Genomic DNA, 48,005 nt, shown 5'->3' with positions numbered 1-48,005 from the left:
TGAACCCCTCATCTGCGAAGACCAACTCCATCTCACCCGCCCCATAAAGCTTGCAATATGAGTCACGGTAGACGCCCCAGACTCCTACGACAAGGAAATTTGTAACTATTTAAAGGGCACATTTCACTGGCCTCCCGCTCGGCGGCCAGATGCCGGATCAGCGCCAGGCCTTCCCCGCCTTTCAGCTGCGGATCGCAGATCGCGATGTCGACCCGGGTGCGACGCTCCAGCGAGCAGCGTGCCGCGGCCAGCGATGGCGCCGTGAGTACGTCATAGATACCGAACGCGTTGAGCATCTGGTGCAACGCCATCATTCGATAAGGATCTGGTTCGAGAATCAGGACTTTGAGCGAGCGCATGGGCGACCTCGGAAACGGCAATCGCGGACTCGCCGCAGTGGTTGCCCACTTTAGGCGAGCCTCCTTCAGTCCCCCATCGGAAAAAGAGGCGTGTGACATAGGAAATTTCCCAATATCAGTGCGGACCTTATTCCGCCGCCGCATCACGCAGGGTGATATCTGTCCAGCCCCCGAGCAGGCCGCGCAATTCCCCATTGGCGCTGTAGAACGGCACGGTCCACTGGTAGATATCCCGATTGCCATCGTTGAATTGCAAACGGCGTTTGCTGAAGCGGGTCCTGCGCGTTCTCAACTGAATCATGAACTCATCATGCAGCGCGGCGGCGGTGGCGCGCGGTAGCGCATCGACATCAATCAAGCGGCATCCCTGCACCTGCTCAAAGCGGAGCGACAACGCCTCTTCGTAACTTTTGTTGCACAGGATCAGGCGCCCCTCCAGGTCACGGACGAACACCGGATCGGGCATGGCATCAATCAATGCACGCTGGAAGACCAATTGATCGTCGAGCTCGCTTTGCACGTCTCGATGCCGCTTGATCACCGCCGCCATTCGCCGATTCCATAACAGCGACATCACGCAAAAGCCCCCCACCAAAACCACCCCCCAGCAGCTCGATCGGAGCCAGTGCTGCCAACCGGCGGCGGCAGGTTTCGGCCCGATGCCGCCCAGCCAGTTCAGGCGAATGGCCCGGAGTTCGGAAGCCGGAAACGCCTCAAGCGCCTTGTTCAGTATGCTCAGTAATTGCGGCTGCCCCTTGCGCACAGCCAGAAGATCGGCCTCCCACTTGCCCTCCAGCAATTCGCCGACCTTCAGCAGGCCGGAAGGATAGAGTTGCGCACCGATTTCATTTTCGATGGTGGCATAGGCCTCACCGCTTTCGACCAGCGCCCGCGCCTCGGCATAGGTTTTCACCGAACGTAACTCGATGGACGGGTAATCGCGCCGGATCAACCCCTCCAATGCATGCCGACCCGGCAATACCAGCACCCGTTTGGCCAACTGCTCCAGCGACTGCACCTGCGGCTCGCCAGCCCGGCCGACAAATACCCAACCGGCACCGCCAAAGGCATGACTGAAATCCAGACTCAATCGGCGTTCATCATTCATCGCCAGGGTTGTGCTGATGTCCGCAGCACCGGTTTCCAGGCGCTCAAGCATTTGCGCGGTGGAAAAGGATTCCCGGTAGATGAACTGCAAGCCGGTCATGGCGCTGATGCGCTTGAGCACATCGCTGTTGAGGCCGCTCCAATGACCGTGCTCGTCGAGAAACAGGTACAACGGGTACTGCTCCGCCGCCACAATCACTGTCGGATTATCGCGAATCCATTGCTGCTCTTCCTCATCCAGCACCACGGTGCCGATGTTCAACTTCTCTTCCTCATACGCCAGATGCGCCGTCGCGCTCATGCGCCAGCCGTACAACAGGCACAACAGCAGAACCTGCTTCAGGGTGTGTTTCCATCCTCTTTCAAACAGCATTGCCACTTCCTTCGTGATCGACTCACCCGTCCTTCATGGGCGGTAACACGAGCAGTGTGGCAGCAGAAACAAAAAAGCCCGTCAGGAGACGGGCTTCAAAATGTGACAGCTTTTTCGGCTTACAACGGCTTGCCGCGGTTGCCATGCTGGCTGACAAAGGCCTGTACGGCTTTCAGTTCGTTCGGCAGAACGGTGCAACGCTCGTTTCGCTCAAACAAATCAGAAAGATGTGCAGGCAGTTCGAGAGCTTTTCCTACACCGGCTTTCTCCACGGCATCCGGGAATTTCACCGGATGTGCAGTGCCCAGAATCACCATCGGGATGTCCAGGCTGCGACGGCATTCGCGGGCGGCCTTGACGCCAATAGCGGTATGCGGGTCCAGCACTTCACCGCACTGTGCGTAAACTTCAGCGATGGTTTCGCAGGTTTGTGCATCGTCCACGGCCAGTGAGTCGAATAGCTTGCGGGCTTCGGTCCAGCGCTCTTGCTCGACGCTGAAACCACCGCCCTGTTTGAACGAATCCATCAACCCGGCAATCGCCGCACCGTTGCGACCGTGCAAGTCGAACAGCAGGCGTTCGAAGTTCGACGAGACCATGATGTCCATCGACGGCGACAGCGTGGCGTGCAGGGTTTCCTTGACGTACTGATTGCCGCTCATGAAGCGGTGCAGGATGTCGTTGCGATTGGTGGCGACGATCAACTGGTTGATCGGCAGGCCCATGTTGCGCGCCAGGTACCCGGCGAAGATGTCGCCGAAATTGCCGGTTGGCACCGAAAACGCCACCGAACGCGCCGGACCGCCCAGTTGCAGGGCGGCGTGGAAGTAGTAAACGATCTGGGCCATGATCCGCGCCCAGTTGATCGAGTTCACCGCCACCAGACGCGTGCCCTTGAGGAAGCTCTGGTCGGCGAAGCTGTTCTTGACCATTTCCTGGCAGTCATCGAAGTTGCCTTCGATGGCGATGTTGTGGATGTTCTCGCCGACAATGGTGGTCATCTGCCGACGTTGCACTTCGGACACGCGGTTGTGCGGGTGCAGGATGAAGATGTCGACGTTTTCGCAGTGCTTGCAGCCTTCGATGGCGGCCGAACCGGTATCACCGGAGGTGGCGCCGACGATCACCACGCGCTCGCCGCGCTTTTCCAGCACGTAATCGAGCAGACGACCAAGCAGTTGCAGGGCAAAGTCCTTGAACGCCAGGGTCGGACCGTGGAACAGCTCCAGCACCCATTCGTTGCCGTTGAGCTGACGCAGCGGCGCCACGGCGCTGTGCGAGAACACGCCGTAGGTTTCTTCGAGGATCTTTTTGAAATCCGCGTCAGGAATGCTGCCGGTGACAAACGGGCGCATGACCCGGAAAGCCAGCTCGTGATACGGCAGGCCGGCCCAGGAAGCGATTTCTTCCTGGGTGAAACGTGGCAGGTTTTCCGGGACGTACAGACCGCCGTCGGTCGCGAGACCCGCCAGCAGGACGTCTTCGAAATTCAGGGCCGGTGCCTGGCCGCGGGTACTGATGTAACGCATGACTGACTCCAATGCAGAGTGTTCGCAATGCCGGACCCGCGCACGGGCCCGGTCAATGATGGCGACTTAGTTCAGGTGCTCGACGCGGATCCGCACAACCGGACCGTTGACGCCCGCCAGCGCTTCGAGGGCAGCGATCGCGTCGTTGATGCGCTGCTCGACCACGCGGTGGGTCAGCAGGATCATCGGCACCAGACCGTCATGCTCTTCGACTTCCTTCTGCATGATCGACTCGATGTTGATACCGCGCTCCGAGAGGATGCTTGCCACCTGAGCCAGAACGCCCGGATGGTCCTTGGCCTGGATGCGCAAGTAGTAGGCGCTTTCGCAGGCTTCGATCGGCAGGATCGGATGGGCCGACAGCGAGTCCGGCTGGAAGGCCAGGTGCGGCACGCGGTTTTCCGGATCGGAGGTCATCGCGCGAACCACGTCCACCAGGTCGGCGATCACCGACGAAGCGGTTGGCTCCATGCCGGCGCCAGCGCCGTAGAACAGGGTCGAGCCGGCAGCATCACCGTTGACCATCACGGCGTTCATCACGCCGTTGACGTTGGCGATCAGACGATCGGCCGGGATCAGCGTCGGGTGTACGCGCAGCTCGATACCGGCAGCGGTGCTGCGCGCTACACCGAGGTGCTTGATGCGGTAGCCCAACGCTTCGGCGTAGTTCACGTCAGCGGTGGTCAGCCGGGTGATGCCTTCGGTGTAGGCCTTGTCGAATTGCAGCGGGATGCCGAACGCGATCGACGCCAGAATCGTCAGCTTGTGCGCCGCGTCGATGCCTTCGACGTCGAAGGTCGGATCGGCTTCGGCGTAGCCCAGCGCTTGCGCTTCGGCCAGTACGTCTTCGAAGGTGCGACCCTTCTCGCGCATTTCGGTGAGGATGAAGTTACCGGTACCGTTGATGATCCCGGCCACCCAGTTGATGCGGTTGGCGGACAGGCCTTCACGGATCGCCTTGATCACCGGAATGCCACCGGCCACGGCCGCTTCGAACGCCACGATCACGCCTTTCTCGCGTGCCTTGGCGAAAATCTCATTACCGTGAACGGCAATCAGTGCCTTGTTCGCGGTGACCACATGCTTGCCATTCTCGATGGCCTTGAGTACCAGCTCGCGGGCAACGGTGTAGCCGCCCATGAGCTCTATGACGATGTCGATCTCAGGGTTCGTGGCCACTTCGAAGACATCGTTGGTAATCGCAATACCGGTCGTCTGGAACTGAGGCTTTGGCGTGCGCATGGCAATTTGTGCCACTTCGATCCCACGCCCGGCACGACGAGCAATTTCCTCGGCGTTGCGCTGAAGTACGTTGAAGGTACCGCCACCGACGGTCCCTAACCCACAGATGCCTACTTTGACCGGATTCACTGTGAACTCCCCATGAAACGGCCGACGCAAGGTCGGCCGGAAAACAACCGCGCATTCGCGGCTCTCTATTAATGGCCCGGCGATGCTGCTGCCGGACCATGATCGTCAACGGCGGACCGTGACGATGCGAATTACTTGGCGCCCAGCGCCAGTTTGGCGACTTGTGGCGCCGGCTGGTAGCCCGGAATGACTTGTCCGTCGGCCAAAACGATGGCCGGTGTACCGTTCACGCCAATCGACTGGCCCAAAGCGAACTGTTTGGAAACCGGGTTGGCGCACTTGGCGGCTTTGATTTCCTTGCCATCGACCATTTTGTCCATGGCGGCTTTCTTGTCGGTCGAGCACCACACGGCCTGCAGTTGCTCGTCACCCGGCGAGCCGAGGCCCTGACGCGGGAACGCCACGTAACGCACTTCGATACCGCGCTTGTTCAGCTCGGGCACTTCGGCGTGCAGTTTGTGGCAGTACGGGCAGGTGGTGTCGGTGAACACGGTGATGTGCGATTTGGTCTCGCCGACAGCCGGATACACCACGGTTTCGGCCACTGGAATGGCATTGATCAGTTTGGAGATGCCCAGGCGTTCGGTTTTCTCGGTCAGGTTGACCGGTTTGCCGTCCTTGAGCTGGAACAGGTAGCCCTGAACGATGTACTGGCCGTCGGCGCTGGCGTACAGCACGCGGCTGCCCTTGAGCTTGACTTCATACATGCCCGGCAACGGGCTGGCACTGATGCTTTCTACCGGAACCTCGAGTTCGAGCTTTTCCAGGCTTTGACGAATGGCTTTGTCGGCCGCGTCATCGGCGACGGCAAAGGTGCTGACCAACGCAATGGCTGCGGCGGCGAAAATCTGGGTCAGACGCATGAGAACTCCTGAAGGCGGACAAATGAAACGGTCAGAACGCCCGTGCCGGAACACCGGGTCATAACCGTCCATCGTGCAAACCGGCAAAGCCTAACACATAAGGTCACGGTGGCCGAATGCGCCTGACACAAGACATGCAGGAGCTGCCGAAGGCTGCGATCTTTTGACTTTGCTTTTGGAATCACAAGCAAGATCAAAAGATCGCAGCCTTCGGCAGCTCCTACAGGGGGGGCAATCAGCCTCTTGGGTGGTGCTTGGCATGCAGGTCTTGCAGACGAGCCCGCGCCACATGGGTGTAAATCTGCGTGGTCGACAGATCACTGTGCCCCAGCAGCATCTGCACCACCCGCAGGTCGGCGCCGTGGTTGAGCAGGTGCGTGGCAAACGCGTGACGCAAGGTGTGCGGCGACAGTGATTTGCCGATCCCGGCGACCTTGGCCCAATGCTTGATCCGGTGCCAGAAGGTCTGGCGCGTCATCTGTTCGCCGCGCTGGCTGGGGAACAGCACATCGCTGGGTCGCCCGCCCAGCAGCTCGCCACGGCCATCACGCAGGTAGCGCTCGACCCAGACAATCGCCTCCTCGCCCATCGGCACCAGCCGCTCCTTGCTGCCCTTGCCCATCACCCGCAACACGCCCTGACGCAAGTTGACCTGCTCCAGCGTCAGGCTCACCAGTTCGGTCACGCGCAGCCCGCAGGCGTACAGCACCTCAAGCATGGCGCGATCACGCTGACCGATGGCTTCGCTCAGGTCCGGCGCCTTGAGCAGCGCTTCGACGTCCGCTTCCGACAACGATTTGGGCAGTGGTCTGCCCAGTTGCGGCATGTCGACGCGCAAGGTCGGATCGACCGTAATCAGCTTCTCCCTCAGCAGATAGCGATAAAAGCCACGCACACCGGAGAGAAACCGGGCGGTGGAGCGCGGTTTGTAATTCTGCTCCAGACGCCAGGACAGGTGATCGAGGATCAACTCGCGACCAGCATTGATCAGCTCGAGGTTTTTCTCCTGCAGCCAGCCATTGAACAGCGCCAGATCGCTGCGGTAGGCGCCGCGGGTATTGTCGGACAGGCCCTTTTCCAGCCACAGGGCGTCGAGGAATTGGTCAATCAGCGGGTGGTCGATGGCAGGCATGGGCGCTCAAGACACACAACCTCCGGGGCTGCGCGCAAATGTCGAGTGAACTGTAGGAATGGCCGCTAGTCTTTCATAGCCCGCCATTTCAAGGAACAAGGAGCTTCAATGAACGAACAACAAATTCTCTTGGCATTTGGCGGGATCGGCGCCGCTGCGCTGGGTTGCCAGTGGCTGGCGTGGCGCCTGAAGCTGCCGGCCATTCTGTTTCTGTTGCTGACCGGGATTCTCGCCGGGCCGGTGCTCGGCTGGCTCGACCCGCAGGAAATGTTCGGCCCGTTGCTGATGCCGCTGGTGTCGCTGGCGGTCGCGTTGATCCTGTTTGAGGGCAGTCTGACCCTGCATCTGTCGGAATGGCGCGAGATCGGCAGCGTCGTGCATCGGCTGGTGACTATCGGCGCGCTCACGACCTGGGTGGTGATTGCCGTCGCGACCCACTTCTTGCTCGGCTTCGACTGGTTGCTGGCAATTCTGTTCGGCAGCCTGACGCTGGTGACCGGGCCGACGGTGATCGTGCCGATGCTGCGGGTGTTGCGGCCGAAAGCCTCGATCGCCAACATCCTGCGCTGGGAAGGCATCGTCATCGACCCGATTGGCGCCCTGCTTGCGGTGGTGGTCTACAGCTTCATTATCGCCCGCTCGGAGGGTAACGGTCTCGAACAGAGCCTGCTGACCTTCGGCGGCGTGATCCTCTGCGGCAGCGTATTCGGGGTGGCCGGCGGCTGGGTGCTCGGCACCATCATCCGTCGCCAATGGCTGCCGGAATACCTGCACAACCTCGCCTCACTGGCGGCGGTGCTGGGGATTTTCATTGCCGCCAATCAGGTGATGCATGAGTCCGGTCTGTTGGCGGTGACGCTGATGGGCATGTGGCTGGCGAACATGAAGGGCGTGGATGTGCGGCACATCCTGCACTTCAAGGAAAACCTCAGCGTGCTGCTGATTTCCGGACTGTTCATTCTGCTCGCGGCGCGACTGGATCTGCATGCACTGATCAGCCTCGGGCCGTTGGTGCTGATTCTGCTGCTGGTGATTCAACTGATCGCGCGCCCGCTGAACGTGCTGCTGAGCACTGCCGGCTCCAGCCTGAGCTGGCGTGAACGCGCCTTGCTGTGCTGGATCGCCCCGCGCGGGATCGTGGCGGCGGCGGTGTCGGCGATTTTCGCGATTCGCCTGGATCAAGCCGGACACGAAGGCGCGTTGCTGCTGGTGCCGCTGACTTTCGCGGTGATCATCGGCACGGTGGTGCTGCAAAGCGCAACCGCGCGACCCTTGGCACGTTTGCTGAACGTTGCCGAACCGGCGCCGAGCGGCTTCCTGATCGTCGGCGCCAACGGCCCGGCGCGTCTGCTGGGCAAATCGTTGCAGCAACTGGGCAGCCGCGTGCTGTTGACCGATTCGAGTTGGGAAAATATTCGTGCAGCACGCATGGAGGGTTTGCCGACGTACTTCGGTAACCCGGCGTCGCAGCATGCCGATGCGCATCTGGATCTGGTGGGGCTGGGGCATCTATTGGCGCTATCGCCCTCGGGCGAACTGAATACTTTGGCGGCAATGCGCTTTCGCCACGACTTTGGTCACCAGCGTTTGTTCGGTCTGGCCAGCGGTCAGGAAACTCGTCGCACTGACAAGCATCGCGCGAGTCTGGAGCATCGCGGTAATCAGCTGGGCAGCGAGGCGCTGACCTATGCCAAGCTGGCCAGCCTGATCAGCAACGGCGCCGAACTGTACAGCACGACGCTGACCGACGGTTTTGGCTGGGAGGATTACCAGGCATTGCATGGCAATCGGGCGACCCTGCTGTTCATGCGTGATGACAGCGGCTGGGTGCATGTGGTGACGCCGGAGACTGCTGTGAAACCAGGATCAGGATGGACCTTGTTGGCATTGATTCAGCCGGAGGCCAGCGGCGTCTGAGCTGACGCCTTCGCGAGCAGGCTCGCTCCCACTGTGATCGGAAATTGTGTCCGGCACAAAACCTGTGGGAGCGAGCCTGCTCGCGAATGGCGCGACTCGGTTCCGGATCAGGCAGGATATCCGGGTAGCACCGGCACCGGCCGCTTGTCATCATCAATTGCCACAAAGCTGAACTGCCCGTGGATCGCTTTCTCGCGGCCGTCACAACTCATGCTCTCGACGAACACCTCAACCTCGACCTTGAGGCTGGTGTTGCCGACTTTGACCACCCGCCCTACCAGCTCGACGATCGAACCAGCCGGGATCGCATGATTGAAGTCAATCCGGTCGGTGGACACAGTCACCAATGGCAGACGGCAGAAGCGTGTGGCGGTGATGAACGACACTTCGTCCATCCACGCCAGCGCGGTGCCGCCGAACAGGGTGTTGTGATGGTTGGTGGTCGGCGGGAAGACGGCTTTGGTCACGCGGGTTACCGAGAGTTCGGTGCGGCGCTGGATTTCCTGGTCGCGGGTGGTCATGGGTTATTGCTCGTAAATCGCGGGCTTCCGAATTGAAAGCAAGATCAAAAGATCGCACCCTTCGGCAGCTCCTACAGGGGAGGCGGGTTGAATTGCGGGCAACAAAAAAGCAGCCCGTAGGCTGCTTTTTTCTGCATCGGAAGCTGGACTTAAGCCAGTTTTTCCTTGATGCGAGCTGCTTTACCCGACAGGTCGCGCAGGTAGTACAGCTTGGCTTTACGTACGTCACCGCGACGTTTGACAGCCATGCTGTCGATCTGCGGGGAGTAGGTCTGGAAAGTACGTTCTACGCCAACACCGTTGGAGATTTTACGAACGGTGAACGCACTGTTCACGCCGCGGTTACGCTTGGCGATGACAACGCCTTCGAACGCTTGCAGACGGGAACGATCGCCTTCCTTCACTTTCACCTGAACGACAATGGTGTCGCCTGGGGCAAAGGTAGGGATTTCTTTGGTCATCTGCTCTGCTTCGAGTGCAAGGATGATTTTGTTGGTCATGCTGTGCTCCTAAGGTAAATCAACTGATCTACCATCGATACGTTGTTAACTATCGTCCCGCTCGCGGATGTATTCCTCGAGCAGCTTCTTCTCTTCTCCAGAAAGCGAGCGGCTTTCCAGAAGATCGGCGCGTCGTTCATAGGTCCGACCAAGGGACTGCTGTAAACGCCAACGCCGGATATGCGCGTGATTGCCACTTAGCAACACGTCGGGAACACGCTGATCCGCATACACCTCAGGTCGGGTGTAGTGCGGGCAATCCAGCAGACCATCCGTAAAGGAATCTTCCTCAGCGGAATCCGCATGCCCTAAAGCTCCGGGCAGCAGTCGTGTAACCGCATCGATCATGACCATGGCCGGCAGCTCGCCGCCAGACAATACATAGTCACCAATCGACCACTCTTCATCGACATGAGCCTCAATAAAGCGCTCGTCAATGCCTTCATAGCGGCCGGCAATCAGGATCAATGCATCCGATCTTGCCAACTCGCGTACCGCCGACTGAGTCAGTTGACGGCCTTGGGGGGACAGGTAAATCACCTTCGCCGCCTCCCCAGCTGCTGCCTTGGCCTGAACCAGAGCATCTTCCAGGGGCTTGATCTTCATCACCATGCCCGGACCACCGCCAAACGGGCGATCGTCCACAGTGTGATGCCGATCCGTCGTGTAATCCCGCGGATTCCAACAGGTCAGCTGCAACAGCCCCTGTTTGACCGCACGACTGGTAATGCCGTACTCACTGATGGCCGAGAACATCTCGGGGAACAGCGTAATGACGTCTATGCGCAGGCTGGCCATTGCTTAGAAGTCCGCGTCCCATTCCACCCGCATCACGCCTGCATCCAGGTCGATTGCCAGCACGCATTGCTCCGTGTAGGGCAACAACCGCTCACGATCATCCAGGCTGCCCGCGCAGGGCTTGACCACCAATACATCGTTCGCGCCGGTCTCCAACAGGTGATCAACCTTGCCGAACAATTGCTCGTCCTGGTTGATGACGCTCAGACCCTGCAACTGGTACCAGTAGTACTCGTCGCCTGTCAGGTTGGGCAAAAGGCTTCGCGAGATGCAAATCTCATAACCGCTCAGAAGACGGGCTTCATCGCGATCGTCGAGGCCTTTGAGCTTGGCAACCAGATCCTTTTGAGTGGATCGGCCGCTGACCAGCTCGACCTGTTTCACCACGCCTTCACGCCGAAGCGTCCAGTTGCGGTAGTCCAACAGGTTTTCAATCGGATCGGTAAAGGAAAAGACCTTCACCTCGCCGCGAACGCCGTGAACCGAAAAAATCTTGCCGACAACGATCAGGTCATCAGCTTTTTCTGGCGTCGCGCTCATACTGCTCAGGCTGCAGCCTTGGCAGATTCCTTCAGCAACTGAGCAACACGCTCAGAAGGCTGTGCACCAACGCTCAGCCAGTAGGCTACGCGCTCTTGGTTCACGGACAGACGGATTTCCTGACCACGGGCAACAGGGTTGAAGAAACCAACCTGTTCTTTGTGGGAGCCGTCACGCGGGTTACGCGAGTCGGTTACGGTCAGGTGGTAAAACGGGCGCTTTTTGGAGCCGCCAAGGGCAAGACGGATTGTTAGCATGTGAACATCGTTCCTGTAGTCGGTGCTGCAAATCTAAATGCACAGCGGGCATGGGTGCCCGAAAGGCCGCATATTCTAAGGAATATCCGGACTTTTGCAAATGACTTTTTCCGGCGCCTATGGCATGCCGTGCGGATTTGCATATAGAGCCGTCGATGAAAACGGCCGGTCAGCTCCCGCCGAGTGCGGGTTTGCTGTTGATCCTGCGTCCTTGCAGGGTCTGCGCCGGTGCGACGACCGGCGAAGTCTGAGTGTCCTGTATCACATTTTTGGCATGCCGCCGCCGGGCAACATACCGCCCATGCCGCGCATCATTTTCGCCATACCGCCTTTGGCGGTGAATTTCTTCATCATCTTCTGCATCTGCTTGTGCTGCTTGATCAAGCGACCGATGTCCTGCACCTGGGTGCCGGAACCCATGGCGATCCGGCGTTTGCGCGAGCCGCTGATCAGCTCAGGGTCGCGACGCTCGGCCGGGGTCATGGAGTTGATGATGGCTTCCATCTGCTTGAACTGTTTCTCTGCCGCGTTCTGGGCATTGCCCATTTGCGACAGGTTGACGCCGCCAATGCTCGGCAGCTTGTCCATGAGCCCGCCGAGGCCGCCCATGTTCTTCATTTGTTGCAGCTGATCGCGGAAGTCTTCGAGGTCGAAGCCCTTGCCCTTCTTCAGCTTCTTGGCCAGCTTGTCGGCCTTGTCCTTGTCGAGGGTCGCTTCAGCCTGTTCGATCAGGCTAAGCACGTCACCCATGCCGAGGATCCGCGAAGCGATACGCTCAGGATGGAACGGATCGAGCGCTTCGCTCTTCTCGCCCATACCGATGAACTTGATCGGCTTGCCGGTGATCGCGCGTACCGACAGTGCCGCACCGCCCCGGGCATCGCCGTCGACCTTGGTCAGGATCACACCGGTCAGCGGCAGCGCATCACCGAAGGCCTTGGCCGTGTTGGCGGCGTCCTGACCGGTCATGGCGTCGACCACGAACAGGGTTTCGACCGGCTTGATCGCGGCGTGCAGCGCCTTGATCTCGCCCATCATCTCTTCGTCGATGTGCAGACGACCGGCGGTGTCGACGATGACCACGTCGATGAATTTGAGTTTTGCTTCTTTAATAGCCGCGTTGGCGATGTCGACCGGCTTCTGGCTCAGATCGGACGGGAAGAACGTCACGCCGATGTCGTTGGCCAGGGTTTCCAGCTGCTTGATGGCCGCCGGGCGGTAGATGTCCGCCGACACGACCATCACCGACTTCTTCTTGCGCTCTTTAAGGAAGCGCGCGAGCTTGCCGGCGGTGGTGGTTTTACCGGCACCCTGCAGACCGGCCATCAGAATGACGGCGGGCGGCACGGCGCTCAGGTTCAAGTCTTCGTTGGCCGCGCCCATCAGGCTTTCGAGTTCGGCCTGGACGATCTTCACGAATGCCTGGCCCGGCGTCAGGCTGCGCGACACCTCGGTGCCGACAGCGCGCTCCTTGACCGAATTGACGAAGTCCTTGACCACCGGCAGAGCGACGTCGGCTTCGAGCAACGCCATGCGCACTTCGCGCAGGGTGTCTTTGATATTGTCTTCAGTCAGCTTCGCCTTGCCGGTGACATGGCGCAGCGTCTGCGAGAGACGGTCGGTTAAGTTTTCAAACATTGCGCGATCCTTTCAGGCCCTGTGTAGACCGGGATAATGGCGGCCCAGACCGGATTCAACATGTGCTCGGCGAGCCTGCGGCGTGGGCAGGTCGCGGATTATAACGAAGACTGCGTCGGGCGGACACCTCGCACTTTCGTGGTGTGGCGGTTCTATGCCAAACTCAGCGCCTTTCGGGCCTGCCTAACAGGATTTATGCTCCCCTTGTCACCCAGTTTGCTGACTACCATCGCCGCCGCGCTTCTTTATGCCGCTGCGACCCTTTATCAGGGCACCCGCCTGGCCTCCGGCGCCAAGGCGAACAAGCGCCTGCTGGTTACGCTCGGCATCCTCGCCGTGCTCGCCCACAGCGCCAGCCTGCTCACTCACCTGCTGACCCCGATCGGCCTGGGCCTGGACTTCTTCAGCGCCGCCAGCCTGATCGCCGCGGCCGTCATCGCCCTGACGCTGCTGGCCTGCTCGCGGATCCCGGTGGAAAACCTCCTGGTGCTACTGTTCCCGCTCGGCGCGGCGACGGTGTTGCTGGCGCAGTTCGCGCCAGCCGGTACGGTGCAGATCATCGACGAAGAGCCGGGCATCCTCGCCCACATCCTGCTGTCGATCCTCGCCTACGGCATGTTCACCATCGCAGTATTCCAGGCCTTGCTGCTGCTGGTGCAGGATCACCAGCTCAAGCACAAGCACCCGTCGGGCCTGATCAAGAACTTCCCGCCGCTGCAAACCATGGAAAGCCTGTTGTTCGGCTTTCTCTGGGCCGGCTGGACGCTGCTGTCGCTGTCGCTGATCTCCGGCTGGCTGTTCGTCGAGAACCTGTTCGCCCAGCATCTGGTGCACAAGACCCTGCTGGCGTGCCTGGCCTGGGTGGTGTTCAGCGTGCTGCTGTGGGGACGCAATCGCCTCGGCTGGCGCGGCCACAAGGCGATCCGCTGGACCCTCGCCGGTTTCTGCCTGCTGATGTTGGCGTATTTCGGCAGCAAACTGGTTCGTGAATACATCCTGCACATCTGACGGGCGGCATAAATGGACGGTTTGCCCATAGGGCCGATGCTCGCGGTATTTGTCCTGCTGATTTTATGGTCGGGACTCTTTACCGCCGTCGAAATCGCGCAGCAGCACTTGCTCGCGCAACGCACCGCCTCGCGCGCCAGCGATAAACCGCTGGCGAAGCTGAGCTTCCCGCTCGACAGTCTGATCCTGTGCAACACCCTGTGCCGCGCCCTTGCGGTGGTCATTGCCACGCTGCTGGCAATCTTCCTTTGCGAAGAAAATGGCCCGTGGGCAGCCTGCCTCGGCGCCGCTGCCGTGTTGCTGGTGTTTGCCGATTACTTCCCGCGCACGGTGGCCCAGCGCTATCCGGAGGCCGTGCTGTCCTTCGGCAATACCCTGCTGGCCGTTCCGCTGAAGATTCTTTATCCGCTGGCCTGGCTGCTGAGCCGCATCAGCGGTTTGCTGCTGCGTCCCTTCGCGCGCAAAACCCAAGTGGTGCAGCAAAGCGAAGACGAAGAACCTGCCGACCCGAACGACGACCCGGAACACCCGTCTCGCGCCCACCCGGTTTCCGGGATCCACGCGCTGGACAACATCACGGTCAATGACATTCTGGTGCCGCGCAGCGATGTCGACGGCATCAACCTCGACGACTCGATCGAGGAGATCATCGAACAACTGCGCCACAACAAACGCACGCGCCTGCCGGTGTTCCACAGCGACATCAACCAGGTCGAAGCAGTGCTCAACACCCGGCAAATCCGCCATCTGCTCAACGATGGCGAGCTGACCCGCGAAGCGCTACTGGCCGCCAGCTACGAACCGTACTTCGTTCCGGAAAGCACGCCGCTGCAACTGCAACTGCTCAATTTCCACAAGCAGCAGCGCCGGCTGGGCATGGTGGTGGACGAGTACGGCGAAGTGCTGGGCATCGTTACCCTGGAAGACATTCTCGAAGAGATCGTCGGCGAATTCGAAAGCGAGCACAGTCTCGACAACCCGCACATCCATCCGCAGCCCGACGGGCGCATGGTGATCGACGGCACCGCGTCGATCCGCGAGTTGAACAAATGCCTGGGCTGGCATTTGCCGAGCGACGGGCCGAAAACCCTCAACGGTCTGGTGACCGAGGCGCTGGAAACCATTCCGGACAGCGCGGTGTGCCTGAAGATCGGGCGTTATCGGCTGGAGATTCTCGAAACCGAGGACAACCGGGTGAGCAAGGTGCTGATCTGGCATACGAGCTCGGTGCCTGCCAAGGTTTAAGCGCTTTTGTGGCGAGGGAGCTTGCTCCCGCTCGGGCGCGCAGCGGCCGTAAATGTGTTGGGGTCGCTTCGCAACCCAGCGGGAGCAAGCTCCCTCGCCACAGGAAGATCAATCGACGTCAATCCGCTGCGATCTTTTGCTCTTGTTTGATCGTTAGCCTCCTTCCTATAATCGAGCCGCTTACCCAAGCGCTGCCGAGCCCTGTGCTTACCCCGCACAAAAGGGGTTTCGGCCATTTTCCGCACTACCCCGACGACTGTTCCTACTCGAAACAGCGCTCGCGTCTCATCCCACATCCCTGGGTGTTCAACCATAATAATTCGCTCCAACGGAGCCATGACTGTCAGGGATCACCGCATGACGACCAGTACCGCTTACAGCGCCACCGCGCCTGCCCAGCCGACCAATTCCGCCACCCGTGTGGCAACGGCGAGCTTCATCGGCACCGCCATCGAGTTTTATGACTTCTATGTCTACGCCACCGCCGCTGCACTGGTGATCGGACCGGTGTTCTTTCCACAGACGTCCGGCACCGCGCAAATGCTCTCGGCGTTTCTCACTTTCGGCATCGCCTTCCTCGCCCGCCCCCTGGGCTCAGCATTGTTCGGCCACTTCGGTGACCGCATCGGGCGCAAATCGACGCTGGTCGCTTCACTCTTGCTGATGGGCGTGTGCACCACCCTGATCGGGGTGCTGCCGGGTTACGACAGCATTGGCGCCTGGGCCCCGATTCTGCTGTGCGTGCTGCGTTTCGGTCAGGGGTTGGGGCTAGGCGGAGAATGGGGTGGCGCGGCGTTGCTGGCCACCGAGAATGCGCCGAAGGGCAAGCGGGCGTGGTTCGGCATGTTCCCGCAACTGGGGCCTTCGATCGGTTTTCTCGCGGCCAATGGGTTGTTCCTGACCCTGGCCATGACCCTCAATGACGAGCAGTTCCGCAGCTGGGGCTGGCGGATTCCGTTCTTGCTCAGCGCGGCACTGGTGATGGTCGGTCTGTATGTACGCCTCAAGCTTCACGAAACGCCGGTGTTCGCCAACGCGATTGCCCGTCAGGAGCGAGTGAAAGTGCCGCTGGTCGAGCTGTTCAGCCAATATTGGGCGCCCACCCTGCTCGGCGCGGCGGCGATGGTGGTGTGCTACGCGCTGTTTTACATCTCGACGGTGTTTTCCCTGAGCTACGGTGTGTCCACCCTCGGCTACAGCCGTGAGACGTTCCTTGGACTGCTGTGTTTTGCCGTGCTGTTCATGGCCGCGGCTACACCGTTGTCCGCCTGGGCCAGCGACCGTTACGGACGCAAACCGGTGCTGATCGTCGGCGGTGTGCTGGCGATCCTGTCCGGGTTCCTGATGGAGCCGTTGCTGACACAGGGCTCGACCTGGGGCGTGGCACTGTTCCTGTGCATTGAGCTGTTCCTGATGGGCGTGACGTTTGCCCCGATGGGCGCGCTGCTGCCGGAACTGTTTCCGACCCACGTGCGCTACACCGGCGCATCGGCGGCCTACAATCTGGGCGGCATCGTCGGCGCCTCGGCGGCTCCGTTCTTCGCGCAGAAACTGGTGGCGATGGGCGGTTTGAGTTATGTCGGCGGGTATGTGTCGGCGGCAGCGGTGCTCAGCTTGATTGCTGTGCTGTGCCTGAAGGAAACGCGCAATAACGATCTGAATCAGGTTGCCTGACGGAAGATCAAAAGCTTCGCGAGCAGGCTCGCTCCCACAGTGTCCGCGCAGTACACAAAATTTGTGAACACCGCCGAACCTGTGGGAGCGAGCTTGCTCGCGAATGCCGCGCCTCGGTTTACAGCTCTACAACAACAGCCTGAGCCGCACGGGTCGCCTTGGCACGAGCCGCCTCAATCGACTCATCCCGCGCCAACGCCACGCCCATCCGGCGCTGACCGTTGACTTCAGGCTTGCCGAACAGCCGCAGTGCGGTATCCGGCTCGCTCAGCGCTGCGCCAAGGTTGGCGAACGCGGTCTGGGTCGACTGCCCTTCGACCAGAATCACCGCCGAAGCGGATGGGCCGAACTGACGGATCAGCGGCACCGGCAGACCGAGAATGGCGCGCGCGTGCAGGGCGAACTGCGACAGGTCCTGAGAAATCAGGGTCACCAGACCGGTGTCATGCGGGCGCGGCGAGACTTCGCTGAACCACACCTGATCACCCTTGATGAACAACTCGACGCCGAACAACCCGCGACCACCCAGCGCCTCGGTCACGGCTTTGGCCACCCGCTCGGACTCAGCCAGAGCAATCGGGCTCATGGCCTGCGGCTGCCAGGATTCCTGATAGTCGCCCTTTTCCTGACGGTGACCGACCGGTGCGCAGAACGTGGTGCCGCCGATGTGGCGCACGGTCAGCAGAGTGATTTCGTAGTCGAAATCGATGAAGCCTTCGATGATCACCCGACCTTTGCCGGCGCGACCGCCCTCTTGCGCGTAATCCCAGGCTTTCTGCACGTCATCGGCGCTGCGCAGCAGGCTCTGGCCTTTGCCCGACGAGCTCATGACTGGCTTGACCACGCACGGGAAGCCCAGGTCCTGAACGGCTTTGCTGTAGTCCTCGAACGTGTCGGCAAAGTGGTACGGCGAGGTTGGCAGGTCCAGCTCTTCAGCGGCCAGGCGACGGATGCCTTCGCGGTTCATGGTCAGTTGTGCAGCGCGGGCGGTCGGGATCACGGTGAAGCCTTCGGCTTCCAGTTCGACCAGGGTGGCGGTGGCGATGGCTTCGATTTCCGGCACGATGAAGTGTGGCTTCTCGGCTTCGATCACTGCACGCAGCGCGGCGCCGTCGAGCATGTTGATCACGTGGCTGCGGTGCGCCACCTGCATGGCCGGCGCGTTGGCGTAACGGTCGACGGCAATCACTTCAACGCCCAGGCGCTGCAGCTCGATCACCACTTCCTTGCCCAACTCACCACAGCCACACAGCAATACGCGGGTCGCGGTCGGCGACAATGGAGTTCCGATACGGGTCATCTCAGGTCCTCAAAGAAGCGGATCATCGAGGAAAGCAACGCCAGACGCGCTTTCCATGGGGAGAAAGCGCGGCATTTTACATGAACCGCAGGGTTTGGCTCAGCTGGCGACAGCCTGTTTGCGCTCGCGCCAGGCCATGATCAGCCAGACGGCAGTAACACCCGCGAACTTCGAGGCCAATGCCGTGATGATCACCGGTGGCGTCATCAGGTCGATCATGCCGAAAAAGATGAAGGTATCGAGGGGAATGCTCAGCGCCGAACTGATCCACAGGCGATCCCGCAGCGGCCGTTTGGTGATGCTGAACACCAGCCAGTCGATGATTTCCGACACCGCGAACGCCGTGGCGCTGGCCAAGGCGATGGATGGATCAGAAGTGACGTAAGACAGTACCAGCGCCGCCAGCATCGCCACGAGCGCACCGTGGCCGAAACGGGTTTGCACCATGTCGCGCAACACGAACACCAACCCGCCCCAGGCCGACCAGATGATGTCCAGGTGTGGCGCGGTGGAGAAGGCGAAGTTGATCAGCACGACGCTGCTGATGTAGGCGATGAGGAAAATCATGGCGGCGACCTGGGAAATTGGCGCACAGGTTACTTCAGGCAAAGCAGAAGCAAAAGATCGCAGCCTGCGGCAGCTCCTACAGGAAGATCGCATTCCCATGTAGGAGCTGCCGCAGGCTGCGATCTTTTGATCTTCGCTACTTGTTGGGGGGCGCCGGGATCATCCACACCAACCCACTCGCCTTCGCCCGTTCATGACACAAGCCGAGCACCACCCGCCGCTCGTCGTTGGTCATGCGGCCCCAGCGGGTGATCTCCGCGACCGTGCGCTGGCAACCGGTGCAGATATCGTCCTCATCCAGCGCACAGATATTCACGCACGGCGAGGCAACCGGTCTTTCGGGCGTGCTCATTCTTCCTGCTCGACCAGATCACGCGCATAGCGCTGGGAATTGTGCACATAGTGCGCGGCGCTGGCTTCAAGCATTTTCTTCTGTGGCTCGGTCAGTTCGCGCACGACCTTGCCCGGCGACCCCATCACCAGCGAGCCATCGGGGATTTCCTTGCCTTCGCCGATCAGCGAATTGGCGCCGATGATGCAGTTCTTGCCGATTTTCGCGCCGTTGAGGATCACCGCGTTGATGCCGATCAAGCTGTAGTCGCCAACGGTGCAGCCATGCAGCATGGCGTTGTGGCCGATGGTCACACCGGTGCCGATGGTCAGCGGAAAGCCCATGTCGGTGTGCATCACCGTGCCATCCTGGACGTTGCTGTTTTTGCCGATCAGGATCAGCTCGTTGTCGCCGCGCAGCACGGCGTTGAACCAGACGTTGGCGCCCTCTTCGAGTCTGACCTTGCCCACCAGCACGGCATTGGGTGCAACCCAGCTCTGCGGATGGGTGTCGACGCGGGCGTCGCCCAGGCGGTATTTCATCTTGTTTTCCTCAGGGCTCACGATGACGGGCCATTCAAGCGATGGCTTCAGGTGTTGATATAGCTTTTGGGCGGGTGATGCAGGCTGATCTGTTCGTCATAGAGCAGATTGATCAGTTCGACGATCATGATAGCGGTCAAACCCCAGATCTTGAATTCGCCGTAGCGATAACTCGGCACGTACCAGCTGCGGCCCTGGTAATCGATACGATGCGTGTGTTCCCGCGGGTCTTTACGGAAGAACTCCAGCGGCACGTTGAAGACGGCAGCGATCTCGGCATCGTTGGCCTGGTATTCGACGAAGTCGGGAATCACCCCGACATACGGCGTGACCTTGATGCCATGCAGGGAGATCAGCGGGCTGAGCGGGCCGATGACTTCGACCAGCCCCGGTGGCAGGCCGATTTCTTCTTCGGCTTCGCGCAGTGCGGTAAAAATCAGGTCAGGGTCTTCCGGGTCGCGGCGACCGCCGGGAAAGGCCACTTCGCCGCCATGGGTCGAGAGGCCGCTGGCCCGCAGGGTCAGTACCAGCTCGGGCTCGTCACTGCGGGTGATCGGCACCAGAACAGCGGCCTCGGGGAAACGTTTATCGGTCTCCAGCGTGCGCGGTGTGTGGTTGCTTACCCTATGCAGTAGCTCGTCCAGCATGAGTGTTCTCGATCTGTGCCTTACCCTGCATCATGCACCAATCATTGCAGCCGCCCAAGCCCTTCGCCGGGCCATGTCGCGAAACGACAACTTGCCGACCGACACCGCTGCACGCCAAGATAGGCGCAGCATTCAGGAACCCCAGCATGAAATTTTGCAGCCAGTGCGGCAACCCGGTGACCCAGCGCATTCCCGAAGGCGACTCGCGACTGCGATTTGTCTGTGACAGCTGTCAGACCATTCACTATCAAAACCCCAATATCGTCGCCGGTTGCGTCGCGACCTGGGGTCGCCAGGTGCTGCTCTGCCGCCGTGCCATCGAACCACGCCTGGGTTACTGGACGCTGCCCGCCGGCTTCATGGAAAACGGCGAGACCATCGAACAGGCCGCGATCCGCGAAACCGCCGAGGAAGCCTGCGCCCGAGTGCGCAATCTGAGCATCTATACCCTGATCGATGTGCCGCACATCAGCCAGGTGCATGTGTTCTTTCGCGCCGAACTGGCCGACCTGGACTTCGCGGCCGGCCCCGAAAGCCTCGAAGTGCAACTATTCGACGAAGCCGACATTCCCTGGGACGAGCTGGCTTTCCGCACCGTGGGGCGTACCTTAGAATGCTTCTTCGCTGACCGCCGCGCCGAAACCTACCCGGTTCGCTCCGAATCGATTCCGCCGCTGGCTCAGCCTGCCATTAGCTGACTCAAAAAATCCAAAGATCAAAAGATCAAAAGATCAAAAGATCAAAAGATCAAAAGATCAAAAGATCAAAAGATCAAAAGATCAAAAGATCAGAAGATCAGAAGATCAAAAGATCGCAGCCTTCGGCAGCTCCTACACTTAACGTTGCGTCACTCTTTGGGGAATGGTTTCAATGCGCTGGTTGTTTGCTCTGTTTTGCCTGTCATTCGTCTCAGTTTCCCAAGCGTCCTTCGTGACCACCGTGACGCCATCGAACACCCCGCTGATCGAAAAAATCCTGGTGCTCAAATCGGCGCATCAACTGCAGTTGATTGCCGACGGCAAACCGATCAAGACCTATCGGATTTCCTTGGGCAAGGGCGCGAAAAAGGGGCCGAAACTGATTGAAGGCGACAAGCGCACGCCGGAAGGTTTCTATTGGATCGACTGGCGCAAGGTCAGCGAGAAATTCAACCTGGCGATGCACATTTCCTACCCGAACATCAGCGATTCGGCCCGTGCCCGCCGCGAAGGCGTCGAGCCTGGCGGGATGATCATGATTCACGGCACGCCGGATTCGGAAGAAACCCCCGAAGACCTGTTCCACACCCTGGACTGGACCGACGGCTGCATCGCCATGCGCAACATGGACATGCGTGAAGTCTGGGGTCTGGTGCCGGACGGCACGATGATCGAGATTCGTCCTTAACCAGCGACCACTGGTCACCAGAAAAAAAATAAATCAAAAGATCGCAGCCTGCGGCAGCTCCTACAGGGTTGATACCACTTCCCACTGTAGGAGCTGCCGCAGGCTGCGATCTTTTGTTTTTTACAGCCCACCCCTAATACCACTTAAAACCACAAACCCCGAAACCCGCCATTTCATTGGGCTACACGCCAATTCACTGCGTTGACATGGTATTCAAGTGGTATTAATTTCCGCCCCACAAGCGAGCCACAACAATCCTATACTCGCGTCGGAAATGACCTACATGAACGACCTCCAGGCCCTACGCCCAGATGACTCCCAGCCGACGCCGCTGTACCTGCAGCTAGCGCGCAATCTGGAATCGGCGATCCATTCCGGGCAGTGGAAGGCCGAGCAGGCCATGCCCTCCGAGCGCAACCTCAGCGAGCAACTCGGGATCTCCCGGGTCACCGCGCGCAAGGCGCTGGAGGTGTTGCTCGATCAAGGTCTGATCCGCCGCTTGCAAGGTTCCGGCACCTTCATCACCCCACGCCTGGAACAACCGCTGTCACGCCTCTCGGGCTTCAGCGAAATGCTCCGCCTCAAGGGTTTCGTGCCCAGCTCGCAGTGGCTGGAACGCGAAATCACCCTGCCGACTCACGAAGAACTGATCCGCCTGAGCCTGTCGCCGAACGACAAGGTGGCGCGCATGAAACGCCTGCGCAAGGCCGACGACACCGTGATGGCCATCGAGATGAGCACCCTGCCCGCCTCGATCATGCCCAAGCCGCACCTGGTCGGCGATTCGCTCTACGAGTACCTCGACGGCATCGGCAAACCGATCGTCCGCGCCCTGCAGCACATCCAGGCGATCAACGCCTCGGACGAGTTCGCCGCACTGGTCGGCATCGCCCCCGGCACCGCCATGCTGCTGATGACCCGGGTCGGCTACCTGGAAGACAACACGCCGATCGAAGTCACCGACACCTATTGCCGCAACGACTACTACGACTTTGTTGCAGAGCTTCGCCGCTGACCAGCAGCCAGGCCAAACGAGAGAAGCAAAATGTCCGAAGACAACATCCTCACCGCCAGCGGCTGGGTTCGCGGCCGGCTGATTCACGAACACGGCAAAGTCGTGTCGATCGAAGGCGTGCCCTGCGATCCGGCCGACAATGACCTGCCGTACCTGCTGCCGGGTTTCATCGACCTGCACGTCCACGGCGGCGGCGGCAAAGACATCATGGAAGGCGCCAGCGCCTTCGAAACCATCACCAAAACCCACGTGCGCTTCGGCACCACTTCACTGCTGGCCACCACCATGACCGCGCCGAGTGCCGAGATCTCCAGCGTGCTGAAAGAAGTCGGTGAGTTCTGCGAACAGCGTCCGCAAGGCGCCGCCCGCGTCCTTGGTGTGCATCTGGAAGGCCCGTACATCAACCCGGGAAAACTCGGCGCGCAGCCGAACTTTGCCCACACCGCGTTGATGGCCGAGGTCGAGCAATACCTCGCGCTGGCGCCGATCCGGGTGATCACCATCGCCCCGGAAATCGCCGGCCACGACGGCTTGATCCGCGAACTCAGCAGCCGCGGCATCCGCATGCAGATTGGCCACACCCTCGGCAGCTACGAGGAAGGCGTTGCCGCCCTCGATGCCGGCGCGACCAGCTTCACCCATTTGTACAACGCCATGAGCCCGCTGCATCACCGCGAGCCGGGCATCGTCGGCGCCGCGCTGGCCCACGCCAAATTCGCCGAACTGATCCCGGACTTGTTGCACGTGCACCCCGGCGCGATCCGCGTGGCCCTGCGTTCGATCCCTTGTCTGTACTGCGTCACCGATTCAACCGCCGCCGCCGGCATGCCCGACGGTGAATACAAGCTCGGCAGCCACACCGTGACCAAATGCCTGGGCGGCGTGCGCCTGCCCGACGGCACGCTGGCCGGCAGCACCCTGACCATGGATCAGGCCCTGCGCAACCTGGTGAAGATCGGTTTGCCGATCGCCGAAGCCTCGCAACGTCTTTCGCAATTCCCCGCCGACTACCTCGGCATCACCGAACGCGGGCGCCTGCAACCGGGCGCCTGGGCCGACTGCGTGCGGCTGGATCGCTCACTCACACTGACCGCCGTCATGGTCGAAGGAGAAGACATTGACTTCAAAAATGCTTGAAGAGGCGCTGTCCTCGTTCGAGGCCGTGCAAGCCCAACTGCAACAGCTCGACCCGCAGATGATCGAGATCGCCGGACGCCTGCGCCGTCAGCCGCCGCAAGTGGCAATGACCGTCGCGCGCGGCAGTTCCGACCACGCGGCGAGCTACTTCGCCTACCTGACCATGCAGCAACTGGGTGTGCCGGTGGCGTCGTTGCCGATGTCGGTGGTGACCATGCAGCAGGCACCGTTGAAGGTCAGCGGTCAGGTGGCGTTCGCGTTCTCGCAATCGGGGCAGAGCCCGGATCTGGTCAACAGCCTGCGTCTGCTGCGCAAGCGTGGCGCGCTGAGCGTATCGATGGTCAATGCCGCCGATTCGCCACTGGAAGCGGCGTGTGAATTCAGCCTGCCGCTGCTCGCCGGCACCGAAAGCAGTGTCGCCGCGACCAAGAGTTTCATCGCCACCCTCAGCGCCAGCGCCCGCCTGATCGCGCACTGGAAAGAAGACCGCGAACTGCTGGAAGCGCACAACGCCCTGGCCGAAGGACTGCGCGATGCGGCGCAACAGGACTGGAGCAGCGCGATCGACGCCTTGCGCGACTGTGAACGGCTGATGGTCATCGGCCGTGGCGCCGGTTTTGCCATCGCCCAAGAGGCCGCGCTGAAGTTCAAGGAAACCTCGGCGATTCAGGCCGAAGCGTTCAGCAGCGCCGAAGTCCGTCACGGCCCGATGGCGCTGATCGACGCGCATTACCCGCTGCTGGTGTTCGCCCCGCGCGGTGCCGAACAGGCCGGCCTGATCAGCCTCGCGGCAGAGATGCGTCAACGTGGCGCCCGTGTGCTGCTCGCGGCACCGGACGACATCCTCGAGCGCGACCTGACCCTGAGCCGCGCCGAACACCCGGCCCTCGACCCGATTCTGGCGATCCAGAGCTTCTACGTGATGGCCGCTGGCCTGGCCGTGGCCCGCGGCATGAACCCGGATCAGCCGCGCCACCTGAGCAAAGTGACCCGTACGCACTGACCACTGCTGAACGATGCACAACCCTGTCGGCGGACGCGAAAACCGTTGATTGATGCACAACCCTGTAGGAGCTGCCGAAGGCTGCGATCTTTTGATTTTGATCCAAAAAACAAGATCAAAAGATCGCAGCCTGCGGCAGCTCCTACAGGGGAAAGCGAAATTACTGATGAGACCGAGCCATGCACAACAACAATAAAGAGCTGACCCTCAGCGCCCCGCTCAGCGGCCCGGTGCTCACGCTCGCCAAAGTCCCGGACGCGGTGTTCGCCAGTGGCGCGATGGGCGACGGCATCGCCATCGACCCGTTGAATGACACCCTGTACTCGCCCTGCGCCGGGGAGATCATCCACGTCGCCCGCACCGGCCACGCGCTGACCGTGCGCGCCGACAACGGCGCGGAAATCCTCCTGCACCTGGGCCTCGACACTGTCGAACTGAACGGCGAAGGCTTCTCGATGCTGGTCAAGCAAGGCACGCGGGTCGACAAGGGCCAACCGTTGTTGCGCTACGACCTGGACAAGGTCGGCCAGCAGTGCAAAAGCCTGGTCAGCCTGCTGATCCTGACCAACAGCCAGGACTTCCAGGTACGCCCGATCACGCTCAAAGCGGTGAAAGTCGGCGAGCCGCTGCTGCACATCATTGCCCGTACCAGTACGGCGGCGAATGCTGAAGTGCTGGGTGGGCCAGCGGTGCAGGGGCTGGCCTTGGTGGCACATCGCGGCGGCCTGCATGCGCGCCCGGCCGCGCTAATTCGCCAGACCGCACAAGGTTTCAAGAGCCAGTCGCAGCTGCACTTCGCCGGCCAATCGGCGCCGTGCAACAGCCTGATCGGGCTGATGGGCCTGGGCATCGGTGAACAGGATGAAGTGCAGGTCAGCTGTCAGGGACCGGACGCCGAAGCCGCGCTGCAGGCTTTGCTCAATGCGCTGGCGACCGCCCTGCCCGATGATCATCACGCCGCTGCGCCGGCCAGCGCCACACCGCGCAAACGCCCGGCCGAGGCGGGTGTGCTGCAAGGGGTGTGCGCCGCACCGGGTCTGGTCGGCGGGCCGCTGTTTCGCTTGAATGCGATCAGCCTGCCGGCAGATACAGGCAGTCATGATCCGCTGGTGCAACAGCAGGTGCTGGAGTCGGCGCTGAAGCAGGTTCGCAACGAAATCAACGCCACGCTCACCCAAGCAAAAAAGCACAAGAACATCGATGAAGAAGCGATCTTCGCCGCGCACCTGGCCCTGCTCGAAGACCCGGCCCTGCTCGACGCCGCGCAGCATTCCATCGATCAAGGCACAGCGGCGACTCACGCCTGGAGCCAGTCGATCGATGTGCAGTGCGAAGTGCTGCAACACACCGGCAGCGCACTGTTGGCCGAACGCGCCAACGACCTGCGCGACCTCAAGCAACGGGTGCTGCGCGCCGTGCTCGGCGAAGCCTGGCATTACGACGTGCCGGCCGGGGCCATCGTCGCTGCGCATGAACTGACGCCGTCGGATCTGCTGCAACTCAGCGCCCAGGGTGTCGCCGGGTTGTGCATGGCCGAGGGTGGCGCGACGTCGCATGTCGCGATTCTGGCGCGCGGCAAAGGCCTGCCATGCCTGGTGGCGTTGGGCGCCGCTCTGCTCGATCAGCCGCAAGGTCAGTCGGTTGTGCTGGATGCCGATGGCGGCCGCCTCGAACTGGCGCCGAGCACCGAACGCCTGACCGAAGTGCAGCAGGCGCAAATGGACCGTCAGCAACGCCGCGATGCGCAACAGGCCAAGGCGCATCTGCCCGCCGAAACCCGCAATGGCGTGGCCATCGAAGTGGTCGCCAACGTTGCCTCCAGCCATGAAGCGGCGGACGCCTTTGCCAACGGTGCCGATGGCGTCGGCCTGCTGCGCACCGAGTTTCTGTTCGTCGACCGGCAGACCGCGCCGGACGTCGAAGAGCAGCGCGCCGCCTATCAAGCCGTGCTCGATGCCATGGGCGAGCACTCGGTGATCATCCGCACCATCGACGTCGGCGGCGACAAGCAACTCGACTACCTGCCGCTGCCCGCCGAAGCCAATCCGGTACTCGGCCTGCGCGGCATTCGCCTGGCTCAGGCCCGTCCGGAAATCCTCGATCAGCAACTGCGCGCACTGCTGCAGGTCAGCCCGTTGCAGCGCTGCCGGATCCTGCTGCCGATGGTTACCGAAGTCGATGAACTGCTGCACATCCGCCAGCAGGTCGATGCGCTGTGCCTGGAGCTGGGCATCAATCAACGTCCGGAAATCGGCGTGATGATCGAAGTCCCCGCCGCCGCGCTGCAAGCCGAGCAACTGGCCGAACATGCCGACTTCCTGTCCATCGGCACCAACGACCTGTCGCAATACACCCTAGCCATGGACCGCGATCACGCAGGTTTGGCCGCCCGGGTCGATGCCCTGCACCCGGCGCTGCTGCGACTGATCGCCATGACTTGCGCAGGCGCGGCGGTGCACAAGCGCTGGGTTGGCGTGTGCGGTGCCCTCGCCTCCGACCCACTGGCGACGCCTGTACTGATCGGCCTCGGCGTAACCGAGTTGTCGGTGAGCCCGGTGCAAATCGGTGAAATCAAGGATCGCGTGCGCCAGCTGCACGAGGCCGAATGCCAACGCCTCAGCCTCGACCTGTTGAAACTCAACAGCGCCGCTGCGGTTCGTCACGCCTGCCACCAGCATTGGCCTCTGCACTAACAACAAGCTCTCTACAAAGAGCAGGGAGAACCACCATGTACCAACTCTTCATCGAAGGCCTGCAACGCCTCGGCCGCGCGCTGATGCTGCCGATCGCGATCCTGCCGATTGCCGGCCTGCTGCTGCGTCTGGGTGACACCGACCTTTTGAACATCGCGATCATTCACGATGCCGGCCAAGTCATTTTTGCCAACCTGGCAATGATCTTCGCCATCGGCATCGCCGTCGGGTTTGCCAAGGACAACAACGGCACCGCGGGTCTGGCCGGAGTGATCGGTTACCTGGTGATGATCTCCACCCTCAAGGTGCTCGACCCGAGCATCAACATGGGCATGCTCGCCGGGATCGTCAGCGGCCTGATGGCCGGGGCGCTGTACAACCGCTTCAAAGACATCAAGCTGCCGGAGTACCTGGCGTTCTTCGGCGGCCGGCGCTTCGTGCCGATCGTCACCGGGTTCGCCGCCGTCGGGCTGGGCGTAGTGTTCGGCTACATCTGGCCGCCGATCCAGCACGGCATCAATGCCTTCGGCGCGCTGATGATGGAAAGCGGCAGCATTGGTGCGTTCGTCTTTGGCGTGTTCAACCGCCTGCTGATCGTCACCGGCCTGCACCACATCCTCAACAACATGGCGTGGTTCGTATTCGGCAACTTCACCGACCCGACCACTGGCGCACTGGTCACCGGCGACCTGTCACGCTACTTCGCCGGTGATCCAAAGGGCGGCCAGTTCATGACCGGCATGTTCCCGATGATGATCTTCGGTCTGCCTGCTGCGTGCCTGGCGATGTACCGCAACGCGCTGCCGGAGCGGCGCAAGGTCATGGGCGGGATCTTCCTGTCGATGGCGCTGACCTCGTTTTTGACCGGGGTAACCGAACCCATCGAATTCGCCTTCATGTTTTTGGCGCCGTTGTTGTATCTGCTGCATGCGCTGCTGACCGGCCTGTCGATGGCGATCACCAATGCGCTGAACATCCATTTGGGTTTTACCTTCTCTGGCGGCTTCATCGACATGGTGCTGGGTTGGGGGCGCTCGACCAATGGCTGGTTGGTGATTCCGGTCGGGCTGGCTTACGCCGTGGTGTATTACGCGGTGTTTGATTTCTGCATTCGTCGCTTCAATTTGAAGACGCCGGGGCGAGAGGATGTGGCGTCGGCCGAAAAGTCGGTGCTGACAGAAAACGAACGTGCGGCTGCGTACATCAAAGCCTTGGGCGGTGCCGAGAATCTGGTCACAGTTGGCGCCTGCACGACTCGTCTGCGCCTGGAAATGGTTGATCGCAACAAGGCTTCCGACGCTGATTTGAAAGCTCTGGGTGCGATGGCCGTGGTACGCCCGGGCAAGGGCGGCAGCTTGCAGGTGGTGGTCGGGCCATTGGCCGACAGCATCGCCGACGAAATCCGCCTCGCCATGCCGACGCTGGGGCGTGCGTTGGTGGCTGCGCCTGCGGTGGTAGTCGAGGAATCGAAAGCTGCAATGGTCGCTGCACCGGAAGCCCAACAATGGCTGACGGCGTTGGGCGGTAGCGAGAATGTGCTGCAGCTGGACTGCATCGCCCTGACCCGCATTCGCCTGCAACTGGTCGATGGTAAAGCGTTGTCCGAGGCTCAGTTGAAAGAGCTGGGGTGCCAGGGTGTCAGCCCGCTGGAGGGTGGGGTCTGGCATTTGTTGATTGGTGAGAAAGCGGCGAGTTTGAGTGGGGCGATTGAGGCGTTGGTTAATCGGAGTGAGGTCAGCGCCAAGGTTTGACTCGCCGGCGTCTGGGCGGGCCTCTTCGCGAGCAAGCTCGCTCCCACATTGACCTGTGTACGCCGGTCAAATGCGGGAGCGGGCTTGCTCGCGAAGAACGATAACGCGGTGAACCTGAGAGATCAGGTCTGTGGATCGACTCGATCCAGCGCGCGGTTTACCGCGAGTTCGGCGAGCATGACGATCTGCTGGATGGCAAGAGCGGTGCTGCGTTGCAGACCGCTGAGTTCGTTGGCGAAGTTGCTGGCCATGGCACTGGCGCAGGCCAACGATTCGTAGGCGTGGGCTAGCAGGGTTTCGGAGTCGACGTTGGGGTTGACCAAGAACATCGTGCTGGGCTGATGCGCCTCAGCGGATTGCGGGGTGAAGTAGAAATCGACAGCGCGCTTGATGGCTTCACGGTCTTTTGTCAGGTCTTCGACGCGGATGGCGTCGGCGGGTGGCGCTGTAGTTTCGTGGGGTGGATCGGGGATTAGCTTGTCCAAAATTCAACTCCTGCTAAGGCGTGTGAAGATGCCATCGTTCGCCGGATCTCACGCGGCAAAGAGGTGGCAGCTATGTGCAGGGTGAGATCCACCGGAGCAGGCAACCGGCCAGACCGAAGTCTGCCCGCACACAGCCGCCATAAAGCAGGCAGCAGATTGAGCTGGCGCCAATTATCGTGGTGTTGGCGCTAGTTGCAAGCATTCCGGGGATCTCACGCCCGGTCGCTGAATTGGCAGCGACAGACAAAGCCTAGAGACCGGACGTCCGAGGGACAACCTGAAAACCTTGTGGGAAGGTTCTGGTAGTTCCACACACTCTTAAACACAAAACATCCCGTGTAGGAGCTGCCGAAGGCTGCGATCTTTTGATCTGGCCTTTGACTGTAAAAAACCAAAGTCAAAAGATCGCAGCCTTCGGCAGCTCCTACAGGTGAGTACTGCACCCGATAGAAATTGGTCGTTTTTCAGGCCGCCATCGCTGGCAAGCCAGCTCCCACAGTTTTGATTTGTGTATACCCCATGCGGCGCAGCCGCCCACTCAACACAATGAGCGCAAGCTCGAGTACCGCTCTTGATCTTGATCCACGGGCGACATCGGAAGGCTGAGCGGAGGGATTGATCCGGGGGTGGGAGCGCAGCGACCGTTTGGCGCAGCCAAACACAGCGAGAGGAGGTGCAGCGAAGCAAACCGTAGGCGCTGCCCCCGGATCGATCCCGCAGCGAAGGGACCCCGAGCCCCAGCGAGCGGGCCGAACGCAGGAGCAAGCGTTTTTTTGCTTACTTTTTTTAGGCGTTTGTAAAAAAAGTGAGTCGCCGTAAGGGCGAAACCGCCAGCCGCCGCACCCGAAGCAACGGATACTCACTCAATCAGACAGAGCATGGTCGCCTATAAGGGCGCCATCGCTGGCAAGCCAGCTCCCACAATGAAACGCAGTCACCCCTCAAATCGCAGGCAACAAAAAACCCGCAGACAATCACTCATCTGCGGGTTTCCCGTTCCAGCGGCAGAAAGATCAGAAATCCTCCAGCCGCCACACCTCATAAGCCGGCGTCTCGTAAGGGTGGCTCAGCTTAAGAGCAGCCACCACCTCACGAATCAACGCATCACAAACCACAAGCTCAACCTTCCATTCCTCGACCCGCTCAACCCGCCCCGCCTCGCCAATGAACGGCTGACTGCCGTGCAAAGGCCGAAACTGACCAGACCCAGGCACCTGCCAAGCACAGTGGTCATAGTCCCCGATCCGCCCACCACCGGCAGCGAATACAGCGTCCTTGACCACCTCGACATGACTGTCGGGAACAAAAAACGCGAGCTTGTACACAGGCCTCAGTTCACCCAGACGCGCGCGTTACGGAACATGCGCATCCAAGGAGCATCTTCGGTCCAGTCCTCCGAACGCCACGAGTTCTGCACCGCGCGGAACACACGCTCCGGGTGCGGCATCATGATCGTCACACGACCGTCACGGCTGGTAAGGCCGGTGATCCCGCGCGGCGAACCGTTCGGGTTGGCCGGGTAGGCTTCGGTGACCTTGCCGTGGTTGTCGACGAAACGCATCGCCACGCAACCGGACAGATCGGCTTCCAGCAAGGCTTCCTCGCTGGAGAACTCGGCATGGCCTTCACCGTGCGCGATGGCGATCGGCATGCGCGAACCGGCCATGCCCTGCAGGAAGATCGAGTTCGATTCCTGGATCTGCACCATCGCCACGCGCGCTTCGAACTGCTCGGAGCGGTTGCGCACGAAGTGCGGCCAGAACTCGCTGCCCGGGATCAGCTCGTGCAGGTTGGACATCATCTGGCAACCGTTGCACACGCCGAGGGTGAAGCTGTCGTTACGCTCGAAGAAGCCCTGGAATGCATCGCGGGCACGGCTGTTGAACAGTGCCGACTTGGCCCAGCCTTCACCGGCGCCGAGGACGTCGCCGTAGGAGAAACCACCGCAGGCCACCAGGCCTTTGAACTCGTTCAGGTCAACACGGCCGGCGAGAATATCGCTCATGTGCACGTCGATCGCGTTGAAACCGGCGCGGTCGAATGCGGCGGCCATTTCCACCTGACCGTTGACGCCCTGCTCACGCAGCACAGCCACCTGTGGGCGAATGCCTTTCTTGATGTAAGGCGCGGCGATGTCCTGGTTGACGTCGTAGCTGAGCTTGACGCTCAGGCCCGGGTTGTCCTCTTCCAGCAGCGCATCGAACTCTTGCTCGGCGCAGTCGGCGTTGTCGCGCAGGCGCTGGATCTGGTAGCTGGTTTCAGCCCAGGTACGTTGCAGCAGACGACGCTGGCCTTCGAACACGGTGTCACCGTTGAAGGTGATGTTGATCTGGCCATTGTTGATCGGCTGACCGATCACGGAAACGCAGTCACCCAGACCGGCAGCGCTGAACTGCGCGAGGATGTCCGGTGTGGCGTCCTGACGAACCTGGATCACCGCACCCAGTTCTTCGTTGAACAGGATGGCGGCGATTTCTGCCGAGGATTCAGCAACGCTGTCGAGGTTCAGGCTCAGACCGCAGTGGCCGGCAAAGGCCATTTCCACCACGGAGGTCAGCAGCCCCCCGTCGGAACGGTCGTGGTAAGCCAGCAGGTGACCGTCGGCGTTGAGGCCCTGGATCACCGCGAAGAAGGCTTTCAGGTCTTCGGCGTCATCAACGTCCGGAGCCTGCTTGCCGAGCTTGCCGTGAACCTGAGCGAGGATCGAGGCGCCCATGCGGTTCTGGCCGCGACCGAGGTCGATCAGGATCAGGTCGGTGGTGCCTTTGTCCATGCGCAGTTCCGGGGTCAGGGTCTGACGGATGTCAGCCACTGGGGCGAAACCGGTCACGATCAGCGACATCGGCGAGGTCACGGTTTTTTCTTCACCGTTGTCGTTCCAGCGGGTGGCCATGGACATCGAGTCCTTGCCGACCGGAATGGTGATGCCCAGCTCAGGGCACAGTTCCATGCCGACCGCTTTCACGGTGTCGTACAGACGCGCGTCTTCGCCCGGGTGGCCGGCAGCGGACATCCAGTTCGCCGACAGTTTGATGTCGGAGAGCTTGTTGATGCGCGAGGCGGCAATGTTGGTCAGGGTTTCGCCGATGGCCATGCGGCCCGACGCCGGAGCGTCCAGCAGCGCCAGCGGAGTACGCTCGCCCATGGCCATCGCTTCACCGGTATAGACGTCGAAACTGGTGGCGGTGACGGCGACGTCGGCCACCGGAACCTGCCATGGGCCGACCATCTGGTCACGGGCCACGAGGCCGGTGATGGTGCGGTCGCCGATGGTGATCAGGAAGCTTTTGCTCGCCACGGCCGGATGGTGCAGGACGCGCTCGATGGAATCGGCGATGTCGAGGTTCGACGGATCGAAGTCATCGCCCAGCTCGGCTTCGCGCACCACCGAACGGTGCATGCGCGGCGCCTTGCCCAGCAACACTTCCAGCGGCATGTCCACCGGGTTGTTGCCGAAGTGGCTGTCGGTCACCGTCAGTTGCGGCTCGGCAGTGGCTTCACCGACCACCGCAAACGGGCAACGCTCGCGTTCGCAGATCGCCTTGAAGCGCTCGAAGTCAGCCGGGCCGACCGCCAGAACGTAACGTTCCTGGGATTCGTTGGACCAGATTTCGTGCGGGGCCATGCCCGGCTCGTCGTTTGGAATGTTGCGCAGTTCGAAACGGCCACCGCGGTCGCCGTCGTTGACCAGTTCCGGGAAGGCGTTGGACAGACCGCCCGCGCCCACGTCGTGGATGAAGCTGATCGGGTTCTTGTCGCCCAGCTGCCAGCAACGGTCGATGACTTCCTGGCAGCGACGTTCCATTTCAGGGTTTTCACGCTGAACCGAAGCGAAGTCCAGATCCGCCGAGCTGGTGCCGGTGGCCATCGAGGACGCGGCGCCGCCGCCCAGACCGATCAGCATCGCCGGGCCGCCGAGCACGATCAGCTTGGAGCCGACGACGATCTCGCCTTTCTTGACGTGCTCTTCACGGATGTTGCCCATGCCGCCAGCCAACATGATCGGCTTGTGGTAACCGCGAACTTCGTCACCGTGCGGGGTGCTGATCGACTGTTCGAAGGTACGGAAGTAGCCGGTCAGGGCCGGACGGCCGAATTCGTTGTTGAACGCGGCGCCGCCAAGCGGGCCTTCGATCATGATGTCCAGCGCGGTAACGATGCGCTCAGGCTTGCCGTACGGCACTTCCCACGGCTGTTCGAAGCCCGGGATCTGCAGGTTGGACACGGTGAAACCGGTCAGGCCGGCCTTTGGCTTGGCGCCACGACCGGTCGCGCCTTCGTCGCGGATCTCGCCGCCGGAACCGGTGGACGCGCCCGGGAAAGGGGCGATCGCGGTCGGGTGGTTGTGGGTCTCGACCTTCATCAGGATGTGCACCGGCTCCTGCACCGCGCCGTACTGGCGGGTTTCCGGATCCGGGAAGAAGCGGCCGGCGACGTTACCGACGATCACCGAAGCGTTGTCCTTATAAGCGGACAGCACGCCTTCGTTGTGCATCTGATAGGTATTCTTGATCATGCCGAACAGGCTTTTTTCCTGGCTCTCGCCGTCAATATCCCAACTGGCGTTGAAGATCTTGTGGCGGCAGTGCTCGGAGTTGGCCTGGGCGAACATCATCAGTTCGATGTCGTGCGGGTTGCGCTTGAGACCGTTGAAGGCGTTGACCAGATAGTCGATTTCGTCTTCGGCCAGGGCCAGGCCCAGCTCGGTGTTGGCTTTTTCCAGCGCGGCGCGGCCGCCACCAAGAATGTCGATGGCGGTCAGCGGCTTCGGCTCGGCGTGGCTGAACAGACCCGCGGCCTGTTCCAGATTGCCCAGGACGATCTGGGTCATGCGGTCATGCAGCACGTCGGCAATCTGCTGGGCTTCAATGTCGCTGAACTGGCCGGCCACGTAGAACGCGATGCCGCGCTCCAGACGCTGGATCTTGCTCAGGCCGCAGTTGCGGGCGATGTCGCTGGCCTTGCTCGACCATGGCGAGATGGTGCCGAAACGCGGCAACACCAGGAACAGACGGCCGGTCGGCTCTTGTACCGGAACGCTTGGGCCGTACTTCAGAAGGCGCGCAAGCACCTGCTGTTCGTCGCCGGTCAGGACGCCGGTGACTTCGGCGAAGTGAGCGAATTCAGCATACAGGCCATTGACAGCTGGAACCTTCTGGCTCAGTTGCTCAAGGAGTTTGCTGTGGCGAAAGGCAGAAAGGGCAGGAGCGCCGCGCAGGATCAACATCTTCGGGACAGCCTCGGGAAGGGGTGTGCTTTGAGGCCGTGCATTCTAGCCTAAACCGCCCTCAACATCACCCGAAACGCTACGCACGGTTGCACTCGGATATCAATCTGTGTTTCTGCCTTTGAAGTCAAATTTCGAGCGTGTGCGGGCCACGCTTATTTTTTCTGTCACAAAATGCCGTTCAGCCCCATTCCTGCGGGGTTTCGTGCGGTTTTGTGATCTCTAGCAGACAAGCCGCTCACTGTCGAGATATGGCGCCCGCAGCCGTTTGCGTATACTGCGCAGATGTTTTTCCCAACGGCTTTGCGTCCGCGGTACGCCAAATGGCTGATCGCAACCGGACTCTTCCTGATGCTCGGTGGTTGTGTTGATAAACCCAACACACTCGAGCGCGTAAAGGAGGATGGTGTGCTGCGGGTGATTACCCGTAACAGCCCCGCCACCTACTTTCAGGATCGCAGCGGTGAAACCGGCTTCGAATACGAGCTGGTGAAGCGCTTCGCCGACGATTTGGGGGTCGAACTGAAGATCGAGACCGCCGACAACCTCGACGACCTGTTCAACCAGATCGGCAAGCCGAACGGCCCGGTACTGGCGGCGGCGGGCCTGGTCAGCAGCGAGGAACGCAAGAAGCAGGTGCGGTTCTCCCACTCCTACCTCGAAGTCACCCCACAGATCATCTATCGCAACGGCCAGTCGCGGCCGACGGATCCCGGCGATCTGGTCGGCAAGAAGATCATGGTGCTCAAGGGCAGCACCCACGCCGAACAGCTGGCGGAGCTGAAAAAGAAATTTCCGGGCATCGAATACGAAGAATCCGACGCCGTGGAAGTGGTCGACCTGTTGCGCATGGTCGATGAAGGCCAGATCGACCTGACGCTGGTTGATTCCAACGAAGTGGCAATGAACCAGGTGTACTTCACCAACATCCGTGTGGCCTTCGACCTCGGGGATGCGCGCAGCCAGAGCTGGGCGGTGGCCGCCGGCGAAGACAACAGCCTGCTCAACGAGATCAACGCCTACCTCGACAAGGTGCAGAAGAACGGCACCCTGCAGCGCCTGAAAGACCGTTACTACGGCCACGTCGATGTCCTCGGCTACATGGGCGCCACCACCTTCGCCCAGCACCTGCAGCAGCGCCTGCCCAAATACGAACAGCACTTCAAGGCCTACGCCAAGAAAGAGAAAATCGACTGGCGCCTGCTCGCGGCCATCGGTTATCAGGAATCGCTGTGGCAACCGGCGGTCACTTCGAAAACCGGCGTGCGCGGTTTGATGATGTTGACCCAGAACACCGCTCAGGCGATGGGCGTGTCGAACCGGCTCGATCCCAAGCAAAGCATCATGGGCGGCGCCAAGTACCTGGCCTACATGAAGGATCAGCTCGACGAATCGATTCAGGAACCGGACCGCACCTGGTTTGCGCTGGCGGCGTACAACGTCGGCAGCGGCCACCTCGATGACGCGCGCAAACTGGCATCCCGCGAAGGCCTGAACCCGGACAAGTGGCTGGACGTGAAGAAGATGCTGCCGCGCCTGTCGCAGAAGCAGTGGTACAGCAAGACCCGCTACGGCTATGCCCGGGGCGGCGAGCCGGTGCATTTCGTGGCGAACATCCGTCGCTACTACGACATCCTGACCTGGGTGACCCAGCCGCAGCTTGAGGGCGATCAGGTGGCCGAAGGCAATCTGCATGTGCCGGGGATCGACAAGTCAAAACCGGCTCAAGAGCCTGCCCCGCTCTAAAAGCAAAAGATCGCAGCCTTCGGCAGCTCCTACAGGGTTTTGCGTACATCTGTAGGAGCTGCCGAAGGCTGCGATCTTTTGATCTTCAGCCTTTGAGCGCGGCTGCCAGAATCAGCGCCTTCATCTCGGACACTGCCGACTTGAACCCGACGAACAACGCATGCGCCACCAGCGCATGGCCGATGTTCAGTTCGTTGATGCCTTTGATCGCCGCCACCGCTTCGACGTTGTGATAATGCAGGCCATGCCCGGCATTGACGATCAGGCCCTGCGCCAGACCAAATGCTACGCCGTCCGCCACACGCTTCAATTCCTCAGCAACTTCGGTCGGGGTTTCGGCATCGGCGTAACGCCCGGTGTGCAGCTCGATGGCCGGTGCACCAACGCGCTTCGACGCAGCGATCTGGCGCTCGTCGGCATCGATGAACAGCGACACTTCGCTGCCGATCTTCGACAGGCGCGCGACCGCCGCCTTGATCCGCTCTTCCTGCCCCGCTACATCCAGACCGCCTTCAGTGGTCAGTTCCTGCCGGGTCTCCGGGACCAGGCAGATGTGCGCCGGACGGATGCGCTCGGCGAACGCCATCATTTCTTCAGTGACGCCCATTTCGAAGTTCATGCGGGTCTGCAGCACATCCTTGAGCAGCAACACGTCGCGCTCCTGAATGTGCCGGCGGTCTTCACGCAAGTGCACGGTGATGCCGTCGGCGCCCGCCTCTTCCGCGTCCAGCGCTGCCTTGACCGGATCCGGGTAGCGTGTGCCACGGGCCTGACGCAGGGTGGCGACGTGGTCGATGTTCACGCCAAGAAGAATGCGATTGCTGGTGGTCACGGATGCGCTCCTGAAGGGAAAGATTCGGCGCACAGCATATCAGGGCTTGCGAAATAGCTCGCGGCTGACGAGGGGGCGACCGCCCAAATGAACGGCCAGTGCCTGACGCATCAGACGCTTGGCCGCCGACAGTGCACCGGGCGCGGTCCAGTCGGCTTCGGCCATGGCCAGCAGTTCCGTGCCGTTGAACAGACCCGGCTGCAACAGGAAGACGCGCTCAAGCCCGGCATCCACTTGCAGGCGATAGAGGCCATCCGCAGCCACTGGCTCGCCGTGGATGTCAGTGTTCATCGAGAAGCCGTAACCGAGGTCGTCCAGCAGGCGCCATTCGAAGGAGCGCAACAACGGCTCCAATGGGCGGCCTTCGGCCAGGGCCAGCAGGGTTGCAGCGTAGTGATCGAACACCGCCGGGTGCGGATCTTCGGCGGGCAGCAGGCGGATCAGCAGCTCATTGAGATAGAGGCCGCTGAACAGCGCATCACCGACCATCCAGGTCGCGTTGCCGGCACTTTCCATGCGCCCGACATTCTTCAACTCACCCTTGCCACGAAACTCGACTTCCAGCGGCACGAACGGTCGCGCCAATGTCCCGGCCTTGCCCCGCGCACTGCGCAACACCGCCCGCAGCCGACCTTGCGGCGTGAGGAAATCGACCAGCGCGCTGGTTTCGCGGTAGGCGCGCGAATGCAGGACGTAGGCGGGTTGGGCGGGAGGTGGGGTTTGCGACATGGAGTTCTCGATGAAGAAACGCAGTCTTGAGATCAACATAAACCAAATGTGGGAGCGGGCTTGCCCGCGATGGCGGATTCACATTCAACATCTCTGTTGAACATTACATCCTCATCGCGGGCAAGCCCGCTCCCATAGGGTTCTCTGGTTTAAACAGGAACCGAGATTTTTTACAGGTCGCCGTAACCCAGCGAACGCAGAGCACGCTCGTCGTCGGACCAGCCGCCCTTCACCTTCACCCACAGGTTGAGCATGATCTTGGCGTCGAACAGCAACTCCATGTCCTTGCGCGCTTCGGTGCCGATACGTTTGATGCGCTCGCCCTTGTCGCCAATGATGATCTTCTTCTGGCCGTCACGCTCAACGAGGATCAGCGCATGGATGTGCAGGGTCTTGCCTTGCTGCTTGAACTCTTCGATCTCGACGGTGATCTGGTAAGGCAGTTCGGCGCCCATCTGGCGCATGATCTTCTCGCGCACCAGTTCGGCAGCGAGGAAGCGGCTGCTGCGGTCGGTGATCTGGTCTTCCGGGAAGAAATGATCGTTCTCCGGCAAGTGATCGGCGATGACCTTTTCCAGCGCGTCGAGGTTGTGCCCTTGCTGCGCGGAAATCGGGATGATCTGCGCGTTCGGCAGCTGTTCCTGCAACCACGACAGGTGTGGCATCAGCTCGGCCTTGTCTTCGATGCGGTCGGTCTTGTTCAGCGCGACGATCAGCGGACCGGTCACGTACTGCACGCGCTCCAGCACCATCTGGTCTTCTTCGGTCCACTTGGTGCGATCGACCACGAAGATCACCACGTCGACGTCTTTCAACGCCGCCGAGGCGGTTTTGTTCATGTAGCGGTTCAGGGCCTTTTCGCCACCCTTGTGCATGCCGGGGGTGTCGACGTAGATCGCCTGGACGTCACCTTCGGTCTTGATCCCGAGCATGTTGTGACGGGTGGTCTGCGGCTTGCGCGAGGTGATCGCGAGCTTCTGGCCGAGGATGTGGTTGAGCAACGTCGACTTGCCGACGTTGGGACGGCCGACGATGGCAACGTAGCCACAGCGAGTTGCGTTTGTATCAGTCATTGCCATTCTCCACGCCCAGGGCAATCAGTGCTGCGGCGGCCGCTACCTGTTCGGCAATACGACGGCTCACACCCTGACCTCGGCTTTTTTCATTCAATAAGACCACTTCGCACTCGACGAAGAAGGTACGGCAGTGCGGCTCACCCTGGATGTCCACCACTTCATAGCGCGGCAGTTCACAACCGCGCGATTGCAGATGTTCCTGCAGACGGGTCTTCGGATCCTTGTTGGTGTCGACCAGCGTCAGGCCTTCGAACTCACCGGCCAGCCAGGCCAGCACACGCTCGCGAGCGACGTCCATGCCAGCATCCAGGTAGATCGCGCCGATCAGCGCTTCGAGGGCGTCGGCCAGAATCGATTCGCGACGGAAACCACCGCTTTTCAGTTCGCCCGAACCCAGACGCAGGTAGTCACCCAGATCGAAACCACGGGCCAGCACGGCCAGTGTCTCACCCTTCACCAGGCGTGCGCGCAAACGCGACAACTGGCCTTCGCGAGCCAGCGGGAAGCGATCGAACAGCGCCTCGCCGGCGACGAAGTTGAGGATGGCATCGCCAAGGAATTCCAGGCGTTCGTTGTTACGCCCGGCAAAGCTGCGGTGCGTGAGGGCCAGCAGCATCAGCTCCTGATCCTTGAAGGTGTAACCGAGCTGGCGCTCGAGACGGCTTAGAGAAACGCTCACGGTTTACCCACGCTGAGTTCGTGGCTGGATTCCACTGCCATCGCCGGGGTACGGCGCAGGCCTGGGACAATTAACGCTGTGTTCAAAAATGACGTCCTGAATATCGTGGCTTCATGCCCTGGCGCCAATTTGTGTCGACGCCAGAAATGCATTCGGCGCTGTGGTCAACAGCGCCGTGATTGATTACTTGATCAGGCCAACCCGCGAGAAGTTCGGCAGGTGGCTGAGTTTCGGTTCCGGCCAGCTCATCCAGACAGCGAAGGCTTTGCCGACGATATTCTGGTCGGGAACCATGCCCAGCAGATCCTTGGGAATGTTCGGATCATCCCAGTAGCGACTGTCGTTGGAGTTGTCGCGGTTGTCGCCCATCATGAAGTAGTGCCCGGCCGGCACGGTCCAGGTATGGTCCGGCGTCGCGCGGTAGCGGCTCATTTCCTTGCGGATCAGGTGCTCGGCGGCGCCGAGTTTTTCCTTGTAGAGTTCCGCGCTGCCCAGCGTGCCCGGCTCGGAGCCGACCAGTTGCTCGGCAATCGACTCGCCATTGACGAACAGACGCTTGTCGGCGGTGTAACGCACCGTGTCGCCCGGAACGCCGACTACACGTTTGATGTAGTTGACGTTCGGGTCGCTCGGGTAGCGGAACACCATCACATCGCCACGCTGTGGATCACCGACTTCGATGATTTTCTTGTCGATCACCGGCAGGCGGATCCCGTAAGAAAACTTGTTCACCAGAATGAAGTCGCCGACGTCCAGCGTCGGTTTCATCGAGCCGGACGGAATCTGGAACGGTTCCACCAGGAACGAACGCAGCACCAGCACGATGAACAGCACCGGAAAGAACGACTTGCCGTATTCAACCAGCAACGGCTCTTTGTTCAGCTTCTCGACCACCACGGGCTCCGGCTGGCTGACACTGCCTTGATAAGAGGCAATCGCAGCACGCCGACGCGGCGCCAGGAACAGCAGATCGAGCAACGCCAACAGGCCGCAGACGAACACGGCGATGACCAGCAACAGCGGGAAATTTAGTGACATAGGACCTGACTATTCCAACCTGAGCACGGCGAGGAAGGCTTCTTGTGGAATTTCCACGTTGCCGACCTGCTTCATGCGTTTCTTACCGGCCTTTTGCTTTTCAAGCAGCTTTTTCTTACGGCTTACGTCACCGCCGTAGCATTTGGCCAATACGTTCTTTCTGAGTGCCTTGACGGTTGTCCGGGCAACGATCTGACCGCCAATGGCCGCCTGGATCGCCACGTCGAACATCTGACGAGGAATCAGTTCTTTCATCTTCTCGGTCAACTGGCGACCTTTGAAGTGCGAATTGTCACGGTGCACGATCAACGCCAGGGCGTCGACCTTGTCACCGTTGATCAGCACGTCCAGTTTCACCAGATTAGCCGATTGGTAACGATCGAAATGGTAATCCAGCGAAGCATAGCCGCGGCTGGTGGATTTGAGACGGTCGAAGAAGTCCAGGACCACTTCGTTCATCGGCAGGTCGTAGGTCACTTGGACCTGATTGCCGAGGAACAGCATGTCGACCTGTACGCCGCGTTTCTCGATGCACAGGGTGATGACGTTGCCCAGGTGTTCCTGCGGAACCAGGATGTTGGCGCGCACGATTGGTTCGCGCATGTCTTCGATGGCCGACACATCCGGAAGCTTGGACGGGTTGTCGACGTAAATCGTTTCACCGGTTTTCAACACCAACTCGAAAATTACCGTTGGCGCGGTGGTGATCAGGTCCAGGTCGTATTCGCGCTCCAGGCGCTCCTGGATGATCTCCATGTGCAGCATGCCGAGGAACCCGCAACGGAAGCCGAAGCCCAGGGCGTCGGAGCTTTCCGGGGTGTACTGCAGCGAGGAGTCGTTCAGGGTCAGTTTCTGCAGCGCTTCGCGGAAGTCCTCGAAGTCGTCGGAACTGACCGGGAACAGACCGGCGTAAACCTGTGGCTGGATGCGTTTGAAGCCGGGCAGCACTTCAACGTCCGGGGTCGAACTCAGGGTCAGGGTGTCACCGACCGGTGCACCGTGAATGTCCTTGATGCTGGCGATGATGAAGCCCACTTCGCCGGCCTTGAGGTCGGCAGTGGCAGTGTGTTTCGGGTTGAACACACCGACGCTGTCCACCAGGTGGATCTTGCCGGTGGATTTCACCAGGATCTTGTCGCCTTTCTTCACGCGGCCATGACGCACGCGCACCAGGGAGACAACGCCCAGGTAGTTGTCGAACCAGGAGTCGATGATCAACGCTTGCAGCGGATCTTCGATGTTGCCGGTCGGCGCAGGAATGGTCGCGACCAGACGCTCGAGCACTTCGTCGACACCCAGGCCGGTCTTGGCACTGCAGGTAACGGCGTCGGTGGCGTCGATGCCGATGATCTTCTCGATCTCGTCCTTGACGCGGTCCGGCTCGGCCTGTGGCAGGTCGATCTTGTTCAGCACCGGCATGACCTCGAGGCCTTGCTCGATGGCGGTGTAGCAGTTGGCCACGGACTGGGCTTCAACACCCTGACCGGCATCGACCACCAGCAACGCACCTTCACACGCAGCCAGGGAACGGCTGACTTCGTAGGTGAAGTCGACGTGACCCGGGGTGTCAATGAAGTTCAGCTGGTAGGTGACGCCGTCTTTGGCTTTGTAATAGAGGGTAACGCTGTGGGCCTTGATGGTGATCCCGCGTTCGCGCTCCAGATCCATGGAATCCAGTACCTGGGCTTCCATTTCACGCTCGGCCAGGCCACCGCACATCTGGATGAAACGGTCAGCCAGCGTCGACTTGCCATGGTCAATGTGGGCGATGATGGAGAAATTGCGGATATGACTCAAATCACTCACGGATCAACACTCAAAAAGGCTGCAGGCTTGGCCCGCCGAAAAATAGCCGGGAATTGTACCTGATACACGGCGCAAGCGTCACGTTCGCCTGTCACCCGGCTTGCATACGAAAACGCCCCGGTCTGTCGACCGAGGCGTTTTCGCGGTTAAAGCATTGGCAACAACGCGGTCATCAACCGGCGCGTCGCAGCAACCAGACACCCGCCAGCGCACAGACCGAGGCCGGCACCAGCACCGCGAACAGCGGCGAGAAGCCAAACACCAGGCTCGACGGGCCGAGCAGATCCTGGACGATGCGGAAGGTGAAGCCTACCAGCACACCAGTGAACACCCGCTGACCGAGGGTCACCGAGCGCAACGGGCCGAAGATGAAGGAAATCGCCATCAGCACCAGCGCAGCGGTGACCAGCGGCTGCAACACCTTGACCCAAAATGCCAGCCAGTAACGACCGTTGCTCAGGCCTTGATCCGCCAGATAGTGGATATAGCCCCACAGACCGGAAATCGACAGCGACTCAGGCGCCATCACCACCGTGTTGAGCAATTGCGGGCTCAGCGACACGTCCCACTCCTCGCTCGGCGCATTCACCACTTCGGTGCTGCGCTCGTGGAACACCGTGGTGGTCACGTCAGTGAGCAGCCAGCGCTTGCCGTCGAACTCCGCACGCTTGGCGAAGCTGGAGCTGAGCAGGTGGCGCTCTTTGTCGAAGTGATAGCGGGTCACGCCATACAGCAGGCCGTCAGGTTGCACGGCGTTGATATGGATGAACTCCTCGCCCTGACGGTGCCACATACCGTGTTTGGCGCTCTGCGCATCGCCGCTGCCTTGCGCCAGCGAGCGATTGGCCTGCGCCATGCTTTCGGTGGCCGGGGCCACGTATTCACCGATCAGCACACCGGCCAGCATCAACACCAGCATGGGCTTCATGACCGCCCAGACAATGCGCCCGATGGACACACCCGCAGCGCGCATGACCGTCAGCTCGCTGCTGCTGGCCAGACTGCCGAGGCCGATCAGACAGCCGATCAGCGCGGCCATCGGCAGCATTTCATACAGACGGCGCGGCGCGGTGAGCAGGACGAAGCTCAGCACATCGGTCAGGGTGTAGGTATCGCTGACGTCGCTCATCTCGTCGATGAAGGCAAACAGGGTCGCCAGACCCAGAATGATCGCCAGCACCGCGATGATCGCCACGAATACGCTGCTGCCGATGTAGCGGTCGAGTTTAACCACGGGCCACCTCCAGCGCAGCGCTGCGACGACTGGCCAGCTTCAGGCGCAACGGTTCCCAGTACAACAGGCCGAGACCGATGAACAGGAAGATCCCGTGCACCCACCACAGGCCAAGGGCCGGTGGAATCTTGCCTTTTTCGAGGGCGCCGCGGGCGGCAATCAGGATGGTCAGGTAAGCCATATAAAGAAGAATCGCCGGCAGCAGCTTCAGGAAACGGCCCTGACGCGGATTGACCCGCGACAGCGGCACCGCCATCAGGGTCACGATGAATACCAGCAACGGCAGCGAAATCCGCCATTGCAGTTCGGCCCTGGATCGCTCGTCGTCGGCGCTCAGCAGGGTCGAAGTCGGGATCGCATCACGGTCGGTAACTTCGTCGCTGGCATCGGGCTTGGGCAGCAATACACCGTAGGTGTCGTATTTGATCGCGCGGTAATCGGCCTGACCCGGGCTGCCGTCATAGCGATAGCCGTTGTGCAGGATCAGGTAGCGGTTGCCGTCCGAGTGGACTTCCTGCCGCCCCTTCTCGGCCACCAGTACGGAAATCCCGCGGTCTTTCTGATCCGAGCCGAGGTTCTTCTGCGAGATGAACACGCCGCCGAGGTTGACGCGATCGTCGGTCAGGCTTTCGGTGTAGGTCACCCGGGTACCGTCACGCAATGCCTGGAAACGGCCGGGTTCGAGGGTATCGAACTCGGTCAGCGCGTCCTGCTTGTTCAGCAGCAGCTGAAACTGATTGGCGCCCTGCGGGGCCAGGCTCAGGCTCAGCCACGCGACGGCCAGTGCCACCAGCGTTGCCGGGAACAGGGTCATGCGCAGCAGACGCTGCTGACTCATGCCGGTGGCCGAGAGCACGGTCATTTCGCTTTCGAGGTACAACCGGCCGTAAGCCAGCAGGATCCCGAGAAACAGGCCCAACGGCAGGATCAGCTGCATGAAACCCGGCAGGCGGTAACCCATGATCAGGAACAGCGATCCCGGATCGAGTTGGCCCGCAGCGGCCTGGGCAAGGTATTTGATGAAGCGACCGCTCATGATGATGACCAGCAGCACGGCGCTGACGGCGCTCAGGGTCAACATCACTTCACGGGACAGATAACGGAAGACGATCAAACCAGACACTCCAGGGTTGTCAGGCTAAGGCGGCCAAACAAGCAAACGTTTCGAGCGACCCGCAAGGCAGAGCCGTCGAAAAAAGATGCGGCATTATCCTGTGATTGAGGGCGCCTGTCACTGCGCACACTCACCCAAGCGTAGATTCCGTTGAAGATCGCACAACCGAGGGTTGTCAGGCGCGGTGAGCGAGGTTCAAACTGCCGCCTTCGTCGCAGGCACAGACCTGCGCCTCTTCTATCTATAAGCAGGCGACTGCGGACACCGTCGAACGCCTGCGTGTTGACCATTCATTCAGGGATCCGGACATGGAACTGGTTGTAAAAAGCGTTAGCCCAGAAACGTTGAAAACCGCCACCCTGGTGGTTGCCGTCGGCGAAGGCCGCAAACTCGGCGTTGCCGCCCGACAGGTCGACGAGCTGAGCGGTGGCGCGATCAGCGCCGTGCTCAAGCGTGGCGACCTGGCCGGCAAGGTCGGTCAAAGCCTGCTGCTGCACAGCCTGCCGAACCTCAAGGCCGAGCGCGTGCTGCTGGTCGGCGTGGGCAAGGATGAAGAACTGGGTGACCGTCCGTTCCGCAAAATCGTTGCCGGCATCCTCAACACCCTGAAAGGTCTGGGCGGCAGCGACGCCGTACTGGCCCTGGATGAAATCATCGTCAAGAACCGCGACAGCTACGGCAAGACCCGCCTGCTGGCCGAAACCCTGGTGGATGGCGAATACACGTTCGACCAGTTCAAGAGCCAGAAAGCCGAACCGCGCGCCCTGAAGAAAATCACCCTGCTGACCATCAAAGCCGCCCAGGCCGAAGTGCAGCGCGCGGTGAACCATGCCACCGCCATCGCCAACGGCATGGCGTTCACCCGCAATCTGGGCAACCTGCCACCCAACATCTGCCATCCGACCTTCCTTGGCGAACAAGCCAAGAACCTGGGCAAAGAGTTCAAGGATCTGAAAGTCGAAGTCCTCGACGAGAAGAAGATCAAGTCCCTGGGCATGGGTTCGTTCTACGCCGTCGGTCAGGGCAGCGCCCAGCCACCGCGCCTGATCGTCATGCAATACAACGGTGGCAAGAAGTCCGAGAAGCCTTACGCGCTGGTCGGCAAAGGCATCACCTTCGACACCGGCGGTATCAGCCTCAAGCCTGGCGCCGGCATGGACGAAATGAAGTACGACATGGGCGGCGCGGCCTCCGTGTTCGGTACCCTGCGTGCCGTCCTTGAGCTGAAGCTGCCGATCAATCTGGTGTGCATCCTCGCCTGTGCGGAAAACATGCCGAGCGGCACTGCGTCGCGTCCGGGCGACATCGTCACCACCATGAGCGGCCAGACCGTGGAAATCCTCAACACCGACGCCGAAGGCCGTCTGGTGCTGTGCGACGCGCTGACCTACTCCGAGCGCTTCAAGCCGCAAGCGGTGATCGACATCGCCACCCTGACCGGTGCCTGTGTGGTTGCACTCGGTGCACACACGTCTGGCCTGCTGGGCAACAACGACGAGCTGATCGAGCAACTGCTCAGTGCCGGCAAGGCCGCTGACGACCGCGCCTGGCAACTGCCGCTGTTCGACGAATACCAGGAGCAGCTGGACAGCCCGTTCGCCGACATCGCCAACATTGGCGGGCCGAAGGCCGGCACCATCACCGCCGCATGCTTCCTGTCGCGCTTCACCAAGAACCTTAACTGGGCGCACCTGGACATCGCCGGCACCGCATGGACCAGCGGCGGCAAGGACAAAGGCGCCACTGGCCGTCCGGTTCCGCTGCTGACCCAATACCTGCTGGACCGCGCCAAAGCCTGAAACCGATGAACCTGGGCGGCGTCACTCTACGGTGACGCCGCTCAAGGCTCAGGAACCGCAATGACCAAAGTCGACTTCTACATCCTGCCCAGCGCCGATCCTTCGGCTCGTCTGGACTTTGCCTGCAAGCTCACCGAGAAAGCCTGGCGCATGGGCCACCGCATCTACCTGCATTGCAGCGATGCTGCTCAGCGTGATGATCTCGATGCGCGCCTGTGGGCATTCAAGGGCGAAACCTTCGTCCCTCATGGCCCTGCCGACAGTGAGCCGGACGGTTTGATCGTGCTGGGACTGGGCGCCGACTGCGGCGAACATCAGGATCTGCTGGTCAACCTCGACCTGAAAGTCCCGGCCTTCGCCAGTCAATTCGCCCGCGTGGCGGAAGTGGTGGTGGAAGACCCGACGATTCGCGCGGCGGCACGGGAGAGTTTCCGTTTCTACCGCGAACAGGGCTATCCTCTGCAAGATCACCGTTTACAGCGACTCTGAGTACGCCGATGGACACTCCAAAACCGCTGCAAAAGCCTGCGCACCTGCTGGACGATCTCGAATCGATCCGCCAGTTGCTCGGCGATGACAACCTGCAACCGCCACTGCTGACCGACACGGTCGATGACGGTGAACAGGAACAGATTCCGATGCTGTTCGAGGCCGTCGACGCCACGCCGCCGACCATCGAACCGACACCTGCTCCGGCTCCGGCACCCGCTGCCGCACCTGTGGATAAAGGCCCGGACGCCCTGCTGCACCTGGACAGCGAACTGCGCGCCGCCGCGCAATTGATCATGCAGGACGTGATCGACGACTTCGCACCGCACATTGAAACCGAAATCAAACGCCGCCTCGAGGCGCGGATGGAACGGTTGCTCAGCCAGTACGAATAACCCGGATGGATCTCCTTGTGGCGAGGGGATTTATCCCCGATCGGCTGCGCAGCAGTCGTGAACCCTGCGAATACGCAGCGTGATTGAGTTATTTGGGGCTGCTGCGCGGCCCATCGGGGATAAATCCCCTCACTACAAGGGTTCCCCCCAAC

The 48,005-nt window shown here is 61.0% G+C and carries 43 protein-coding genes; 15 read left to right on the top strand and 28 right to left on the bottom strand.

The window, feature by feature from the left end; translation table 11 throughout:
• Positions 1-62 precede the first annotated feature (62 nt).
• The 6 genes from L6D63_RS26915 to xerD form a co-directional block, all read right to left on the bottom strand.
• Positions 63-359 carry a DNA-binding protein gene (locus L6D63_RS26915; RefSeq protein ID WP_236170459.1) on the bottom strand — a complete coding sequence of 99 codons (297 nt, stop codon included), beginning with the start codon at positions 357-359 and terminating at the stop codon, positions 63-65.
• A gap of 127 nt (positions 360-486) precedes the next feature.
• Complete coding sequence (locus L6D63_RS26910; RefSeq protein WP_131671502.1) at positions 487-1,839, bottom strand: transporter substrate-binding domain-containing protein; 1,353 nt, start codon at positions 1,837-1,839, stop codon at positions 487-489.
• Between the two features lie 119 nt (positions 1,840-1,958).
• Positions 1,959-3,368, bottom strand: coding sequence for a threonine synthase (gene thrC, locus L6D63_RS26905; protein WP_027610971.1), 1,410 nt, complete (start codon positions 3,366-3,368; stop codon positions 1,959-1,961).
• A 66-nt stretch (positions 3,369-3,434) separates the two neighbouring features.
• The gene (locus L6D63_RS26900; RefSeq protein WP_095667423.1) at positions 3,435-4,739 is read right to left on the bottom strand and encodes a homoserine dehydrogenase; all 1,305 of its coding nucleotides are present in this window, start codon (positions 4,737-4,739) and stop codon (positions 3,435-3,437) included.
• A 131-nt stretch (positions 4,740-4,870) separates the two neighbouring features.
• On the bottom strand, positions 4,871-5,602 hold the full coding sequence (dsbC, locus tag L6D63_RS26895) for a bifunctional protein-disulfide isomerase/oxidoreductase DsbC (RefSeq protein ID WP_007967782.1): 732 nt from the start codon (positions 5,600-5,602) through the stop codon (positions 4,871-4,873).
• Between the two features lie 235 nt (positions 5,603-5,837).
• A complete protein-coding gene (gene xerD / locus L6D63_RS26890; RefSeq protein WP_131671501.1) occupies positions 5,838-6,734 on the bottom strand; it encodes a site-specific tyrosine recombinase XerD in 897 nt (298 codons plus the stop codon).
• Between the two features lie 108 nt (positions 6,735-6,842).
• On the opposite strand from xerD, the gene L6D63_RS26885 reads away from it, so the two are divergent.
• On the top strand, positions 6,843-8,651 hold the full coding sequence (locus tag L6D63_RS26885) for a cation:proton antiporter (protein WP_131671500.1): 1,809 nt from the start codon (positions 6,843-6,845) through the stop codon (positions 8,649-8,651).
• 107 nt (positions 8,652-8,758) lie between these two features.
• Here L6D63_RS26885 and L6D63_RS26880 read toward each other — a convergent pair whose 3' ends face one another.
• From L6D63_RS26880 to ffh, 6 genes are all read right to left on the bottom strand, one after another.
• Positions 8,759-9,172: an acyl-CoA thioesterase gene (locus L6D63_RS26880; RefSeq protein ID WP_131671499.1), complete on the bottom strand. Its 414-nt coding sequence runs from the start codon at positions 9,170-9,172 to the stop codon at positions 8,759-8,761.
• Positions 9,173-9,321: 149 nt separating this feature from the next.
• A complete protein-coding gene (rplS, locus tag L6D63_RS26875) occupies positions 9,322-9,672 on the bottom strand; it encodes a 50S ribosomal protein L19 (protein ID WP_003175895.1) in 351 nt (116 codons plus the stop codon).
• A 45-nt stretch (positions 9,673-9,717) separates the two neighbouring features.
• Positions 9,718-10,470 (bottom strand): tRNA (guanosine(37)-N1)-methyltransferase TrmD, encoded by a 753-nt coding sequence (gene trmD, locus L6D63_RS26870; RefSeq protein WP_131671498.1) that lies wholly within the window; start codon positions 10,468-10,470, stop codon positions 9,718-9,720.
• A 3-nt stretch (positions 10,471-10,473) separates the two neighbouring features.
• Positions 10,474-11,010 carry a ribosome maturation factor RimM gene (rimM, locus tag L6D63_RS26865; protein WP_003221979.1) on the bottom strand — a complete coding sequence of 179 codons (537 nt, stop codon included), beginning with the start codon at positions 11,008-11,010 and terminating at the stop codon, positions 10,474-10,476.
• A 5-nt stretch (positions 11,011-11,015) separates the two neighbouring features.
• A complete protein-coding gene (gene rpsP / locus L6D63_RS26860; protein WP_003185073.1) occupies positions 11,016-11,267 on the bottom strand; it encodes a 30S ribosomal protein S16 in 252 nt (83 codons plus the stop codon).
• A 261-nt stretch (positions 11,268-11,528) separates the two neighbouring features.
• Positions 11,529-12,905 (bottom strand): signal recognition particle protein, encoded by a 1,377-nt coding sequence (gene ffh, locus L6D63_RS26855; protein ID WP_041063139.1) that lies wholly within the window; start codon positions 12,903-12,905, stop codon positions 11,529-11,531.
• 195 nt (positions 12,906-13,100) lie between these two features.
• Between ffh and L6D63_RS26850 the strand changes: the two genes are divergently transcribed.
• The 3 genes from L6D63_RS26850 to L6D63_RS26840 all read left to right on the top strand — a co-directional run bounded on the left by L6D63_RS26850 (position 13,101) and on the right by L6D63_RS26840 (position 16,832).
• Complete coding sequence (locus L6D63_RS26850) at positions 13,101-13,913, top strand: cytochrome C assembly family protein (RefSeq protein WP_045122140.1); 813 nt, start codon at positions 13,101-13,103, stop codon at positions 13,911-13,913.
• 12 nt (positions 13,914-13,925) lie between these two features.
• Entirely contained in the window at positions 13,926-15,158 is a 1,233-nt protein-coding gene (locus L6D63_RS26845; protein ID WP_131671497.1) for an HlyC/CorC family transporter, read from the top strand.
• Between the two features lie 357 nt (positions 15,159-15,515).
• On the top strand, positions 15,516-16,832 hold the full coding sequence (locus L6D63_RS26840; RefSeq protein WP_108591030.1) for an MFS transporter: 1,317 nt from the start codon (positions 15,516-15,518) through the stop codon (positions 16,830-16,832).
• A gap of 118 nt (positions 16,833-16,950) precedes the next feature.
• Here the strand turns inward: L6D63_RS26840 and purT are convergent, their stop codons facing one another.
• The 5 genes from purT to L6D63_RS26815 all read right to left on the bottom strand — a co-directional run bounded on the left by purT (position 16,951) and on the right by L6D63_RS26815 (position 20,219).
• The gene (gene purT / locus L6D63_RS26835) at positions 16,951-18,132 is read right to left on the bottom strand and encodes a formate-dependent phosphoribosylglycinamide formyltransferase (protein WP_003221968.1); all 1,182 of its coding nucleotides are present in this window, start codon (positions 18,130-18,132) and stop codon (positions 16,951-16,953) included.
• 99 nt (positions 18,133-18,231) lie between these two features.
• Positions 18,232-18,699 carry a VUT family protein gene (locus tag L6D63_RS26830; protein WP_047292733.1) on the bottom strand — a complete coding sequence of 156 codons (468 nt, stop codon included), beginning with the start codon at positions 18,697-18,699 and terminating at the stop codon, positions 18,232-18,234.
• A gap of 136 nt (positions 18,700-18,835) precedes the next feature.
• The gene (locus L6D63_RS26825) at positions 18,836-19,051 is read right to left on the bottom strand and encodes a DUF1289 domain-containing protein (protein WP_131671495.1); all 216 of its coding nucleotides are present in this window, start codon (positions 19,049-19,051) and stop codon (positions 18,836-18,838) included.
• Positions 19,048-19,572: a gamma carbonic anhydrase family protein gene (locus tag L6D63_RS26820; RefSeq protein WP_047292730.1), complete on the bottom strand. Its 525-nt coding sequence runs from the start codon at positions 19,570-19,572 to the stop codon at positions 19,048-19,050. Before L6D63_RS26820 ends, L6D63_RS26825 begins: the two co-directional genes overlap by 4 nt.
• A 47-nt stretch (positions 19,573-19,619) precedes the next feature.
• Complete coding sequence (locus L6D63_RS26815; RefSeq protein WP_007967803.1) at positions 19,620-20,219, bottom strand: CoA pyrophosphatase; 600 nt, start codon at positions 20,217-20,219, stop codon at positions 19,620-19,622.
• 146 nt (positions 20,220-20,365) lie between these two features.
• Between L6D63_RS26815 and L6D63_RS26810 the strand changes: the two genes are divergently transcribed.
• The 7 genes from L6D63_RS26810 to nagE all read left to right on the top strand — a co-directional run bounded on the left by L6D63_RS26810 (position 20,366) and on the right by nagE (position 29,204).
• Positions 20,366-20,917: an NUDIX hydrolase gene (locus L6D63_RS26810; protein WP_047292729.1), complete on the top strand. Its 552-nt coding sequence runs from the start codon at positions 20,366-20,368 to the stop codon at positions 20,915-20,917.
• A gap of 172 nt (positions 20,918-21,089) precedes the next feature.
• Positions 21,090-21,605 carry a L,D-transpeptidase family protein gene (locus tag L6D63_RS26805; protein WP_041063109.1) on the top strand — a complete coding sequence of 172 codons (516 nt, stop codon included), beginning with the start codon at positions 21,090-21,092 and terminating at the stop codon, positions 21,603-21,605.
• 283 nt (positions 21,606-21,888) lie between these two features.
• The gene (locus L6D63_RS26800; RefSeq protein WP_027610964.1) at positions 21,889-22,620 is read left to right on the top strand and encodes a GntR family transcriptional regulator; all 732 of its coding nucleotides are present in this window, start codon (positions 21,889-21,891) and stop codon (positions 22,618-22,620) included.
• 30 nt (positions 22,621-22,650) lie between these two features.
• Positions 22,651-23,757: an N-acetylglucosamine-6-phosphate deacetylase gene (gene nagA / locus L6D63_RS26795; RefSeq protein ID WP_047292725.1), complete on the top strand. Its 1,107-nt coding sequence runs from the start codon at positions 22,651-22,653 to the stop codon at positions 23,755-23,757.
• On the top strand, positions 23,750-24,760 hold the full coding sequence (locus L6D63_RS26790; RefSeq protein ID WP_047292722.1) for an SIS domain-containing protein: 1,011 nt from the start codon (positions 23,750-23,752) through the stop codon (positions 24,758-24,760). The genes nagA and L6D63_RS26790 overlap by 8 nt, the downstream gene beginning before the upstream one ends.
• Before the next feature lie 179 nt (positions 24,761-24,939).
• On the top strand, positions 24,940-27,453 hold the full coding sequence (ptsP, locus tag L6D63_RS26785) for a phosphoenolpyruvate--protein phosphotransferase (protein ID WP_047292720.1): 2,514 nt from the start codon (positions 24,940-24,942) through the stop codon (positions 27,451-27,453).
• 35 nt (positions 27,454-27,488) lie between these two features.
• Positions 27,489-29,204, top strand: a complete 1,716-nt coding sequence (gene nagE, locus L6D63_RS26780; protein WP_131671493.1) for an N-acetylglucosamine-specific PTS transporter subunit IIBC — start codon at positions 27,489-27,491, stop codon at positions 29,202-29,204.
• A 122-nt stretch (positions 29,205-29,326) separates the two neighbouring features.
• Here nagE and L6D63_RS26775 read toward each other — a convergent pair whose 3' ends face one another.
• From L6D63_RS26775 to purL, 3 genes are all read right to left on the bottom strand, one after another.
• Positions 29,327-29,689 (bottom strand): DUF6124 family protein, encoded by a 363-nt coding sequence (locus tag L6D63_RS26775; protein ID WP_047292716.1) that lies wholly within the window; start codon positions 29,687-29,689, stop codon positions 29,327-29,329.
• A gap of 1,013 nt (positions 29,690-30,702) precedes the next feature.
• On the bottom strand, positions 30,703-31,014 hold the full coding sequence (locus L6D63_RS26770; RefSeq protein ID WP_131671492.1) for a YqfO family protein: 312 nt from the start codon (positions 31,012-31,014) through the stop codon (positions 30,703-30,705).
• 5 nt (positions 31,015-31,019) lie between these two features.
• A complete protein-coding gene (gene purL / locus L6D63_RS26765; RefSeq protein ID WP_047292712.1) occupies positions 31,020-34,916 on the bottom strand; it encodes a phosphoribosylformylglycinamidine synthase in 3,897 nt (1,298 codons plus the stop codon).
• A gap of 285 nt (positions 34,917-35,201) precedes the next feature.
• On the opposite strand from purL, the gene mltF reads away from it, so the two are divergent.
• A complete protein-coding gene (mltF, locus tag L6D63_RS26760; RefSeq protein WP_080963251.1) occupies positions 35,202-36,662 on the top strand; it encodes a membrane-bound lytic murein transglycosylase MltF in 1,461 nt (486 codons plus the stop codon).
• An 85-nt stretch (positions 36,663-36,747) separates the two neighbouring features.
• On the opposite strand, the gene pdxJ is transcribed toward mltF, so the two are convergent.
• From pdxJ to lptF, 8 genes are all read right to left on the bottom strand, one after another.
• Positions 36,748-37,494, bottom strand: a complete 747-nt coding sequence (gene pdxJ, locus L6D63_RS26755; protein ID WP_131671491.1) for a pyridoxine 5'-phosphate synthase — start codon at positions 37,492-37,494, stop codon at positions 36,748-36,750.
• Between the two features lie 39 nt (positions 37,495-37,533).
• A complete protein-coding gene (gene recO, locus L6D63_RS26750; protein WP_047292710.1) occupies positions 37,534-38,223 on the bottom strand; it encodes a DNA repair protein RecO in 690 nt (229 codons plus the stop codon).
• A gap of 170 nt (positions 38,224-38,393) precedes the next feature.
• Positions 38,394-39,296, bottom strand: a complete 903-nt coding sequence (gene era / locus L6D63_RS26745) for a GTPase Era (RefSeq protein ID WP_041064729.1) — start codon at positions 39,294-39,296, stop codon at positions 38,394-38,396.
• A complete protein-coding gene (gene rnc / locus L6D63_RS26740; protein WP_024011703.1) occupies positions 39,289-39,978 on the bottom strand; it encodes a ribonuclease III in 690 nt (229 codons plus the stop codon). Before rnc ends, era begins: the two co-directional genes overlap by 8 nt.
• A gap of 183 nt (positions 39,979-40,161) precedes the next feature.
• Positions 40,162-41,016 carry a signal peptidase I gene (gene lepB, locus L6D63_RS26735; RefSeq protein ID WP_041064734.1) on the bottom strand — a complete coding sequence of 285 codons (855 nt, stop codon included), beginning with the start codon at positions 41,014-41,016 and terminating at the stop codon, positions 40,162-40,164.
• Positions 41,017-41,025: 9 nt separating this feature from the next.
• Entirely contained in the window at positions 41,026-42,822 is a 1,797-nt protein-coding gene (lepA, locus tag L6D63_RS26730; protein WP_041064736.1) for a translation elongation factor 4, read from the bottom strand.
• A gap of 172 nt (positions 42,823-42,994) precedes the next feature.
• Positions 42,995-44,056 carry an LPS export ABC transporter permease LptG gene (gene lptG / locus L6D63_RS26725; RefSeq protein WP_131671490.1) on the bottom strand — a complete coding sequence of 354 codons (1,062 nt, stop codon included), beginning with the start codon at positions 44,054-44,056 and terminating at the stop codon, positions 42,995-42,997.
• Positions 44,049-45,170, bottom strand: a complete 1,122-nt coding sequence (gene lptF, locus L6D63_RS26720) for an LPS export ABC transporter permease LptF (RefSeq protein WP_047292707.1) — start codon at positions 45,168-45,170, stop codon at positions 44,049-44,051. The genes lptG and lptF overlap by 8 nt, the downstream gene beginning before the upstream one ends.
• A 308-nt stretch (positions 45,171-45,478) precedes the next feature.
• Between lptF and L6D63_RS26715 the strand changes: the two genes are divergently transcribed.
• Genes L6D63_RS26715 through L6D63_RS26705 form a run of 3 tightly spaced genes read left to right on the top strand, consistent with a single transcriptional unit; the run spans position 45,479 to position 47,853 of the window.
• Positions 45,479-46,969, top strand: coding sequence for a leucyl aminopeptidase (locus L6D63_RS26715; protein ID WP_047292705.1), 1,491 nt, complete (start codon positions 45,479-45,481; stop codon positions 46,967-46,969).
• A gap of 60 nt (positions 46,970-47,029) precedes the next feature.
• Complete coding sequence (locus L6D63_RS26710; RefSeq protein WP_095667436.1) at positions 47,030-47,458, top strand: DNA polymerase III subunit chi; 429 nt, start codon at positions 47,030-47,032, stop codon at positions 47,456-47,458.
• A gap of 8 nt (positions 47,459-47,466) precedes the next feature.
• Positions 47,467-47,853: a hypothetical protein gene (locus L6D63_RS26705; protein ID WP_047292702.1), complete on the top strand. Its 387-nt coding sequence runs from the start codon at positions 47,467-47,469 to the stop codon at positions 47,851-47,853.
• Positions 47,854-48,005 lie beyond the last annotated feature (152 nt).

It is taken from the genome of Pseudomonas parakoreensis (assembly GCF_021602155.1).
GTDB classification, from domain to species: Bacteria; Pseudomonadota; Gammaproteobacteria; order Pseudomonadales; family Pseudomonadaceae; genus Aquipseudomonas; species Aquipseudomonas parakoreensis.
This window is presented reverse-complemented; position numbering and strand designations above follow the sequence as displayed.

Bases quoted from the DNA above. Each gene is read 5' to 3' on its own strand.
- purL (WP_047292712.1), bottom strand. From the start codon at position 34,916: ATGTTGATCCTGCGCGGCGCTCCTGCCCTTTCTGCCTTTCGCCACAGC.
- L6D63_RS26715 (WP_047292705.1), top strand. From the start codon at position 45,479: ATGGAACTGGTTGTAAAAAGCGTTAGCCCAGAAACGTTGAAAACCGCC.
- nagE (WP_131671493.1), top strand. From the start codon at position 27,489: ATGTACCAACTCTTCATCGAAGGCCTGCAACGCCTCGGCCGCGCGCTG.
- L6D63_RS26850 (WP_045122140.1), top strand. From the start codon at position 13,101: ATGCTCCCCTTGTCACCCAGTTTGCTGACTACCATCGCCGCCGCGCTT.
- L6D63_RS26845 (WP_131671497.1), top strand. From the start codon at position 13,926: ATGGACGGTTTGCCCATAGGGCCGATGCTCGCGGTATTTGTCCTGCTG.
- rimM (WP_003221979.1), bottom strand. From the start codon at position 11,010: ATGAGCGCGACGCCAGAAAAAGCTGATGACCTGATCGTTGTCGGCAAG.
- L6D63_RS26830 (WP_047292733.1), bottom strand. From the start codon at position 18,699: ATGATTTTCCTCATCGCCTACATCAGCAGCGTCGTGCTGATCAACTTC.
- L6D63_RS26910 (WP_131671502.1), bottom strand. From the start codon at position 1,839: ATGCTGTTTGAAAGAGGATGGAAACACACCCTGAAGCAGGTTCTGCTG.
- L6D63_RS26705 (WP_047292702.1), top strand. From the start codon at position 47,467: ATGGACACTCCAAAACCGCTGCAAAAGCCTGCGCACCTGCTGGACGAT.
- L6D63_RS26790 (WP_047292722.1), top strand. From the start codon at position 23,750: ATGCTTGAAGAGGCGCTGTCCTCGTTCGAGGCCGTGCAAGCCCAACTG.
- thrC (WP_027610971.1), bottom strand. From the start codon at position 3,368: ATGCGTTACATCAGTACCCGCGGCCAGGCACCGGCCCTGAATTTCGAA.
- L6D63_RS26915 (WP_236170459.1), bottom strand. From the start codon at position 359: ATGCGCTCGCTCAAAGTCCTGATTCTCGAACCAGATCCTTATCGAATG.
- L6D63_RS26825 (WP_131671495.1), bottom strand. From the start codon at position 19,051: ATGAGCACGCCCGAAAGACCGGTTGCCTCGCCGTGCGTGAATATCTGT.
- lepB (WP_041064734.1), bottom strand. From the start codon at position 41,016: ATGTCACTAAATTTCCCGCTGTTGCTGGTCATCGCCGTGTTCGTCTGC.
- L6D63_RS26710 (WP_095667436.1), top strand. From the start codon at position 47,030: ATGACCAAAGTCGACTTCTACATCCTGCCCAGCGCCGATCCTTCGGCT.
- L6D63_RS26810 (WP_047292729.1), top strand. From the start codon at position 20,366: ATGAAATTTTGCAGCCAGTGCGGCAACCCGGTGACCCAGCGCATTCCC.
- purT (WP_003221968.1), bottom strand. From the start codon at position 18,132: ATGACCCGTATCGGAACTCCATTGTCGCCGACCGCGACCCGCGTATTG.
- L6D63_RS26800 (WP_027610964.1), top strand. From the start codon at position 21,889: ATGAACGACCTCCAGGCCCTACGCCCAGATGACTCCCAGCCGACGCCG.
- mltF (WP_080963251.1), top strand. From the start codon at position 35,202: ATGTTTTTCCCAACGGCTTTGCGTCCGCGGTACGCCAAATGGCTGATC.
- L6D63_RS26885 (WP_131671500.1), top strand. From the start codon at position 6,843: ATGAACGAACAACAAATTCTCTTGGCATTTGGCGGGATCGGCGCCGCT.
- dsbC (WP_007967782.1), bottom strand. From the start codon at position 5,602: ATGCGTCTGACCCAGATTTTCGCCGCCGCAGCCATTGCGTTGGTCAGC.
- L6D63_RS26880 (WP_131671499.1), bottom strand. From the start codon at position 9,172: ATGACCACCCGCGACCAGGAAATCCAGCGCCGCACCGAACTCTCGGTA.
- L6D63_RS26805 (WP_041063109.1), top strand. From the start codon at position 21,090: ATGCGCTGGTTGTTTGCTCTGTTTTGCCTGTCATTCGTCTCAGTTTCC.
- era (WP_041064729.1), bottom strand. From the start codon at position 39,296: ATGACTGATACAAACGCAACTCGCTGTGGCTACGTTGCCATCGTCGGC.
- rplS (WP_003175895.1), bottom strand. From the start codon at position 9,672: ATGACCAACAAAATCATCCTTGCACTCGAAGCAGAGCAGATGACCAAA.
- xerD (WP_131671501.1), bottom strand. From the start codon at position 6,734: ATGCCTGCCATCGACCACCCGCTGATTGACCAATTCCTCGACGCCCTG.
- trmD (WP_131671498.1), bottom strand. From the start codon at position 10,470: ATGGCCAGCCTGCGCATAGACGTCATTACGCTGTTCCCCGAGATGTTC.
- ptsP (WP_047292720.1), top strand. From the start codon at position 24,940: ATGCACAACAACAATAAAGAGCTGACCCTCAGCGCCCCGCTCAGCGGC.
- L6D63_RS26815 (WP_007967803.1), bottom strand. From the start codon at position 20,219: ATGCTGGACGAGCTACTGCATAGGGTAAGCAACCACACACCGCGCACG.
- L6D63_RS26840 (WP_108591030.1), top strand. From the start codon at position 15,516: ATGACGACCAGTACCGCTTACAGCGCCACCGCGCCTGCCCAGCCGACC.
- L6D63_RS26820 (WP_047292730.1), bottom strand. From the start codon at position 19,572: ATGAAATACCGCCTGGGCGACGCCCGCGTCGACACCCATCCGCAGAGC.
- nagA (WP_047292725.1), top strand. From the start codon at position 22,651: ATGTCCGAAGACAACATCCTCACCGCCAGCGGCTGGGTTCGCGGCCGG.
- rpsP (WP_003185073.1), bottom strand. From the start codon at position 11,267: ATGCTAACAATCCGTCTTGCCCTTGGCGGCTCCAAAAAGCGCCCGTTT.
- ffh (WP_041063139.1), bottom strand. From the start codon at position 12,905: ATGTTTGAAAACTTAACCGACCGTCTCTCGCAGACGCTGCGCCATGTC.
- recO (WP_047292710.1), bottom strand. From the start codon at position 38,223: ATGTCGCAAACCCCACCTCCCGCCCAACCCGCCTACGTCCTGCATTCG.